Below are 56,815 nucleotides of genomic sequence, written 5' to 3' on the forward strand. Positions count from 1 at the left end.
GCAGCAGTCGTGCGCCGATACCGTGGAAGGTTCCTGACCAGGTTAGGGCATCGGTCATGATCGCCGAACTATCGCCGAGCACCTGCCGACAGATGCGTTGAACACGACGTGCCATTTCCGATGAGGCTCGACGCGAGAACGTCATGAGCAGGATGCGGCGCGGATCGGCACCCTTGACGATCAGATGAGCAACCCGGTGGGCGAGCGTATTGGTCTTTCCCGAGCCGGCGCCAGCAATGATCAGTAAGGGTCTGCTGGCTGCACCTTGCGACGTGCCAGCACCGTATTCCACTGCCTCTCGTTGGCGGTCGTTCAGTTTGTCGAGGTAAGCTGTCATATCGATCGTGGCGCCGTATTTGCCGCCCTCAGGAAAAAAGCGAGGCGATCCGAGACTTATATGCGAGCGCGAACAAAAAGTGAACTTGCGTCCCGGATTTTTCGATCTAAATTTGGAGTTTGATCGTTATCTCATTCGACGGACAACCGCCAATGCCGCGGCTACCAGGATCATGACAGGAAGCATTGCAACCGACAGGACAGCGAATGCTCCGGATAGAGGAAATTCTGCAAGATACCCGTTAACCCGAAAAACTCCCGGTTCCGCGCCAAATGCTACCAGATCAATAAAGGTCAAGACGCTGACAGGTTGCCAGTTCCCTGAAAACAGCCACCAACAAATCTGCGCAAGAAGGGTTGCAAGGCTAGCGAGGCCAAAGAGCCGAAATAGCCACGCATTCAACTCGATGCAAAAATTTGAGACCGGATCCACGGCAGCTCTCGGGTACATTGTTCAGGTGTAGATTCTCACAGAAACAGACCACGTCAAGCACCGCGCCGATCAGATAACCGATAGTGCTATCAGTTCGAAGAAACTACTCATCGTCCAGTGCGTTTGTATTCCGATATCGAAAAATTGAGGAGACAGGTTCATGGCAGACGATAGCACCACGACAATTCGCGCAATTTTCGAAAGCCGAGCGGCAGCCGACCTTGCCGTCGAACATCTTGTTCAACAACACGGCATTTCGCGTCCGGACATTTTCATTCAGTCGGCATCGGCGGAAAACACAGTGGGTTCGGAGCTATCCGGCGGCGATGTTTCTCATGATCATGGTGATCGCGACGATGCCCCACTCGCTGGCGAAATCGAGGTTTCGGCCGATATTGCCTTGAGCCAAACTCCAGCAGTGCAGCGCAGTCTGGGGGAGGATGGTGCTATCCGGGTTTCAGGGCGTTGATCATAAGTGGAGTCCCTTAAGGCCAGAACCATCTTGCGAAGCGCGACTTTCAAAAAACGACACGACCGCTGGCACCTCAGAAATCAAACTGCCGAGCTGCTTTCACTTTGTGATCAAGACGCAAGATGCATTTAAATCTTTGGCTTCGGCGTCACGGAACCAACCTGGCGCGTTAGCATTTCGTGAGATAAGGAGAGGCAGAATGGCACCACGCGCAAATTGGAAAGGCTTCCTCAAAGTCGGAGAGCTCACCTGCGCTGTTGCGCTCTACACTGCCGCATCGACCTCAGAGCGAATTTCCTTTCACACTCTTAATCGCAAAACCGGAAACCGAGTTCGACGCGAGTTTGTCGACAGCGAAACGGGCAAGGTCGTCGAGCGAGATGATCAGGTAAAAGGTTATGAGGATTCCAGCGGTCGTTACATCGTCTTCGAACAGGACGAGATTGCCGCTGCAGTTCCAGATGCCGATAAAATGCTGGATGCGGAGAGTTTTATAAACTGCGATGAGATTGACGACGTCTATTTCGACAAACCCTACTATCTCGCTCCTGCTGACAAACAGAGCAACGAGGTCTTCAATCTAATTCGCGACGGTCTGAAGAAAAAAAAGGTAGCAGCGATCGCCGAAACCGTTTTGTTTCGACGCGTCCGCAAACTGCTTATCCGGCCCCACGACAAGGGCCTGGTCGCATCGACCCTTAACTTTGAGTACGAGGTTCGTTCGGCCGAGGATGCCTTCAGCGATACACCGAACTTGAAAATTGAAGCGGAGATGCTTGAGCTTGCTAATCATATTATTGGTGGAAAAGTCGGGAAGTTCGATCCGAGCAAGTTCCAAGATCGATATGAGGACGCGCTGACTGAAGTCGTCAAAGCCAAGATCGAAGGCAGGAAAATAAAGCCCCAACCCGTTCCGGAGCCTACGAAGGTCGTCGATCTGATGGAAGCCTTGCGGCAAAGTGCCGGCATTAAGTCTAGCGAGAAGAGCACCAAGGCAAAAACCGTCAAGAAATCAGCGACACCGCCGAAGAAGAAAGCAGTGACAAGGAAAGCGGGTTAACGCCTATTTCGTCGATGATTCAAGGCTTTTCTTAAGAGCATCCATTATGTCGATGACATTGCTCGGCCCCTTTGTTTCTACTTTCGCTGGAGCCTTTTTCTTTGCCTTCGTTTTTTTCCGTTTCGCGATCATATCGAGGATCCGGTCCTGGACAGGATCATCGACAATAGAGGGGTCCCACGGTGTGGAGCGAGCCTCGATGAACTTTTCCATAAGCTGCATATAGCCTGACTCAGATTTCTCCGAACTTATAGCGCTGAAGAATTCCTTAGGATCCCGCACCTCATCGCCGTATCGAAGCGTCCAGAGAATAATGCCATTATCGCGGGGCTCCAGCATCACGGCCCGCTCCCGTCGGTACATCACAAGCTTGGAAATGCCGACGACCTCACGGCTTGCCATCGCCTCGCGTATGACAGCGAAGGCCTCCTGACCGACTTTATCGGATGGTGTGAGGTAGTGCGGAGTGTCATACCAGATCCACTCGATGTCGTCCTTGGGTACAAATGTTTCGATGTTTATCGTGCGGGTACTTTCCAGCGCGACCGCATCGATTTCGTCATCCTCAAGCATGACATACTCGTCTTCACCTCGCTCAAAACCTTTGACCTCATCGTCCTCATCGACCTCGCGCCCCGTGACGGAGTCGACGTAGCGACTGACAACCCGGTTTTCTGTCGCGCGGTTCAGTGTATGGAAGCGAACCTTTTCGCTCTCAGTCGTCGCCGGAACCATCGAAACCGCGCAGTTGACGAGAGAAAGCTTGAGATAGCCCTTCCAGAACGAGCGAGGTGCCATGCGATTTACTCCGTGGGAATCCTCGAAAAACGGGTGGGGCGCAGGATTGTTCCTCGTTGGTAGACAACAAGCGGGCGCCGTTCTTTGAATCCAAAATCGACCTTAAGTGCAGCAGTTCGCGTGGTAGCTAATTTGCAGCCAGACGGAGTTCGTCGACCAACAACTCAAATCTGCGGCGATCGTCCCCGATCAGACCTTCGACCTCTTCCTTCCAAAGGAAAGCGGCTTCCTCGGTTTCATCGTCAAGCTGCCGAACGAAGATTTGATGGCCGTCCAATCTTCCCTGTCCGCCGACCTCCAGGTACTTTGCCGCCAAATGTTCGATGACATCGATCTGCATCTTCGCTATCCCTTATTATAATAATGCTTCAAGACCGAACAGCTCTTGGGAGTTGATCATTCTGTGGGTCTGGCGTCGTTTATCTCACCGCCAACGAACCATTTGAATGAAGGTTCCAGTCTCGGCAACGCGAGCGTACCTCTTCAATGTTTTTAGCTTTTGCAGCAATCGGTTTGGATTGGCATCCCGTCGACGCATCTTTTGTCGAAACTGGGCGTTATGGCCAATCAGCGTCCAAGGTGTCCGAGGTTCCGATGGCAGACGACAAACTTTCCAAATACAAAGCGAAGCGCGACTTCAAGCTGACGCAGGAACCAAGTGGGTCAGGCAAACTCGTTGCGTCCAACCGTCGACGCTTCGTTATCCAGAAGCACGACGCGACGCGATTGCACTACGACCTGCGGCTCGAGCTCGACGGTGTCTTCAAATCCTGGGCCGTGACCAAAGGCCCGTCGCTCGATCCGCAGGACAAACGTCTTGCCGTCGAGGTCGAAGATCATCCGCTCGACTACGGTGATTTTGAGGGGACCATCCCGAAGGGCCAATATGGCGGCGGCACAGTCATGCTCTGGGACCGCGGCTACTGGGAACCCGAGGGTAACCGCACGCCGGAAGAAGCTCTGGCTAAAGGCGACTTCAAGTTCACCTTGGAGGGCGACAGGCTGCATGGCAGTTTCGTCCTCGTCCGGATGCGACATGATCGCGATGGCGGCAAACGGACGAACTGGCTGTTGATCAAACACCACGATGACTACTCGGTCGAAGAAAACGGCGCCGCGGTTCTGGAGGAGAACGACACTTCTGTTGCATCAGGACGTCCGATGGATGCGATTGCTGCCGGCAAGGGAAAAAAGCCGAAACCCTTCATGATCCAAGGTGGCGATGTCGAAGCCGATGCTGTCTGGGATAGCAACCACGGACTTGCCGCCGAGGAGCGCAAGGCAGGAGCGAGCTCGGCTTCAAGGTCTGCGAAGCAGCAGACGAAAACTAAGCGTACCAAATCCGTATTGCCAGGTTTTATCGCGCCGCAGCTCTGCGAGAGTTTGGCACGCCCACCGTCGGCAACCGGTTGGATCCACGAGATTAAGTTTGACGGTTACCGCATCCAGATGCGCATTGAAAACGGGGACGTAACGCTGAAGACTCGCAAGGGCCTTGACTGGACAGCAAAGTATGGCGCCATCGCAAAATCAGCCTTGGCCCTTTCCGATTGTATCGTTGACGGTGAGATCTGTGCGCTCGACGAAAAAGGCGCACCCGATTTTGCCGCGCTTCAGGCTGCCCTCTCGGAATGCAAGACAGACAATCTAGTCTATTTCGCTTTCGATCTTTTGTTCGCAGGTGGTGAGGATCTGCGAGAGTTGCCATTGGTCGAGCGAAAACAGAGACTGGAATCCCTTTTGACCGAGAGCGGCGACGATCCACGTCTGCGATACGTCGAGCACTTCGAGACCGGGGGTGACGCGGTGCTGAAATCTGCCTGCCGGCTGTCGCTCGAAGGTATCATCTCCAAACAGGCGGATGCACCCTATAGGTCAGGCCGTAGCGATACCTGGGCGAAATCGAAATGCCGGGCCGGCCATGAGGTCGTCATCGGCGCCTACGCCACGACCAACGGCAAGTTCCGATCGCTGCTTGTCGGCGTCTTCAGGGGCAACCATTTCGTCCATGTCGGCCGTGTTGGCACCGGCTACGGTGCCAAGACTGTCGAGAAGCTGCTGCCAAGGCTGCGAGAGATGGAGACAACCACCTCGCCGTTCACTGGAATGGGTGCACCGAAGAAGTCTGCCGATATTGTCTGGCTGAAGCCGGAACTCGTCGCGGAAATCGAATTCGCGGGCTGGACGGCAGATGGCCAGGTCCGACAGGCCGCCTTTAAAGGATTGCGTGAGGATAAGCCGGCCGAGGAGGTCGAGGCTGAGATGCCGGCATCGCCCTCGAAGACCGACGTTCCCGATCCCGAGCCGACCAAGCCAGCCAGGACGCGGCCTCGCCGACAAGGGAAAGAGGAGGTCATGGGTGTTATGGTCTCCAGTCCTGACAAGCAGCTTTGGCCGGATGCCGGTAACGGCGAGCCGGTGACAAAGGTCGAGCTTGCCCGCTACTACCAGGCAGTCGGTACTTGGCTGATTGATCACATCAAGGGTCGGCCATGCTCAATAATTCGCACCCCGGACGGGATTGAAGGTGAGCAGTTCTTCCAACGACACGCCATGCCCGGTAGCTCCAATCTCCTTGAGCTGGTGACTGTCTTTGGCGACAAGAAGCCGTATTTGCAAATCGATCGCGTGGAAGGATTGGCCGCGATAGCCCAACTTGGCGGTGTCGAATTGCATCCCTGGAACTGTCAGCCTGGGCAGCCAGAGGTACCGGGTCGACTGGTCTTCGACCTCGACCCCGGACCTGATGTCGAATTTACTACCGTCATCGAAGCTGCCCGCGAGATCCGCGACCGGCTGGAAGAGCTTGGACTTGTCAGCTTCTGCAAAACAACTGGCGGCAAGGGGCTCCACGTCGTGACGCCCCTTTCTGTATCGACGGGTAAGAAGCTCAGTTGGGACGAGGCAAAGGGTTTCGCCCACGACGTCTGTCGGGAGATGGCGCGGGACAATCCGGAACTCTACCTGATCAAGATGGCTAAGGCGCAGCGGGAAGGGCGGATATTCCTTGATTACCTGCGCAACGATCGGATGGCGACGGCGGTTGCCCCGCTATCCCCTCGTGCCCGCCCCGGCGCAACCGTGTCTATGCCGCTCAACTGGAGCCAGGTGAAAGCCGGTCTCGACCCCCAGCGGTTCACGATCCGTACCGTGCCGGGCCTATTGGACAAAAGCACCGCTTGGCAGGATTACTGCGACGGTCAGCGGCCATTGGAGCAGGCGATCAAACGCTTGAGTACAGCCAAAAACAAGGCTGCGTAGAGGCAGGAGACTATGGAGAAGGCAGACCAGAACCGACCTCCGACTGTTGTCGGAGCCACGACCGACCTTCCGCATGACCGGATGACTGTCGGGCGGTTCCGGACGTCCTTTCCCCGCGCAAGATGGAACGACGACCTAAAAGCATGGTTTGTTCCCGGCCAAACCGCGCAGAAGCGTATCGGGCGCTGGCTGGCCCAGATGGAGGCTGAGGCTGATGCGTTCGCCGACGAGAAGGGCAGGGATGCCTTCGCCTTCGATCCAATCGAGAGCCGTTACCTCGAGGCTGCGGCTGGGATGTTGCAGATCCGCACGCCCTATTCAAAGACTCTTGTCCACGAGATACGGGAGATCCCTTACGCACGATGGGACGCCGATCGGCGGCTCTGGACGGTACCATATCGCTCCTTCGAGGATTTGCGTCGGCGCTGGCCTAAGATTGAGGCTGCAGCCGAGCGAAGTGAACCGGAAGCCAAGAAAGCACGGCATGCCGCAATCAAAGGCACAGACGAAGATACCGCCTCCAAGGCAAAAACCAGAGAACGACGGCGCAAGCGATACCCGGTTCTAGTCGATAATGTTCCGCCCTTCGATCACGCGATCAGCACGCACATCGGTGTTGTGTTCTTCACCGGCACGGATGGAGAGCTCGCAGACGCGGAAACCGTCCGAGCCTTCTACTTCGATGTCGAGGATGATGATGAATACGCATGGGCATCATGGCGGCAGGGCTCGCTTGAGGAATTGGTGACGACCTGGCCCGCGCGACTGTCGCCATCTGACACTGAACGCAGACGTGGCTGGTGGATACCAACCCTTGACGCGTTGCGTGACGCCCGTCGAGATGCAAGATCGAAGCGGAAGTCCAGAGAACGGCGGAACGGGGCAACGTCATCCAGTGAACGAACAACTGACGGTTCTTGAACAATTTTGCCTCCTCCCATCGGTGGAACCAGCAGCCCTGATCGGCCTCTGGAAAGGGCGAGGCATCCCGTCTGATCATCCGTTTGACGGCGTGCTTGAAAACCTCGGTTGGTTTGGCAAGCGGTTCACTGCGGATTTTCGGGCAGACGCCTTGCTGTTTCGCTCGGGCGAAAAGCGGCTCGTCGCGATCGATCCTTCGAAAATTCCTCTTCGTCTGACATTGCGTTTTTCCAGCCTTGGCAGGTTACTTGTCCTGCGCCATCTGTTCTCATATCTTCAGCGTGGTCTTCGGGCGCGGCGCCAAGTGGCGTCCCTGCGCACGGTTTCCTTCGAAGGCGTTATGAGCGCTGCGATGGTTTATGACGACCAACCGATTGTTGACCATTTCCGGCGCGTCGATGACGGGCGTATTATGGGAGCGATGACCATCAGGGGCGACAATCGGATTTACTTCTTCGAACTGGAACGTCTCGACGAGAGTTGAAAACCGAACAGCCGCCTGTCACTTGCTGCTCACCGCCTATGTTCGAGGAAATTTGAACGACCACTACGCGGATCATGTCTGTTGGCATTTTATTAAGATTGTTCGCAAAAACTGAGAGGAAGGGGCAGGCGATTTCGAATGGGGTGCGTTGAGGTTAAAACCGCTTCGGAGACGAACAATGGAACTGTATCAGCGTACCGCTCTCATCGTCGAAGATGAATTCTTGATCCGGATGGCACTCGCCGAAGCCTTGCTAGATGCTGGTTATGGGGTTTTGGAAGCGGGCAATGTGCTAGAGGCCGTTGCGGTCCTCGGGAAATACAAAGTGGACGTCCTGATTACCGACATCGATATGCCCGGTGGCTTGAACGGTCTGGACCTTGCTCGCCATTTGCGGGCTTACGACCACAGCGTTGGGATACTGGTGACATCAGGCGGCTACGACTTCCACGACGTCGATCTTCCGGTCGGCGCACGGTTTCTTCCGAAGCCCTATAAAATGGACGATGTCCTCGCTGCGGCGTCGGAATTGAGCTCCCGTCCTTCCGCGAGTTGGCAGGTCAAAAGCGTAGTCTGACTTGCGAGATGCCAGCATACGAGTTGCTTAGAGGGGAGCCGCTGTGAGAAGCACCGCAACCGGCAAACTTAGTGCCGAGGCAGTCAGAGCAAGCATCGCCGGCATCTTTATCAATCGCGCTCGCCGCGCTCTTCCTTGATCCCATTCGTACTCCATGCAGGTTCGTCCGCCTGGCAATCAACCATTCGAATCCGTAGGAGTCGACTCTGAGAACCTCGAATGGGGGGAAGCAGATCATCGCGACGATCGGCCCAACAAAAAGACGCTGTTGGGATCGCCAGATCGCTAGACTTCGGGTTCCGGCCATGCAAATTTTAGGCGAGGCAGGGGCGAATTCCGTATGCACAACCATGGTTTAGCGCTCCTTGTTGTACCTTTCCGGAGCTGCGGCATCTTCAATGACTTCAACGACTGACTTTATTGCTGAACTCTTCCGGGCCGGAAACGAAGTGGCGAAGCTGAGCCGTTCAGAGCGTAAAAGGCTGCTGGAGCGTGCCTTGGCCACCATAAAGGATATGTGCGACATCCTTGGGATTCCGAGCAGCGGGACGGATGCCGATCAACTTGTGAAACTCGCAACTTTTGTTGCAAAACTCGAACATCAAAGTGACAGCGAGGTCGGCCAGGCGCTCCTCACCGCGTCCACCTTGATCCGGGATCTTCGGATTGCCATGGACGAGAAGGTTGAAGTTATGATCACGGAACTCCGGCTTCCCGAGGAAGCGAATTAAGCCGGTCAGTACCGTTCTAAAGTGTGCAAGCCTCGTGACTGAACCGGTTCGGTTTGCCGAACCTCTAATCCCTGTCTTCAAATCGCCCCTGTTTCGCGTGGTGCCCTGATCCGCATGCATCTTTTAGCCTGTAAGCGCGTTTCGGAGAAAGCCACCGAAGGAGACAGGCCATGAGCAAGCGTGAGATGATCGATACAGGAACCGACAAGCGTTACATCCGTCGCGACGAGGACGGCAAGTTCAAGGAGAGCGCCGATGTTTCGCGATCATTGTCGGCAGATGCCCGTCATGACGCCAAGAATGACGCCAAGCCGGGCCAAGGTGACAAGGGCGATCGAAAGCACTAAGCGCGGTGAAGCTCGCCACCTACAATGTCAACGGCATCAACGGTCGTCTCGAGGTGCTGCTTCGATGGCTCGCCGAAGCGAAGCCGGATGTCGTCTGTCTGCAGGAATTGAAGGCGCCAGACAATAAGTTTCCGCACGGCGAGCTTGAGAAGGCCGGCTACAGCGCGATCTGGCATGGCCAGAAGTCCTGGAACGGCGTCGCAATCCTTGCTCGCGATCAGGAGCCGATCTTGACCCGCCGTGGACTACCCGGAGATCCCGACGACAGTCACAGTCGCTACATCGAGGCAGCGATCGACGGTATCGTAATAGGGTGCCTCTACCTACCCAACGGCAACCCCGCGCCAGGTCCGAAGTTCGACTACAAACTGCGTTGGTTTGAGCGTCTGCATGGCTATGCAGCGGAACTGCTTCATCTGGATATTCCCGTCGCGCTTGTCGGTGACTTCAATGTCATGCCGACCAATCTTGACGTCTACAAACCGGAGCGTTGGCGTGATGACGCTCTGTTTAGGCCTGAGGTCAGGGCAGCCTATGCGAGATTGATCGAACAGGGTTGGACGGATGCGGTGCGGAAATTACATCCAGACGAACGCATCTACACCTTCTGGAAGTATCTTCGGAATGCCTTTACGCGAGACGCCGGCCTTCGCATAGACCACTTTCTCCTCAGCCCGAGCTTAGCGCCGGGTCTGAGACGCGCGACAGTGGACAAACATGTTCGGGGTTGGGACCACACGAGCGACCACGCTCCTGTCTGGATCGAACTATCGAAAACATAAGCAGCCAAACGGCCTGGAGGAACTGATGTCTGAACGCCTGCGACAAGAGATGCGAGAACGGCTTGAAGACTTTGTCGATAGTTTCGTAGTGAAGGGCGCTAAGCCGCACGATGTCTTCGATGAGATGGCATCGGCGGTGGAAGCGCTTCGCGAAGCCTACGGTCGCGATCCCGACCCCATGGACGATACCGTCCTCGAACAGCCGCTCGAAGAGCCGTCAAACGACTGGCCAGCGTCAGATGGCAAACCTCGGTCAGGTGGCGATTGACATGGATGGGGTTGGTCATTCCGGTGAACTGACGGTGCTTCTTGAGGATGTAGTGTCTCGGGTTCGCAAGGCAGCACCCGGCATCTACGATGAAGCCGTTGAGAAGGCCAAAGCAAGTGGGAAGCCCGTTCCTCGCAAGGGCGAGTTCGAGCATTTTGGTATTGCGGTGTTTACCCGAAGTGGGGATGTGGCATCGGCAGGAAACGCCGGCGTCGGTTTTCCCATTCAATCCATCTCGAAAGTGTTCGCCCTTGAGGTCGCGCTGGAAGCCATGGGTGAGAAACTCTGGAAACGGGTCGGCAGGGATCCGTCAGGCGATCCCTTTAACTCGATCATCGATCTTGAAAGAGCCAAGGGCATTCCGCGCAATCCGTTCATCAATGCCGGCGCGCTGGTCGTCTGCGATGTCCTGGCCGGCATTGGTGGTCGGTCAGGTCCTGACCGACATGTCGTCGACCTGGTAAAACGCATGCTCGATGGTGAACCCCCGACACTCGATCACGACGTGATGGAGAGTGACCGCTCTGGTGGAGATTTGAACCGGTCCTTGATGTTCATGGCAAGGCACCACGGCAATCTGAAGCATGCAGTTGAGAAGGTGATGGACGCCTATATCCATCAATGCGCCATAACCTTGGACTGTCAGGGCCTTGCAAAGGCTGGTCGGTTTCTAATGCTCGACGATCCGGATGATGAGGATGGCGTAAAGATCGCAGCCGCCAGACGAGCACGGCGAATCCTGTCGATCATGATGTTGTGCGGCCAGTACGATGGATCAGGCGACTTTGCGTATCGCGTAGGACTGCCGGCAAAATCGGGTGTCGGCGGTGGAATTCTGGCGATTGCCCCACATACCGCGTCGATAGCTGTGTGGTCACCGGCCCTCGATCCCATGGGGAACAGTTGGCTCGGCACTTTGGGGTTGGAATTGTTGACATCGAAAACGGACTGGTCCGTGTTCGGAAAGTCACGCAGACTACCGCGCGATAACATTTCAAACGAGCGGTGAAGGTCCGCGATGTGAGCCGCTCGTGGGTCACGTGCTGGCCACGATGACAGCCGAGACATAATCGCCTCGTCGAACGGTTACATTCCGGCAAAGAGATCCTTCGCTTTGCTGGGATGCCCGCCTAAACTGCCAACGACGGTGTAGCGCGGTAGGACGATCATCTGATTGTCGGGCAGCGGACGCTGAAGCTTCTTGGCGTCCTTCCACTCGGCTGTCAGCCATAGCTCGCATTCCTCCCTTGTCGTCAGAAGAACGGGCATAGCCTTGGGATGGATCGGCTTGACGATACCGTTGGGATTGGTTGTGAGGAAAGCATAGATGTCGTGCTCGCCGAGCCTCGGCGCCTTGATCGGGCCACGGGCCCCGTTCCAGCGGGTATGGACACCGGCCATCATAAATATCGGTTGATCCTCGTTCAGCGCGAACCAGCGTAGCGGCTTTTTGCCCGTCTTCGGATCAGGCTCCTGTTCGTATTCGGAAAACGCGGTTGCCGGCACGAGGCATCTGTTCTGAACGCCAAGCCACTGCTGCCAATGGGGCAGCCATGTTTTGCGAACGTTGGTAACCCCCTTGTCGGGCTTGCCGTCGAGATGCTCCTCGGGCGTCGGCATGCCCCAGGTCGACATGGCCAGCTCGCGATCGCCCTCCGCATCAACACGGATAATCGGCCCCTGGCGATCCGGATGCACGTTGATGGATGGCGGGAGATTGCCCTCCCGGTAACGCGTGATGTCGATGAAATCCCTGATCGCTTGCTGGTTGGATGTCAGATTGTAGAGATTGCACATGTGCAGTCCTCTTCCTCGCGGAACACTGCCGTACCATCGAGAATCTTCAATTCGAATTCAAGCTGACCGATGCGCTCCAGCATGAGCGTTTCATAGTTCAGGAGCACATCGGCGAGCTGCGCCAACCCATGCGTGGTGTCGCCGGCACCATCCACGGAACTGACCGCCACCATATTGTCGTCGAGAGCCTCAACGTACTCTCTGACGAGATCACATTCCTGTCTGTAGAAATCCAAGCGCGATCCGACGGCGGCTTGTTGAGCTTCATCGGGATACTGGCCGAAGATGACTCCGCCTTCGAGCGCAAGGTCCGGCGGCAGGATCGCCATTTCCGATTTACTGGTCATCTGAACTGCTCCCTTCAAAATACAGGTTTGCCTCAAGAAGGCCCGGAAACCGCGTCTGACACCGGTCCTCGCCATCTGGGCAGATCATTTTCTCGCAACCGACCGCCAGGCGACGCCGCAGTTCGACGAAGCGGATGCTCGCGCCGTACTGCCTGACGAGGGCTTTGCGGTCGAGTTCGACATATCGGTCACACGCCCGGCATTCGGCTGTGATGACCGGGCTTCGAAACTCACGCAACGTCAGCAGGCTCATCGTTCAGGTTCCAAAAAAATATGCACAGGGTTCACCTTGACCTACAGCCGTGATTCCATTTGCTGAATCCCTTGAGCTTCTGGTCCGGACCTTCGCTGGCTTCTCGCTATCGCGCGGAGGACCGGTTGACTCATTTACGGCTTAGGAACAAATAGGGAACATATTCGCTTTTTGCCGAATTGGAAAGTGCCTCCGTGACCCGTGACATCCATGCAGCAGACTGCCACCAACGCCACGATCTCAGAACTTCGCGACCGCATCCAGCATCTCGAAGGCGGTCCGGTGCGTGCACGCAAAATGCTGCCCTTTGGTGTTCCGGCAATTGATGGCGTGCTCCCCGCCGGAGGCCTGGCCTACGGGGCGCTGCATGAGGTGGCAGGGGGCGGAGCCGGCACGGTTGATGGCGCGGCGGCCGCGCTGTTCGTCGCCGGCATCGCCGCCAGAACCAGGGGGAAGATTGTCTGGTGTCTGACACGGCCGGACCTGTTCTTCCCGGCCCTGGCGCAAGCCGGGCTTCAAGCCAACCGCGTCGTGTTCGTCGAGTCCGACAAGGAGGAGGACGTGCTGGCGAATATGCAGGAAGCGCTCGGGTACGGCGGCCTCGGCGCTGTTGTCGGCGAGATTGTTCGATTGCCGATGACGGCATCCAGGCGCCTGCAACTGGCTGCGGAAAAGACTGGGACTATCGGGCTTGCCGTCCGACGGTGGCGACGCCAGACCGAGGCCAACGACTTTGGCCAACCAACGGCATCGACGACGCGTTGGCGTGTCAGCGTTCTGCCGTCGGAGGAACTTCCAGTTCCCGGCATCGGTCGTCCCCGCTGGTTGCTGGAACTGATGAGATCGCGTGCGGGCGAGTGTGCCGAGTTTGCCGTTGGAGCCTGTGATGACAAGGGTCGTATCCATCTATCTGCCGGATCTGCCCACCGATCGCATTCGACGGGCCGATCCCTCACTGCCAGTTGAGCAGCCGATCGCTGTGATCGCCAGGAGCGGAGCCAAACGCTGGGTGTCTGCCGCAGATGCCGCTGCGAAGAAGGCCGGCGTGCGGTTTGGCATGGCAGCGGCCAAGGCGCAGGCCTTGTTCCAGGGATTGACGATGATCGATGCCGATCCTGTTGCCGACGCCCTGGCACTCGAACGCATCACCCTCTGGGCCCTGAGCCAGTATTCCCCGATCGTCGCTATGGATGCCCCCAACGGGATCGTCATGGACACCGAAGGCGCCGATCACCTGCAAGGCGGCGAGGAGCCAATGCTGATCGGGATCGTCAACCGTTTTCGCGGAAGGTCCCTGACGGCTCGGGTGGCGATCGCCGACACCTGGGGTGCGGCCCATGCCTGCGCGCGGGCGATCACGCGGGAAACCGTTGTCGTGCCTCGTGGCAAGACAGCCCGCGCTGTGGAACGGCTGCCGATCTCGCTGCTTCGGCTCCCGGAGAAGGTTGTTGGCGATCTCAGGACACTTGGGTTCCAGAATATCGGAGAGCTGTCTGCAACGCCGCGCGCTCCCTTAGCTCTTCGGTTCGGCCCGGAGATCGGCCGTCGTCTCGATCAGATGTTCGGACGGCTGGCGGAGCCGATCGAGCCTATCCGCTGTCCCGAGCTTATAGAAGTCAGCCGTTCATTTGCCGAGCCGATTGGCGCTGCAGAAACGATCGACAAATACGTCGGACGGCTGGTGATCCAACTCTGTGATGAACTGCAGAAACACGGTCTCGGTGTCCGCCGCACCGATCTGATCATAGAGAAGGTCGACAATACCCGCCAGGCGATCCGGGCAGGAACAGCCAAACCGGCACGCGATGTCGCATGGCTGACAAAGCTGTTCCGCGATCGCACCGAGAAGATCGAACCGGGCTTCGGCATCGAAAAGCTTTCGCTGGTCGCGGTGGTGTCCGAGCCGTTGGCGGAAACGCAACGAGCCTCGTCGCTGATTGAAGAAGATGCGACCGACATTGTTCCTCTCATCGATGTCTTCGGCAATCGCGGCTCCCGTGTCTACCGGGCCGCACCTGTGGCATCGGACGTCCCCGAGCGCAGCGTCCAGCGGATTGCCGCGGCATCAGACGACAACGATGTCTCCTGGTCGCATCACTGGCCCCGCCCGGTGCGGTTGCTTCGGCATCCGGAACTCATTGACGTGATCGCACTGTTGCCGGACCAGCCCCCGGTATCCGTCACCTGGCGGGGAAAGCGTCGGAAGGTGAAGCGTGCTGATGGCCCAGAGCGGATTTTTGGCGAATGGTGGCAGCGGACGTCGGAATGGGTCGCCGTCCGAGACTACTTCGTCATCGAGGACGATGCCGGCGAGCGGCTTTGGATCTACCGGTCAGGCGACGGTGTCGATGCGGCGACGGGATCGCACCGATGGTTCGTGCACGGGATCTTTGCATGAGATACGCCGAGCTTCAGGTCACCACCCATTTCTCCTTCCTGCGGGGTGCGTCCTCGGCGCAGGAACTGTTCGCCACCGCCAGAGAGCTTGGCATTGAGGCGCTGGGCGTGGTCGATCGCAACAGCCTGGCCGGGATCGTCCGGGCGCTGGAAGCCTCCCGCGAAACCGGCATTCGTCTTGTCGTCGGCTGTCGTCTCGATCTGCAGGATGGCATGTCTATCCTCGTCTATCCCAAAGACCGCGCGGCATACTCGCGGCTGACCAGGCTGATCACACTCGGCAAAAGCCGGGGCGGCAAGGACAACTGTATCCTGACTTTCGATGACGTCGCACTCTACGCGGAAGGATTGCTCGCTGTCCTGGTGCCCGATCTGCCGGATGAGGCATGCGCGCTTCAGCTTCGAAAGATGGCCGACGTGTTCGGCGACCGTGCCTATCTCGCGTTATCGCTACGCCGTCGTCCCAACGATCAGATGCGGTTGCATGAACTATCCAACCTGGCCGCCAAATTCCGTGTCCGGACGGTCGTCACCAACGACGTACTGTTCCACGAACCGGGACGCCGGCAGCTCCAGGATATCGTTACCTGCATCCGGACACGAACGACCATCGACGCAGTTGGCTTTGAGCGCGAGCGGCATGCCGACAGGTATTTGAAGCCGCCGGAGGAGATGGAGCGTCTGTTTCCGCGCTATCCCGAGGCGCTGAGACGCACCATGGAGATCGTCGATCGCTGCACATTCTCGCTGGAGGAGCTGAGCTACCAATATCCGGAAGAAGCCATCATTCCCGGAAAGACGCCGCAGGAATCCTTGGAGCACTATGTGTGGGAATGCGTGCCGAACCGATATCCGGAAGGATTGCCCGATGGTGTCCTGACGACCGTTCGCCACGAACTCGACCTCATACGGTCCATGAAGTACGCGCCGTATTTCCTTACGGTGTTCTCAATCGTTCGGTTTGCCCGATCGCAGGGAATCCTTTGCCAGGGGCGCGGCTCGGCTGCCAACTCGGCCGTCTGCTATATCCTCGGCGTCACCAGCATCGATCCTTCGACCAATGATCTGCTGTTTGAGCGGTTCGTCAGCCAGGAGCGGGATGAACCGCCGGATATCGACGTGGATTTCGAGCACGAACGGCGCGAGGAGGTCATCCAGTGGATTTACAAGACCTACGGCAAGGAGAAGGCGGCGCTCTGTGCGACGGTGACACGATACCGGGCGAAGGGTGCCATCCGGGACGTTGGTAAAGCGCTTGGGCTGCCGGAGGATCTGATCAAGGCGCTATCATCCGGAATGTGGGTCTGGTCGGAAGAGGTCAGCGACCGCAACGTCAAGGAACTCAATCTCAATCCCGATGACAGACGCCTGGTGCTGACATTGCAGCTTGCACAGCAGCTCATGGGCGCTCCCCGTCATCTCGGCCAGCATCCGGGCGGCTTCGTGCTGACTCATGATCGGCTCGACGATCTCGTGCCGATCGAACCGGCGACCATGGCAGATCGGCAGATCATCGAGTGGGACAAGGATGACGTCGAGGCACTCAGGATGATGAAGGTCGATGTTCTCGCCTTGGGCATGCTGACCTGTATGTCGAAAGCATTCGATCTGATCCGAAAGCACAAGGACGACAATCTTGATCTTGCCAATATCCGCCAGGAAGACCCGGCGACCTATGCGATGATCCGGAAGGCCGGCACGCTCGGGACATTCCAGATCGAAAGCCGGGCGCAGATGGCAATGCTTCCGAGGCTGAAGCCGCGAACGTTCTACGATCTCGTCGTCCAGGTTGCGATCGTCCGACCGGGACCAATCCAGGGCGATATGGTCCATCCCTATCTGCGGCGCCGCGAAGGCAAGGAGGATGTGGAGTATCCGACGCCCGAGCTGGAGGCGGTGCTGGGCAAGACGCTCGGCGTTCCGCTGTTCCAGGAGTCGGCCATGCGCGTTGCTATGGTCTGCGCCGGCTTCACCGGCGGCGAGGCCGATCAGCTCCGCAAGAGCATGGCGACGTTCAAGTTTACGGGCGGCGTTTCCCGGTTCAAGCACAAGCTCGTCTCCGGCATGGTTCGCAACGGCTACACCCCGGAATTTGCCGAGAGAACTTTCAGCCAGTTGGAAGGATTCGGAAGCTATGGCTTCCCGGAAAGCCATGCGGCATCGTTTGCGCTCATCGCTTATGCCAGCAGCTACATCAAATGCCACCATGCTGATGCGTTCTGTGCAGCCCTGTTGAACTCGCAGCCGATGGGTTTTTACGCCCCGGCTCAGATCGTAGGCGATGCCAGGAACCACGGCGTCGAGATCCGGCCCGTCTGCATCAACCGGTCGCGGTGGGATTGCACGCTGGAGCCGGTCGAGGGCAAGGATCGTCATGCGGTTCGGTTGGGTATGCGGATGGTGCGTGGGCTGGCCACCATCGATGCCGCCCGGATCGTTGCGGCCCGGACGGAGGAGCCGTTTGCTTCGGTCGACGATATGTGGCGGCGGTCAGGCGTGCCAGCAGCATCGCTCGTTGAACTGGCGGAAGCTGATGCCTTCCGGCCGTCGTTGAAACTGGAGCGCCGGGAAGCGCTCTGGGCAATCAAGGCGCTCAGGGATGAACCTCTGCCGTTGTTTGCGGCGGCGGCCGAGCGCGAGGCGAGAGCGATCCCGGAACAACAGGAACCGGAGGTCGAACTGCGGCAGATGACCGAGGGCCATAACGTTGTGGAGGACTATGGGCACACCGGGCTGACGCTGCGGCAACATCCCGTCGCCTTCCTGCGGAAAGACTTGGCGAACCGGAGCATCGTTACTTGCGAGGAGGCGATGGCCGCACGCGACGGACGCTGGGTGATGACGGCCGGGTTGGTGCTGGTGCGGCAGCGACCGGGCAGTGCCAAGGGCGTGTTGTTTATCACCATCGAGGACGAGACCGGGCCGGCGAACATCGTCGTGTGGTCGAAGCTGTTCGAGCGCCGACGACGCATCGTGCTGGGAGCGTCGATGATGGCGATCAACGGCCGCATCCAGCGTGAAGGCGCCGTCGTCCATCTCGTGGCGCAGCAGGTCTTCGATCTCTCCAGCGATCTGTCCGGGCTTGCGGATCGTGATACGGCGTTCAGGCTGCCGACGGGGAGAGGCGATGAGTTTGCCCATGGTTCTCCCGGAGGTCCAGATTCACGAGATCGGACAAAGCCTGCCGTTCAGCCGAGGGACATCTTTATCCGGGATTTGCATATCGATACGCTGAAGGTGAAAAGCCGGAATTTCCAGTAGGCGATACTGCATTTGGCCTTATCAGAAGTTATTTCTGCTTTGCGCCTTCATTTCGGTCGCTCGCAACACTCGATTTAACTCTTGGAAGCCGTCCGTCTGCTTTTTGCGGATTCCGCTAAGAGCGGTCGTCAAGATACGCGCCACGCCCGCTCTCGACCAAGGACGGCATCGTGAAACGATGCATATTTTTAGTTTAAACTAACCGGAGCTCATTTGTTCAATGCGCTGAAATAACCTGACGCCTTCTTGGCGGAAATTTCAACCGTCGCTCCCGGTGCAACACGCGCGGGCGGAAGTTCCACCTGTTTCTCAATATCGATGCCGGCCGCTAGGATCGCGTCCCGCTTGTGGTTGCTCATGGAAAGCCACGAATTAATCCGGCTGACGCCCAGCCAGTGCAGCACATCGACAGCGAGTTCCTGACATCGAGCATCCCTTATTCCGGCCAGATTTTCTGTGCGGGAGAAGTAGCTCTCGGCTGTGTCGCCGCAGGAAGAATTGCGACGGGAATTGTAGACCAGATACTTGATGACTTCGCCCAGCGCGCGTCCTTCCTTGCGATTGTACGCAATGATCCCAACTTCGCCTGCCTGCGCGGCTCGAACGCATTCTTCAGCGGCGAAACCGAGATAAGCGCGACATGTACACATGTCCGACCCGAACACGTCCGAACCGTTGCATTCATCGTGGACACGACAGGTGACCGTGGTCTTCATGTTCCCGAGTAGTGTGGGATCACCAAACAAATACACGCTCGTCCCTCCAATGGGCGGTAGAAACACCTTGATGTCAGGGCGCTCGATCAAGTCCGGATACATGCCGCCACTGGCTTCGACCAAGGCCTCTCGCAATGCTTTTTCTGAGATGCCGAGGCGAGAGGCGACGCCTGGCAGCCACCAGACAGGCTCCATGGCAATTTTTGTTACGAGAACACCGCCAAGGCTATCGAGGACACGGTCGTCGGCTAAAAGGCGCCCTGACCTGAGGGCCTCGGCGATCTCCGGCATCAGGAGGCGACCACTGGTAATCGCGATCGAGGGCTGAATGTGCAGACCACTGGCGATTTCGTCCGCAAAATCCTCGCCGACCCGATGGCCCCAGGGATCGAGGGCAACGATCTTGCCTGGAGTAGACCATTGAGTGAACGGCCCAATCGTCGCAGACGGAGAGGTATTGCTCAAATCAGGAGAATGATCCGGAGACAGTGCACCGGTCGCGACCGCAATCGCACGATAGGGCGCGAAGGATCCCGCGTGGATCCCGATGGCGTTGCGCGCTGGTTGTAATCCACCGATGATTGGCCCTCTCTCACGCGGTGATGATGCGTGCCAGGAAAGGCCGGCAGGCAATGAGACGTCGTTAGCTGGGCGCGAATTCCCTTCCCCAATCGAATGGATGCCTGCTGGTATGGAAAGGTCATGTCTCATCGTGTCTTCACACCGCCAAACATATGGGGCGCATCAAGGTCGATGCCGCCGCGCAAAATGAAAATGATCTGCTCAACCCTGCTAAAGCCGACGACCGCCGCCGCGATGCCGATGATGGCTTCCCATCCAGTGACATGGATAAACGGCCAAGTAGCAAATAGCAGAAGCGCGCCAGCCTTGGCTGACCAGAAATGAAACATCATCAGCCTTCCTGTGAGAAACCAGGAGACCAGTAGGTAGAGCAATGGCCCACCGAAGAGGATCGTCAGCGCAAGACCGTGACGGGCGATCAGGCCGGGATAGGAAATGGTGAGAAAAAACAGGATAGCGACCGAAAAGACGTTATCCACGATGGCGTCGAGGCGTGAGCCGTATTCGGACGCGCGACCCGACCGCCGCGCTATCCAGCCGTCGAGCAAGTCGGTTATCGAGGCTACCAGGTAGACGATGACGGCGATTCCGAGATAGCGATAGCTTGCCAGCAGCAATATCGGAACGATCAACAGACCACGGCTCAGGGTCACGATATTGGCGATCTTTACCGCCCCATTTTCGGAGACGATCTGACTGCAGTGGCCCTTCATGGTATCTCCGGGCATAGTTTCAAGGTCGTGTCCCGCGCAATCAATCGCTCTATGGAGTAGGCGTTATGATGCATCGGACAGACGATCTGTTCTTTTTCGTTGATGTATCCGAACTTGAGCGGCCCGCCGCGATGCGGGCATGTGTTGGGCACGAGATACAGCGTGTTGCGATGCGACAAGAGGAAATATTCCACGCCGTCCCGAACGATTGGCGGAAGATCCTGACCGATCCAACTTGCGCATTCTCGCATCTCTCAAACCTCACGTCCCACACTGTCGGACGGAAAATGCTTGAACGCTGAAGAGTCGGTGAGAACACCGATACCACCGACCTGAATTACGTCTGCGGCCGTATCCGGGTCTGTCGGCACGCAACATCGGCCAGGCTCGGCCAAATTGAGCCGCATTCCAAATTGCGCCTTTCCGGTTTTGGCGGCCGCCTCGAACGCGGCGGTCACCGCCAGCATATGGTCACCGGACCGTTCGAACGCCATCCGCGTCAGTTCTGCGCCAACAACGATTTCAGCGCCGACATCCGGTCCGAACTTGGAGATCAGCGGGGCGACAACCTCGTCCGCCACCATCGCCGAGTGGTGGATGTCTATATGGGCGTGTTCTCCGAAATAGTGCCCATCCACACCGGGATGAAACCGTTTCAGATAGCGAAAGTGCTCTTCCGTTGACCGCTGATAGCTCGCCTCCGCGTAAAGCAGAAAGCCGATCTGCAGAAACAGGTTCCGAGGACTTTGGAACATGAAATGAATGACGTTGTGCAACTCCAATGTCGGCGTGTCGAAGAGCGGCCAGTAGGAATTGTATTCCTCGCTCAGATCGAACCCGCGCAGGGTGGAGCGATAAAGGACGCTGTGCTTCTTGTTATGCGTACCGTATCCAAATTCATCGATCAGAATACGGAACAAGGCAGACTGGGGCTCGCCATACTCCCCGACGATACCGAGCGCCGACGCGGAGGCTTCGGCCAAAAGATCGACAGAGGATTGGATAAGGAAGTTGCGATAGTGATGGCTGCGCCATTGCGACTGTTCGAGGAAGGCAAGAAACGCACTGGGCTTGCTTGCCTTGAGGCTGGGGAAGAGGTTGGCGATGTACGCACCGCAGTCTTGATCAACGCTGACCTTGCGTGCACTTTCTACCAGCGGGGCGATCAGCAGGTCTTCCAAATCAGCCCTCAGTACGTCCAGGCGCAATAATTCGCGCGGATCGTAGTGGCGATGCAAGCGCGCGACGATGGAGCCTGCGGGAGCAGTGCTGGGCAACAGAATATAGCGCCCCTGATAGCTTCGCATCAGCGTCTGATGTTGGACATACCGCTGCAACTCAGCGTTATCGCTGTCGACAATCGAATGCGCATCGGTTCGCACGTCGTAAACCGAGAGCGGAGTCTCGCCGGCACGCGCCGAAAGTCGTTGCCCGATATCCGTTAGAACCTCGCGCCTTACCGAGTTCATGGTCGCAATGCCAACGGCTCGTATATCGTCACGGCTATTCCACCCTTGCTAAAGCATTCAACGAGACGCCATCTCGACAGGTCGAACGCACCTCCCAGCGCGTAGGGGTTCATATAGCTCGGCGCCTCCGTCGATCCAGTGATCACCGGAATATGTTTTATGATGATGCGGTTCACCAACCCTGCTTGATGCAGGCTATGCAGGAGGCGGCTTCCCCCCTCGACAATCATCGACTTGATCCCTCGGCCATCAAGGATGTCCATCAACGCAACAAGATCGATGCTGCTTTCGCCACATTCGAGCACTTCGACATTTGGCTTCATTGCCAGCGCCTCGACATCGACTATCTTTGCCATGCGGGAGACGACGACAATTGTCGCAAGACCATCGTTCAAGAGCTTCGCATCCAGCGGAAGCCTTCCGGTCGAAGAGGGAATGATACGCAAAGGATTTGGTCCAGGAGCGTGACGTACCGTCAGTTCCGGGTCGTCGGATATGACTGTGCCCGATCCCACCATGATGGCTGCGTGAGACGCTCTTTGCTCGTGGAACCAGACACGCAGATCGCTTTCGTAGAAATCGAACAGATCCTTGCTGGATGCTTTCGGACCCAGCGACAGTTTTCCGTCGATCGTGAGTTCGGACAAAGTTGTGATTTCGACCATGCTGCTTTCTTCAACTTAATCACACGGGTTGGCTCATTGTGGCCTGGTAGCGGCCCTCCCGATGTTCATCCTGTCGTCATTCGCCGTAGGACATTGGTTTTCCAGTAGAACTGGTGCACGAGTGCGCCCAGCACATGGCCTGCGAGCAACAGCCAGAGGACAATCTTGAGGATATCGGCGTGCAGGTCGCCGGCACCACCATATCCCAGGTAATAGGCCGCCATGCCGGTCACCGGCATCGCAATCAGAAGACCATAGAGAAGCACATGGGCGATCTTTGCGATATGTCTGAAGATTGCCGGCTCCCGCGGCGGGGAAGCCGGAACGCCCTGGGCGACCCGAAGAACGAGACGGAGGGCAACAAGCATCAGGATTGCGATGCCGACATAGGAATGCAGATTAGCACTGGCCACCTGTTCCGTGGTTGCCGATCCAGTCCGTTTGATGCTCCTGTTCCACTCCTCCATGCCATCGGGCAATAGCAGGTTGAAGAAAACAAGCGCGGCAGTCAGCCAGTGCAGGATACGCTGGGGCTTGGAGAATGAGAGTCGTGCAGGCAACAACGATGCGCACCTTTTCCTGTAGTATGCGTCGTCTCGGGGACCGACATCTCGGTCCCCGAGATCAACAACCAACGTGCGAGCTTACCTTATTTTGTAACCGTCAGCATGGCATGCATGCCGGCTTGGAAATGGCCCTTGATATTGCACAGAAGAACATAGGAGCCGGGGACGAGGTTCGCTTTCAGTTCGCCATCGGAACCGGGCTTAAGTTCGGCTACTTCACCCATGCTGTTCAGGTTGCTCTCGTCGACACGTCCCTTGGCCGTATCCACAGCAATCTTGTCGTCGGCGGACTTCAGCTTAACGAGCACCATCTCGTGCTCTTCGCTCATCGCGTCGTTGTGAACCAGGAAGGTTGTCTCGCCGGCTTTGATCGTCGCCTGATCGAGCGTCAGGGTCATTGGCCCTCCGCCTTCGCCACCTTCGATAACCTTGACGGTGGTCGCAGCAAAAGCAGGCGCGGCAAGGCAGACGACAGCGATAACGGAAAGTATTTTCAGGGTAGAGCGCATACGAGTTCACCTTTTTAAAAGAGGACGTGCACGTGATCTAGGCAGCAATACTGACGAGAGCCTGAACGCATCCAACGGACTGTGGCTTCTTCTCGCTCCGATATTTTGCTCCTGTATTCGCGTCGATATCCTTTCTCATGGCGATTTCGGTGAGGGTGGCGACCTTTGCTCTATGCAGTCGATCACATCCATCGACGGATGATGTTCGCGATGTCGCCATGGACCTGCAGGCTCGCCGCTTGATTCCCAAGCGTCTTGCCGATCAAGACCGTTTCGATCAGATCGCGAACGATCGGCATAACGCGGCGCTTGGCCTGCTCGTCGGCACTGTTGCGTGCCCATGTCCGCTTCCGTGTTTGGTGCCCTCGGAGCGGACGGTCTCCTGTCGGCCCCGTCAATCCTTCGCCCATGCGTTCTCCAAACGGCCAATGTTGGCCGAAGGAGAACTGAAATGGGTATTGCACAATACGATCCCACCGCACTGGGCCGTCCGGCTTGGAACGCCGACCGAAAGGTCGGCGTCAAGAAGCCGCTGAAACAGCGCCAGATTTGGGCGATCCGCTTTTTCCTCGACCGGGAGGGACGCATGCGAGATCGCGCGTTGTTCGACCTCGCAATCGACAGCAAACTCCGTGGTTGCGATCTCGTGAAAATGAAAATCGGAAGTCTCGTGACAGGAGCGGAAATTCGAACCCGTTCCATGGTCATCCAGCAAAAGACCGGTCGTCCGGTGCAGTTCGAAATCACTGCGGACGTGAGGGCAAGTCTGCTGGCGTGGCTTCAAAGGAGAGGTGGAACGGTTGATGACTACGCCTTTCCCAGTCGCATCGACCATAGCGCTCATTTAAGTACCCGCCAATATGCCCGATTGGTGGATGAGTGGGTGACCGCAATCGGTCTAAGAAGCGAAGACTACGCCACGCACTCGCTTCGGCGCACCAAAGCCGCAATGATTTACAAGGCAACTGGAAATCTCTGCGCGATCCAAATCCTCCTTGGCTACACTAAGATCGAAAATACCGTCAGGTATCTAGGAGTGGACATCGAGGATGCGCTGGAATTGGCGGAACATACCGAGATCTGAGAGCATGCGGCCTTGCGCACAGCGGGGCCGCACGTTTCAACTTTAGTGTGCTCTTCTTGGAGATTGCTGCCGTGCCACTATGCGCCTTCAAACCAGTCGTTCGCGCCGCAGGCGTCGCTTCTTTAAAGCTGTCAGTCCGCTTGAAGGGGACCATGGTACCACCCCTTGAGCAAATGGCCCCGTGAGCCGGGTGGGGCACTGCAGACAGGCCGGAAATGATCAAGACGAAAATGTTGTCAAACACTATCGCCAATAGTCACGGACTAACTGGCGAAGAGTTTGAATGCTTACAATCAATAGCATTAAAGCGACGAAGCCAATGATTGAGGTTTTTACGGTGAAAAACAAAGGTTGGGTTTCCCAGTTGACGGGATTGCGACCACCTAAATTACCATCAACGATAGCTTTTATTATCACCGCACACATCACGGGACCAACAAGTATCAGCCCAAAGGTTTTGGCAGCGTTCTTCATGAGCCTTCCGAGTGGGTGGTATCAACACAAGCGTTATCAAACACGTATCTGGGAAAGGTGTCCATACCGCACGCCCGCACCGAGGGCGATGGGGTGCTGTGGCTGGAAAGCGCCGTCATCTCAGCCGTTCAGGCTACCTACATCGCGCGCTGGAACCGGCCAGTCTGCTAATTACTAATTACGTCCGGAACGCCGGAATGGACGTTTGTGTTGAAATCGGCTCTTCCCATAATATTCCAACATCAATCTGCGAATATTCCCACGAGAAGTGGGAAGAGAGTATATTGAATTAGGTGCGAAAGCGGACGAGCGACCGATCAGCGCCAAATGGCGATTTCCTTGCGCTGACAGTGACTTGGCTGGCCAGAAAGACGATTTTAGAGCATCATGTTTCCTCGGCGGGCATCGGCGCGGAACGATAGCACAGGATGGCCGCAGTGCAACTTTACCTGCAGTTCCGCAGTTGACGATCAAGCTCATTTCCCGACAACGACTTTCCAATCGCTCTTCATGCTGACGACCTGGAACCCATATGACTTGGCGGCGTCGAGGGAATAGTTGTCGGGCTCCGAGTAAGCGAACTCCCTTGCGTCATCGTCGTGATTGATCAGCAACTGGAAGCTGGGACCGTTGCGGTCTTTCGACCACCGCATCATCGCGATATCACCGCGGCCGCCCTCGTTTCCGCCGACGAAGATCGGACGTTTGCCTATGCCAAGATTGATGGTGACCGGTTTTCCTTCCTTGTCGTTGAAGTGACCGATCTTGCCGGTGTAGACGAGCACCGTCTTGCCGTTACGCTCCTCGAGCTTGGTGTCGAGCCAACTGCCCATGACCTGCTCGGGCGGGATACCGAACATCTCCTGCGAAATCTCGCGCGTGAAAAGGACGGGACTGCCACTGCAGATGTAGACGGTAAAGCCTTGAGCCGAAAGAAGGTCGACAAGTTCGCGCATTGGCTTGTAAGTCGTCTTGGAATACGGCACGCCGAACTTTTCGGAGACGCGTTCGTCCAGCATCGCGCTGATGTTGGCTGCGACCTCCTCGGTGGTCTTTCCATCGGTCACGGCGGCGATGATGTCGGCCACGCCTTCCTCGCCTTGGGCGGAGACCGCTTTCAGATCTCCTTTCAGGAGCGCAGCAACCGCTGGCCTAGCGCCCAGCAACGGGTTCTTCGCGACATTGTCCTTGATGTCGGCGAGCAGTGGGACTAAAGCGAGCGGTATAGGATGTTCGGGTGTCAAAGTCCCGTCCATGTCGAACGTGGCAATGCGGTCTTCCTGTGGAACGAAGTCAGGGCCTCCCTGCTTGGTAATCTTGGCGATGAATTGCAGAATTGCCGCCTTCGTAGACGTCTCGTTCCAAGAGGGAAGCATGTCCTCCTGAGCAAAACCTTGGCTCGTAACGGGGGCGAGCATAAGCAAGGACAGGCAGATCGCGAGCGCCGTCGTTTGCAGGGATCGGCAAATGGCCACTGACATGACATTCCTCCTAAAATGCTGGTCGAACAGTTCACCAGTCTGCATGATTCGTCGGCGCTCGGACACGAAACGCGACAGCACTACTAGCCAAGCGACCGTAATCCAAATATTTCAACTGAAGCAAGGAAACGTACTTCTCTTGTCGCGTTTCCTCTATACCTTCATGGCCACGGCTCAGGCTGGCGAGCAAAGGAGGTGACTTCCATGTCAGACAAGAAGAATTCCGAAACACCGCGTGGCCTCAGCCGACGCGATCTCTTGGTTGCAGGCACGGCGATGGCTGCGACGGCGGCCGCCCTGGCGGCGCCCGGCACTGCTGTCGCCCAGCAGGCGACGCCGACTGCTGCTGCAGGCAGCAAGCCAAATATTCTGATGATCATGGCGGATGACATCGGCTGGTTCAACACGAGCATCTACAATCGTGGCATCATGGGTTACCGGACACCGAACATCGACCGCATCGGCAACGAGGGCGGATTATTCACCGACTGGTATGGCGAGCAAAGCTGCACGGCCGGCCGGGCTGCGTTCATCACGGGTCAGTCTCCGATCCGTACGGGCCTCACAAAGGTCGGGCTGCCAGGCGCCGATATCGGTCTGCGAGCCGAGGATCAAGCGTCGCCGAATTCCTCAAGCCGCTCGGCTATGCGACCGGCCAATTCGGCAAGAACCATCTTGGCGACAAGGATGAATTCCTTCCCACGAACCATGGCTTCGACGAGTTCTTCGGCAACCTTTATCATCTGAATGCCGAGGAAGAACCAGAGAACCCGGACTATCCGAAGGACCCGGAATTTGCCAAGCGGTTCGGTCCGCGCGGGGTGATCAAGGCGACCGCCGATGGAAAGATCGAGGACACCGGCGCACTCAATACCAAAAGAATGGAAACGGTCGACGAGGAATTTCTCGGCGCGGCGCTTGACTTCATAGACCGCCAGCATAACGCCGACAAGCCTTGGTTCTGCTACTTCAATCCGAGCCGCATGCATGTATGGACGCATCTGAAGCCCGAGTCGAAAGGTAAAACTGGGCTTGGCGTCTACGCGGACGGCATGGTGGAACTCGACGGCTATGTCGGGCAATTGCTTCAAAAGCTCGATGACCTTGGCGTAACAGAGAACACCATCGTGGTGTTCACCACCGACAACGGTGCTGAGGTAATGTCATGGCCGGATGGGGGCAACACACCCTTTCGTGGCGAGAAAGCGACAAACTGGGAGGGCGGCTATCGGGTTCCGATGGTGATCCGTTGGCCCGGCACGATCAAACCTGGCACGACCTACAACGAGAGTTTCTCGCACTACGATCTTGTTCCGACATTCGCGGCTGCAGGCGGCGACCCCGACGTCGTGGAGAAGTGCCTCAAGGGCAGCCAGTTCGGCACCAAGACCTTCAAGGTCCACCTCGACGGCTATAATCTCATGCCCTTTTTCAAAGGCGAGGTGAAGGACGCACCACGGAATGCGTTCGTCTACTGGAATGACGACGGCCAGCTAGTCGCCATCCGTTACAACGAGTGGAAGGCGGTGTTTCTGGAGCAGAACCACGAAAGATTGGGTGTCTGGATGGGCCAATTCGACGAATTGCGCCTGCCGAAGCTGTTCAACCTGCGCTCCGACCCGTTCGAACGAGGCGATCAGTCCATCCTCTACGACAGGTGGGTGGCGGAACGCGCCTTCGTCCAAGTGCCGTTGCAAGCCTTTGCCGCCAAATGGCTGAGCAGCTTCAAGGAATTTCCACCGAGGCAGAAGCCAGCCAGCTTCAATCTCGACAAGGTCGTGGAACAGTTGTCAACGCCCGCGGCGAGGTAGGACGCTCAGCGCCATTGTCGCCGTACTGACGGTGGCAATGGCATCTTTCCGTCCATCGTAAAAGTTACCTTGCGACGCATGCGCCAATCATCGGTCAAGGTTGGCAACAGTCGTGCCAAGGTCAAGGCAGACCTCGCGGCCGCTTATCCATTCCAACGGGCACAACCTGACTGTCCGCTTGCGGCCCCGAGTTGGTCATTTTACCTAACTGAACCAACGTTCTCCATTGTTGTGTTCCTACAGTGTACTGTGAGTTAAGGCTGCGCCACGTGCTCGACCAGGACGATGTGGCTCGTTTCCACGGAGCCCAAGTTGTCGGCGTCTGCTGGTATCTGATAGTCGATTGCCCGCCCTCTCTTGTCGGTAGTCGGTCCAGTGACAGATGCCGATCCTGACCGGGTTGCCGGGCTGGGCGACCCGGACGTTTCCACACCTGCAGGAACCGGTCGTCGTCGTCATTTCGGCGCTCCTGCTCCGTCGTCCACCGGCCGATCTCCGCCGTCGACATGTTCGCTTTGCCAGCGACCGAATGGAAGCTGATAGGAAATCTCGGCGTCACGGCCTTCGAGATGCTGCCGTTCCGCCGCAGACTTCGCTGCTGAAGGGCCTTATCATAAACGGGCGTAAGTCTCCGACCAGACGTCGCCCGCCTGTAACCGTAGCCGCCATCGTACTCGCCGACATGGTGTGTAAGTTTCATCATTCTGTTTCCTCCGTTGGACGGGTTAATCGCGTGCAGCGCCCCTCAGGCCAACCCCGTCTTGCCGTCTAACGTGCCGATAGCCAACGTAAATCCGGCGTGCTAACCAGCTTTCATAGACAGGGATTCTCATGAGAAGGAAGCTTGTAGCGGTCGCCGTCGCGGCGCTTGCTCCGGTTGTCGCAATGCTCGGATACAACGAGTATGCGATGCGGAGCGGGCGTAACGACGAAGTGCGCGCACAAGCGGCGCAGGCGGCCCGGCAGGCATCCTCCGAAGTGGAGCGGATTGTTGAAGGACTGCACTCGCTTCTCATCTCCGTGCGCTCTATGCCGGCGGTGCAGAACCTCGACGCCGCCGTCTGCAACGCGTCGCTCAGGTCGGTCGCATCCAGCGTCCCAAACATCCGGATGATCTTCGTCGTCGACCTCGAAGGCAGGCCCGTTTGCGGCAGCGTCGAACCTCCAGCAGGAGTCTCCTTCGCCGACCGTGACTACTTCAAGTCCGCAATCGCGGGTGAGGACTTCGTCGTCGGGACATACACCAAGAGCCGGATGTCGGACACGGCTGTTCTTCCCGTCGCCATGCCGGTTGTCGTCGACGGTGCGACAACGGCCGTCGTCGTTAGCGGCGTCAAACTCGACTGGCTTCAGAACCGGATCGCCGAGCGCGGCGTCGCTCCAGGCAACGCCGTCACGATTGCAGACAACCGCGGCACCATCCTGGCGCGCGTGCCACAGCCAGAACGTTTCGTCGGCACGGTCATCCCGGACGATTTCCAGAAGCTCGTCCACTCTGAGGATCCTGGCGTGATCGAGGTCACGAGCCAGGACGGAACCGAGCGGGTTCTCGGCTACCAGCCGATCACGCCGGACGGCAGCCCGCTCTATGTGAGTGCCGGCTTTTCGAAGGACGAGGCGTTCGCTCCGATCAACCGGGCGACGATAATCAACGTCCTTGCGATCGTTGGAGGCGTTGTTGTCGCCTTCCTAGCGGCCTTCTTCATCGGCAGTCGGTTCTTGATATCGCCAGTCGTATCCGTCGCTGCGGTCATGGATCGCTGGCGCGCAGGCGAGCTTACGGCCCGCACCGCGATGAAACCCACCGACGAAATGCATGCCGTCGGCGCGGCGCTCGATTCCCTTCTCGACGAGCTGGACTACCGTCGCGTCCAGAACGAGCAGGCCGAAGAGGAACGCATGCTGCTCGTGAGGGAGCTTGCCCACAGGGTGAAGAACGGTTTCGCCCTCGTGCAGGCCATCGCCCGACAGAGCTTTGGAAAGGTCGACCCCGACGCCTACCATTCGTTCGCGAGCCGGCTGGCGTCGCTCGCGTCGACATACGATCTCCTTCTGTCCAAGGATGCGACCGCGTCCTCGGTGCGGGAAGTCGTCGAGACCGCACTGCGGGCGCACGCCGGCGACGATCACGAGCGCTTTCGAATAGATGGCCCGGAGGTCGCCCTGCCTGCGGACCTGGCGCTTCCGCTTTCCCTCGTCGTTCACGAGCTGGCGACCAACGCCACCAAATACGGAAGCCTTTGCAGCGAAGGCGGCCGGGTTTCCATCGAATGGACTTATGTCGACGCGCGGCTTTACGTGCTCTGGGTGGAAACGGGCGGCCCGCCTGTCTCGGCACCGACGCGCAAGGGGTTCGGATCCGTACTCATTGAGCGGGCGTTTCCCGCCGGAGCGAAGGCCCACTGCAAGCCGGATTACCGACCGGAGGGTCTGGTATTCGAAGTTGCGTTCACGGTGGAACACTTTGCTGCCGCCAAAGTTCATCCGGAAAGCGAGGACATCCAGTGACTGCCGGAAGAACGAAAATACTTGTGGTGGAAGACGAGCCGCTCCTGTTGATGATGGCGGTCGACGTCGTCGAAGACGCCGGTTTCGAGGCCGTCGAGGCGAGTAACGCCGACCAGGCAATCGCGCTTCTTGAAAGCAATCCGGACATACTCATTCTTTGGACGGACATCGACATGCCCGGCTCGATGGACGGGTTGAGGTTAGCTGTGGTGGTTCGCGACCGTTGGCCGCCCATCGAAATTCTGATCGTCTCGGGCAAACAGCGGCCGGCCACCGAGGATCTGCCGGAACGCGGGGTCTTCATCCCAAAACCATACGATAGTCGGAAGGTGACCCAGACGCTGGTTCGAATGTCCGCAATACAGGGGCCAACGCTACCGACGCCAGATGGGGTCTGCTTGCCGCTTACCCAGTTTTACGTGATCGGCGAGGCGAGAACGGCCAACGATCTGTGAGCCCGCGATACGCACGGCACATCGTCGCAATGTCGAGTACACATTGCTTCAACGGTGTGCGCACTTTGCGCGTCGATTTCTAGGGATTTTGGCTACGAGGCCCACTACATGTCCGACATGGAATTATGCGGCGGCACTCCCGTATTTTTTACCGGCGCTTGACGAGATGTCACGCCCCTCGGCACCAATAATCTGGACAACTCTTTTTCGAGAGCCCTTATGACGGAGACAATGCCTGACCCTAGGCTCCTTGAACCCGACCGGCTTACCGATTCGAGCGGAGACTTTCGTCGATCAGATCAATTCGTCCGTTGATATCCCGAATCTGTTCTCGGATTTCCGATGCAAGTGCAATCCGGCGTTGTCGATCTTCCTCGGTGTGCACCGGCTCGCCCAACTCATATAGGAAGTAGTCGATCTGCATCCGGACGTCGGACTTTCCCTGACTGAGCCCACGAAGCTTATTGTAGGCACGAACGGAAAGCGCACGATGAGGTTTCTCAAGGGAAGCGTAGATCTCGTTCAGCGCGTCATCGATCTTCTTTTGGCTAGCGTTAAAGCCGCGATGTGCCCGGTCGACCTCTTCCGAGGTTAGCTGTTCGCCCGCGATCGTTCGGTCGAGGATCGATAGCGTCCGGTCATCGTAGAAGTACAGTTCGCGGAGAGCGTCGAGGACTTTGCCAATCGACGCCCTGTCTGAGGCTGTTGCGGTTTCCTTGACGACAGTTGCGGCCGCAGCCAGGAATTCGACTGTGTATTTTCCGAGCGTGATAATATCGACTGGCATTCTGTCTCCACTGCGGCCTGATGCCAACGTTGCGTTACAGATAACTATTTCAAACGGTGAAGCTATCGTTTTGATATCCGGATCTTCGTCATCGACGCTACCGGCTAGATGCCAATGTCGCGTTTTACTGCTTTTGGAACGCTCCTCGGCAGGCGAGCCACTTAACCTACCCACAGGTTGAATAGGAATGCCCGCTGATGACTTATTTCTCAAGGTTTCCTCAAAGCACTCATTCTCTGTCGAAACTGAGAAATAAGGCTGAAGGGTAGAATTCTGGGGTTGCTACAGATGACGGGAAACCGGCTCACCACAACGTGCTCAATGTCTTCCGACATGGTTCGATTAGACAAGACGTGCTCCCTTCGCTTGTCCTTCTCAAGAGCTCGCTCATACGACCGTACCAGCCGATGGTTGAACCGCGCGAACCGATCAGGACTGGCTTCGAGATAAGCGAGGTCCAAAAAATTGTTCTTGCATTGAACGTTCCAGACGACGCCCTCGCAAAGTCCGACAACGTCAAATTCATGGCGGTCGATCCGCTTGATGTCTTCAATCACGAACCCCTGATGCTTTAACCGATCGGCCACCGCCTTCTCGAAGATGAACCCCGACCTGATTTGAAACCGCTTGATCTTGTCCAGACTACGAGCTCGCCAAAAATATGCGAAACGACTGAGTAGTGTGACGGTCGAGTATAAAGTGCCGTCGACCCGCACGAGCGGCGCATAGGTCTGGATACTCTCTGAGTAGCTAGAGCCGCGAAAAACCAAAGCCTCTTGAAGATCTGCATCGATCTCCATTCGCTTGAAAAGCTTGTTCAACTCCCTTTCGGGTAGCTTGATCCAATAATCTCGATCGATATGGTTCCGCGAGATATTACGAATTAGTGCCGCCGCCCTTCCAAACTTCGTCGCAGTTAGGTCGAATTCAGCATAGGCGGCTTCAAGCAGCAGAAGGTCATTTCGTAGTTCTGCTGCCGAAAACAGGCGATCGGAACGAACCTTTTCACTCCGGCTCAAATGCGCCCGACCATTTTCATTTAACTTCATTTCAGTAACTCGCGACCGCTCCGGTTCTAGGAACATTTCATCCAGGCTGGCGAAATCGCCTTCGCTTCCATCGTCTATACCGAGACGCTTCCTTGCTGTCTGAATGAGCAGCGCGTTTCGGGCTCCAGCCATTTGAACACAGTGCAAATCGATAAGAGGGAAGAATACCAGTACAGGGTCATTGGAGCCGATCGCGACGCCGCCGGTGCACGCGGCTGGCAATCGATGAAGAAGAGCCACGCAGTCGCGACGACGGGACTGCAAATAGTCGATCAAAGTTCCCAGGTCGGCAAAGAACGAAGCAAATTCAAAGAGGCCTTGTTGTTGGTATCCCGTACCCAACGCGCTGAACTGTAGCAAAAGGCTGGTGAAGCGTGCGACAAACTTATCGCCGAACTGCTTCGCAAGTCCTGCCCGAACCTTCTTTAGCTGTTCCGTGGAGTTCGCTAATCTTAGGACCGGCATGCTGAAAAGCGTATCGGCGAACCCATCGCTCCATTCGACGGTGACAAGATTCACGGCCTCTTCGATCGCCCTGATCGTTTCAAGCCACATAAATGTCGCCGACTTTCCCTCAAACTTCGCCAAGGTTTCGGCGATGGTCTTCTCCTGGAGTTCGATCCGTTCCATCAACTCACCGGCAGGCGAATTCGGGCCGAGAACATTTTCCAAAGTCACCCCCTAGCTCTGCCACCCGTCATTCGTCGAGTGAAATGACGACAAACCAACCCGCAAGGCGAAACGCGCGTCGTATCTCATGTCCTAGCATGATTGTAGGAAAAGCCGGCAAAGTATTCCAATTCCTGTGAAAACCCAAATCACGTTCTTGACTTGTTCCTAGGCTAATTTCAAATTAGCAGTCCGAAATCTACGGAGTAACCGAATGAGCAGTTTGGACTTACGAGAATTTCATTCATTCCTTGAAGGGCTCATTGAGGAATCGTCGCGAGAACAGCGATTCTCCATCGAAAAAATCATCGGGACGATCGTGTCGCGGCACCCCCAGCGTCTGGAAAAAGTGCAAGAGCAGGTTATGGCTCTTGGGCTTCGAGCCCTCATCAGAAATAACTGCCGTGCAAAAGTTAGTTCCGTTGAAAATGGTCCGGACATGTTCGGCCATTATCACGTCGGCAAGCGCATCTCCGTGCCGTACAAGGACGAGCAGGGCAGGTTGCGCTGGGACAGGAAGCGGCGAACGGAGCTCTCGTTCGATGATCTTGACGGTATTATTGCACGATGGGACGACCGTCCGCCGAAGCAGTCTCGCGACCGAATGGATTTCGATGACATTTTCCGCCGAACGGCTCCCTACCGTGAGATCGCACGAACAATTGGTGAGGCGCTAGAAATGGCTGAAAGAGACGGGCGCTAAGGTGATAAATTTAGGTTACAGCCGCTGCCTCGCGAAAGCGAGGCAGTTGTTTCTTTTGGCGCAAGCTTGCATGTCCATCGAGGAAGGCCTCAGTCGTCTCTCGCGGATAGGCCTTTACGAAGCACGCGTCCGACTGCGGTATGTCCATGCAGAAGAAATGTATCTTCTGGCGCACGCCGCCGATGATGGCGATCGCCTCGCCGAAATCGACCTGCGCATGTCCCGGCGGATGCGATAGCGGAACGAACGTCTCTCTACCCTTAGATCGGCAAATCCGGACATAGTCCTTCACCACCGTGTAACCACCGCCAAAGCCATGTTCGTCACGCTACCGTTCGAATATCCGCTTGGCGCTGTGACGCTGCTTTACCGGTCCGGTCTGATCCGACGTCAGAATCTCATCGATGACAGGCAGCAACATTCCAAGCTTTGGCTTGCCTACAGGCTTCGTGCGCGTATAGCCCGGTGGAAGCGAAAAGCGGCACATCTTCGAAACCGTCTCACGGCTTAAACCGAAGACCCGAGAGGCCTCGCGGCGGCTGTGACCCTCAACGAAAACAAACCGGCGAACGGCGGCGTAACTCTCCACGACAAACATCCCCGGCCGCCCTCAAAAAGAGGACAGCCTACCACTGGCTGGATTTTACTCCGCCCCGCCAGGCAAAATGCCGGCGTTCACTGGTAGACTTTGTCACCGCCCTGCCCAGGATTCCCTTTGGGAAACGAACGTAAAGGTCATCAACAAATCCTGCAACCTAGAAACCTATAATTACTTTCGAAGGATCAAATCCTCCACTCGCGCACCGGTCAAGCCAATTGAGGATGGTGTAGGCTGCGAATTCATTCTCGAAGTCGTACCCTTGGAGGTTAGCCCGTCCGCCGCGACTTTTTTTGTTTGATCTCTGCACGCCACGAGTACCCAAGGCGTTGTAAATATCAGTGTTGGTGATCATTATTGACTATTGCGGTGAACATATTCACCACTTATGCGAGCGCATGTTAAGTTTGGATGACTCGTTGCTCGATGAATCTGCTGAAGTTTGCAAAATGCTTTTCGAGCGACTTCGAATGCGTCCAGAGCGTTGATGCGCGTCGGTTGAAGAAGTGAGAGAACAAAATTTTGTCGGGCGCGATGACGTTTTGGATTGCCGGGGGCAGCGACTGAAATTTAAGCTCAGGATGCATTCAACTTTGTCCGTTTGGTTCGCTTTGTCACGACCCCGCCGGATTAACTGATGAGCTCCGGTTTCGGTCTTTCAGGTCGCAGAACTGCGCCATTCACGCAATGATATGATAGCCACAATCCATCGGGGGGGTCTCTTCTCCCGACAATGCACATCAGGATACCAGGAAGATTGTGCAAAGATTCGCGCACAACGTTGGCAACACTTGTCATGTCATCGTTCGACGGAGTCGGCGAATTTTCTGGATGAGTGTGCCAATCCCCTACAAATTCTAATCCTCGCTCGTGGAACCTGGTGATTTCCTCTTGTTCTGCCTTCCTATCTGGCCAGAAGTGAAACCGACCGCGGCGGTCTCCGCGTCTAGGACCAGTGGCCACTTCGATGCACCAACGATCCCGCGACAGTGTGGCGAACAACTGACCGCCGGCTTCCTTGGAGAAAAAACCGCGTTGGCGATGAGAAAGCATTGTAGCGAGAGCAGCAGGAGTTAGCTCTACCGCGAGATCGCCGAATTTATAGACATATTCCTCGCTCAAAACTTCCACGCGCCTTCCGATACGCCCCCAAGCGAAGGTGGCTCTCCACGGTTCTCGAGCCAGTAGTCCGTCCATTTGCCTTCGGCGTCTTCCAGCGTCGATTGTTCGGCTGTCCAAGTACGCCATAGATCTGCGTCAGTGTGCCGTCCACTCAGGAGTTCGAGGGCAAGCTTGGTCGCCAGCGCCTGAGCTTGAGCGACTTCGACAGCTCCGAATGGAGAGGTGTTGTTCCCGCATTCAGGTGGCGCTTGGCGGTCGGCGTGAGATGTTTTCCCCTTGAAAGCACCGACAACGTCGAACCCATCCACAAACTGATCGATTTTCCCCGAGATGAGCACGGCGTGTGTCGCAAGTGCGTATGCCTCGGTCCACGTATAAATAATCGGCGACTCAGAGCCGCGATCACTCATTTCTTGGCTTAGAAATACATCGCTCCCCCAGTCGCCTGTCGCCGCAATAACGAGGTCGGCACCAGCCAGAAGGTCTTGATTTGCTTGAAGAGCTTGCTGCAGACTTGCCTCGATAGCCACGACCTCCTCCACCTCTGGGACGGAACGCTCGATCCGTCTTTTCAAGGCCACCGTTTTGGGGACGCCGACAAACTCCGCTCCGAGTTCGTGGCGGCGGATATTTTCCCACCCCAGCAAATCTGGATCGATAAGTACCAAACGGGAAATCCCGGCCTTCGCAAGCATCATTGCGATGCCGGAACCAAGCGCGCCGCAGCCAACGACAACGATCTTTTTTCGCACGTTCGCAAGCCGGCTGTCCGAGAGCCTGGTCAGCGCCGAGTCCAAGTTTCTGGTGTCCAATGGAGACACGTCATATAGCCTGATCACCTCTTCGTCAGCTAGTTTCGACTGCACCCGCGCCTTCACTGGCGGCCGACCCTTGGCATCGGACCTAACTACAAGTTCAACTGCTGCCTTGAACGATCGACCATTGGGCGCAAGTCCAGAAAAAATTACGGGCAATCGCTTGGGGCGTGCTCGAAGCAACTCGCCAACCGCCTGCAACCCGCCAATCGAATACCGCTTCAGCAGGGTCAGAAATGTTTCAGTGTCGCGCGGATACCTGTCAGGTCGCGGCAGTCGCTGCAGTTCGACGATAGGGAATTGATGTGGGTCACGGATGAATGACCCCCACAGGTGGCCGGAGTATCGCCTGAGGGTCAGCTTGTCTGAAAAGCAGTAGTAGCTGTCGCTGGTGCTGTAAAAGTACGCGCCCGTTCCCCTGTCTATGCCCAACAAACCCGAGAGCCGAGCGGCCCTTGCGCCTTCGGGAAGATAGTGGTTCCAGTAGGATCCGAAGTCGTTTTCGAAGTCTTCGTCTTCATCGCCGTTCTCGTTTGCCTGTAACAATGACCGTGCGTCATGCAAGGCTGACTGGACGGCCAGTAGTGGGGTGGCCGGGATGCTCGGCGTCTTTAGGCAGACCCGTGCCATTTGGCCGAGTCTCGGGATCGGCTCTATATGCGGCCGGGGACGATCCCTGTCGTAGCTTTCGATAAATGCCTGAGGCTTTGAATAAGGAAAGTCCTTGTCCGCAAGCACCAACAGACCGACGCCCATCGTCCTGACACGCCATCCCTGTCCGCCAAACACACGGATCAATGCATGATCATCAGGCAGCTTTCCCTCGAAGGCTTCTTCGAGAGATAGAAACCAGTCATCAATCTCCTGAGCCGCATATGACATTGATGGCCCTTATGCGAACCGGCCATTCTCACTGGCGTACCGCGTCTCTCCCTGTTTAATAAACGGACCGCCCTTCATTCGATTGTCGAGCATCTTCTCGACATCGGGATTTGGCTGAGCTCTAAACCAATCGCTGTTGAATACCCTGTCCCAAGCCTTCATCGCCTGATCGTGAGTGCAGTCGGGATTATCCAGGATTTCAAGATGCTCCAGGTTTTCAGCCAGGCAATCTTTGAAGAACTCGACCTTGGCGTTTCCCGAGCTGACAATGTTTTCGTCATTCAAAGTTGGATGACCGATCTCGTCGTTGATTTCCAAGCGATCATGGATCTGTTGCATCAGGCGTCGAAACGCTTGGTCGTTTCGACCTCTGATCTCAAGAAAGCACTCCTCGACCAGGCGTGAGATCGCGAAACCCGACGTCGTTTTGGATTTCCAAGACGCTCGGCTTTTTGCAAACTTTTTCATCAATCGGGTCACGCGCACGAACTGACCTCGGTTGCCGTCTTTGCTCGCGTCGGAGCAGCGGGTGCTATTGGCCGTCCTGAACCACTTTGTAACGGATCGAGCGTCTGAACGCTTCCAATCAGGGCCAGCCAATTCCCATGCAGCCTTTGGCTCGCCCGAGATGGGATCTTTGATTTCGATCTTGCGATAGGATGGCACGTCGACGTGGTATCCATCGTTGTAGTAGACGCGGACACAGTTCTTGCGGACTTCCGGTGAGCGCTTGAAACGACTGTCCTGAAGGGCATCACACACCATTTGGCGAACCGCGAGAGCTGACATCTGGCCTCCGTTCGGGCCGACGAGGTGGGACTTCTCGAAGTAAACACCATCGTCGATATCGTAATCGCCATCCTCTTCCTGAATCATCGACTTCATGGAATACGACCCTTGGGTATGCAGCCCGATCGGCGTTGGTTTCTCGGCCGCTCGCAGACCACCTTTGAGGCGCTCACGGTTGGTGTCGGCCTTGTCCTTGATATCCAGACGATCATCGTCCGACAGTTTCACCATATCGCGCTGATACTTCAGGACCTGGCTATCACAGTTCTTCATTGAAATACCTCTCTGGGAATACCTGCCTTCGGCATGGGTGGGACTTCATTAAAAAGTGTGTGGATCATCCGGCCCTCAGGATGGCCGGGACGGTCGCAAAGGCTCTTGACCATGTCGGCGTCATCATATCCATGCGCGATCAGTGCCTTCAGAGCCTCCGATCGCGACTCGTCCAAGCTGAGATACTGAAGCATTGTCGCCGCAGCCTCCTGCTGAGGAATGCGCACGTGCGTGATTGACCGGCCTAGTTTTGAGATGTGGCCCGCGAAGAACCGCGCCATTTGGTCATACGCGAATTCTTGTACGTCGATGGCCAGCGGTCCAATCTCTGCACCAAGTTTCCATGACAGCATGGACCGGTGAACCTTCTTCGGCGGAATCTGCGAACCTGCTGGTCGCGAAACGTTTCCGATTGAGAAAATCTCGATCGGCTGATCCGGTTCGGCGCAGGAAAGCGCGTCGATCATGGCGACAAGTACCGGGTTGTTCGCCCACAGACCGCCGTCCGCAAACACGCGGAAGTTATCTGAGTCGGTATCTGGATCGCGTATCGCGGCGAGGGACCGGTAGATAGGTGCCGCGCTAGACGCAAGGCAAACGTCGGCCAGCCGATAATTGTCATCTCGGACACCACTCTTGGGCGTCTTCTTGAAGACCCAAGACCGGTGCTTTTCCATTGATACAGCAGGGATTGAAAGGCTGATGCCTCGCTTATCGAGAACCTGCTTCATTGTGATATCTTGCAATTCGTTTCGAAGTGCCAACTGCAGCGCGGCGTCGCCGGCACGCACAATTCGTCCGCCTCTTGCCACAGCCCGCCAGAGGGGGCTCAAGACACCGTCCTTGATGCGATGCGGAAAAATTGCAGCCCCATGCTGTTCGTACAGCGCGACGATGGAGGGCATTGGACGTCCAATGGCCGCAGCGCATCCGAGAATAGCTCCCGTGCTCGTTCCTGCGATGAGGTCAAATCCCTTGCCAATATCCAGGGCTTCCACGTTTCGGAGGCGTGCGTAGTAACCGGTAAGCTTGTCCAACAAGGCGGCGGTGTAAATTCCGCGCATGCCGCCGCCATCGATACAGAGGACGCGGTATGGCTTGGCTTGGGAAGTTTCAATTCCATCCGTCATTGCTCAGCCCTGTGGTTGTTGGTGGCGGTTTAAGGGTGATTCCAACCAATGCGATTGTTTCTTGGTTTGTTCTGCCTAGTACTTTCAGGCGGATTTGTGCCGCCTGAAAGTGTAGTCTGAAGTCTTTGGGCGAGGATTTAGCTGGATTAATCCAGCTAACTTTCTCCTGTGCGATGTTTCAGTGGACGCGACAATCATCGTGATAATATCAACTTACTCAGCTGCAACCACTCGTCGCACCGCACGTGTCGCACTTCTCGCACGTCCCATTCCGCACCATCGTGAAATTCTGGCACTCGGAGCACATATTGCCCGTGTAGCCCTGTGCAATCGAGCGGATGCGGCGTTCGGCTTCGAGCTTCTTGGCGTCCGACTTGGCAGCTGCCGCTTCGGCGGCGGCCTTGTCGGAGAACAGGGCGGTGACGTCGGGTTCGGCCTCGACCGTGTTGTCCTCGGCGATTTCCTCGGCCAGTTCGGCGGCGCGTTCCTCGTAGTCGCGCTTGAAGGCGACGATTTCCGAGGTCGAGACGGCGGTGACCGGTTCGAGCTTGCGGGCGGCGTTGCCAGAGAAGGCGGTGACGTTGGCGCCGCTGGAGGCCTTGGCAGGTGCTGCGGTTGCCGCACCCTTCGGGTCGCCGGAAGCGCGGTCAATCTGGCCACCGGTGACGAGCGTCGGCTTGTGGCCGCGGGTCCAGCCGGTCGAGAGCAGGTTGGTCTTGCCTTCCTGGATACCCTTGCCCAGCGCCGTGTTGGAGAAGTCGGACGTATCGACATGGGCCAGGTCGTGGCGGTTGATGTAGGAGACGGCAAGTTCGCGGAACACGTAGTCGAGGATCGACGTGGCGTTCTTGATCGCATCATTGCCCTGAACCATGCCGGCCGGCTCGAACTTGGTGAAGGTGAAGGCCTCCACATATTCTTCCAGCGGCACGCCGTACTGGAGACCGAGCGAAATGGCGATGGCGAAATTGTTCATCATCGCACGGAAGGCAGCCCCTTCCTTGTGCATGTCGATGAAGATCTCGCCGAGGCGGCCATCGCCGAATTCGCCGGTGCGCAGGTAGACTTTGTGGCCACCGACGATTGCCTTCTGGGTATAGCCCTGGCGGCGGTTCGGCAGCTTTTCACGCTCGCGGGTGACCCGCTCGACGACCCGTTCGATGATCTTTTCGGTGACGGTGACGGCCTGGGCGGCGGCGGGCGCTGCCAGGAAATCCTCCATCGCATCCTCGTCCTCATCGTCCTCAATCAGCGAGGCGTTAAGCGGCTGGGAGAGCTTGGAGCCATCGCGATAGAGCGCGTTGGCCTTCAGCGCCAGCTTCCAGGACAGCATGTAGGCGGCCTTGCAATCCTCGACCGTCGCCTCGTTCGGCATGTTGATGGTCTTGGAGATCGCGCCCGAGATGAACGGCTGGGCAGCCGCCATCATGCGGATATGGCTTTCGACCGACAGGTAACGCTTGCCGATCTTGCCGCAGGGGTTGGCGCAATCGAAGACGGGCAGGTGCTCGGCCTTCAGGAACGGTGCGCCTTCCAGCGTCATCGCGCCGCAGACATGCACGTTGGCGGCTTCGATGTCCTTCTTCGAGAAACCGATATGCTCGAGCAGGTTGAAGCTCATGTCGGCCAGCTGCTCATCACTGACGCCGAGCTTTTCCTTCAGGAAGTCGAGGCCGAGCGTCCACTGGTTGAAGACGAACTTGATGTCAAAGGCGGCCTTGGTGGCACCGTTGATCGCTTCGATCTTCTCGTCGGTAAAACCCTTGGCCTTCAGCGAACCGGGGTTGATCGCCGGCGCCTGGTTGATGTTACCATGGCCGACAGCATAGGCCTCGATCTCGGCGATCTGGCTTTCCGAATAGCCGAGCGTGCGCAAGGCTTCCGGAACAGCGCGGTTGATGATCTTGAAGTAACCGCCGCCGGCGAGCTTCTTGAACTTGACGAGGGCGAAATCAGGCTCGATGCCGGTCGTGTCGCAATCCATGACGAGGCCGATCGTGCCGGTCGGCGCGATGACGGAGACCTGGGCGTTGCGGTAGCCGTGCTTTTCGCCGAGTTCCAGCGCCTTGTCCCAGGCGGCCGTCGCATGGGCGACCAGATCCTGGTCCGGGCATTCGGCATGGATCAGCGCCACCGGGTTGACCGACAGGTTTTCGTAGCCCTGGGTTTCGCCATGGGCGGCGCGGCGATGGTTGCGGATGACGCGCAGCATGCTTTCGCGGTTCGGCTTGTAACCCGGGAACGGACCAAGCTTGGCGGCGATTTCGGCCGAGGTCGCATAGGAGACGCCGGTCATGATGGCGGTCAGGGCGCCGGCAATGGCGCGGCCTTCGGTCGAATCATAGGGAATGCCGGACGACATCAGCAGCCCGCCGATATTCGCATAGCCGAGGCCGAGCGTGCGGTATTCATAGGAACGCTCGGCGATTTCCCGCGACGGAAACTGCGCCATCATCACGGAGATTTCGAGAACCAGCGTCCAGAGGCGCACGGCATGCTCGTAATCGGCGATGTCGATGTTCTTGGTGGCGGCATCCTTGAATTGGAGCAGGTTCAGCGAGGCAAGGTTGCAGGCCGTGTCGTCGAGGAACATGTATTCCGAGCAGGGGTTGGAGGCACGGATGGAGCCGGCGGCCGGCGAGGTGTGCCAGTCGTTCATCGTCGTGTTGAAGTGCAGGCCCGGATCGGCCGACGCCCAGGCGGCATGGGAAATCTGCTCCCAGAGCTCGCGGGCCTTCAGCGTCTTCATCACCTTGCCGTCCTTGCGGGCGGTGAGGTTCCAGGTCCCGTCGGCCTCCACGGCGCGCAAAAAGTCATCCTTCAGCGAGACCGAGTTGTTGGAGTTCTGGCCCGACACGGTGAGATAGGCTTCCGAATCCCAGTCGGTGTCATAGGTCTTGAACTCGATATCCTTGTAGCCCTGCTTGGCGAACTGGATGACGCGCTTGACGTAGTTTTCCGGAACCTGGCTCTGCTTGGCGGCCTTGATCTCGCGCTTCAGGGCAGGGTTCTGCTTGGGGTCATAGCAGGCGTCGTTGTCGGCCGTGCAGTTGACGCAGGCCTTCATGATCGCCTTCAGGTGCTTGGCGACGATCTTCGAGCCGGTAACGAGGGCCGCAACCTTCTGCTCTTCCTTGACCTTCCAGTTGATGTAGTCCTCGATATCCGGGTGATCGATATCGACGACGACCATCTTGGCGGCGCGGCGGGTGGTGCCGCCCGACTTGATGGCGCCGGCGGCACGGTCGCCGATCTTCAGGAAGGACATCAGGCCCGACGACTTGCCGCCGCCCGAGAGGCGTTCGCCTTCGCCGCGCAGATAGGAGAAGTTGGAACCGGTGCCGGAGCCATACTTGAACAGGCGCGCTTCACGCACCCACAGGTCCATGATGCCGCCTTCGTTGACGAGGTCGTCGCCGACGGACTGGATGAAGCAGGCATGCGGCTGCGGATGCTCGTAGGACGACTTCGACTTGACGAGCTTGCCGGTGAAGGGGTCGACATAGAAATGGCCTTGGCCGGGGCCGTCGATGCCATAGGCCCAGTGCAGGCCGGTGTTGAACCACTGTGGGCTATTCGGGGCGACGCGCTGGGTGGCGAGCATGTAGGCGAGTTCGTCGCGGAAGGCGAGGGCGTCGTCTTCAGACTTGAAGTAGTTGCCCTTCCAGCCCCAATAGGTCCAGGTGCCGGCCAGGCGATCGAAAACCTGGCGGGCATCGGTCTCGGAACCGTATTGCTCTTCCTTGGGCAGGTCCTTCATGGCGGCAAGGTCAGCCTCGGAGCGCCACAGCCAGGACGGAACGGAATTTTCCTCGACCTTTTTCAGGAGGGCAGGCACACCGGCCTTGCGGAAATATTTCTGGGCAAGAATGTCGGCCGCGACCTGGCTGAACTGCGCGGGCACGTCGATATCGGCAAGGCGAAAGACGATCGAGCCATCGGGATTCTTGATCTCGCTGATGGCCTTGCGGAACTCAATCTCGGCATAGGCCGACTGGCCTGCCTTGGTGAAACGACGTTCGATCTGCATCTGTCCCTGTCCTTTGTTTGCCGCATGCCCGAGCCAAAGGAGGCTCAAGGCACAATTGTTCCAGTCCGGCCGCACGGGAGATCGCGCAGCCAGTTCCAGTTTCCGATCTGAGTGGGAAACCCGTCTCGGGTCACCCTGTATCTTGTGCTGATTTTCGCTGCAAACACTAAATATAGTATCAACAGCTTCTTTACGCCAGCTTTTTGTGACGTGTTTGGCGCCTGGGGAGATCACAAAAAATAACCATCGCGACCGGCGGATCATCCACCAGGGCCGCCTGATACACAGACGATTTTTTCTGAAATGAACCGGCCTCGTAACTTTCCGGTCCCGCCGCCGCCGCAACGTGAAATCCATTAACGGTATCGGACCCGATTCCGTCAAGGGCTGGTTTGTGCCGTATTTGTGAACACCAGATGTTGTGTGTACGGTCTGTGGAAAACGGGGACATCATGCAAATCGAGCAAAATCAGTTGCTTGCTTGCGGGGCCTCAGGGCGTGCCGCGGGGGTATGTGAAAAAAGTGAAATTTTGCGGGTGAAAAACAGTAGAGAATTAACCCTCCCGAGCTTCCGCCATAGCCAAGCCACTGCGAATGTGGGTCGTGGATAACTGTGATTCGCGTTCGATTTCAGCATGGTGATCGCAACGGTTGACATGGGATGATCTGTGCCGTTGCGCAACTAAATCGCCGATATCTCGCGGTTCAATTCGCCAATGCCTACGGATCGATGTTTTCAAAAGCATTTTTAGCGGAACGACTAAAATCGACAGACGAATATTCTACCGCCTTTGTGGTCGAGTTAATTTTAGATTTTAATCATTTTTTATGTTGCAATATTTTCGATGCAATCGATCATGTTGCTTGACACCGTGCACCTACCACTGGCATCGACGGTGGATGTATTTTGCATAAACCATATTTTGGGGGATTATCGATGAGCAAACTGTTGAAAACCCGTGTTCTCTACGATGGCTTCGATCTGCCGGCATTCCAGCCGATCGCAAAAGGCGATTTCGATCCTTTGCAGCCGTTCGAGAGCGATGTGCGCCAAGCACCCGCGACCGAAGACCTTCGCAACTTCGATGGCGCGACCGTCTCGGTGGCTGCCTCCGGCGTCAATTATATCGACGGCCTTCTCTCCGGCGTCCGCTGGAACCTGACATCGATCACCTTCAGCTTTCCGGATGAAGCCTCGGATTACGAAGCGGGCTATGCGGGCGGTGCGCCGGCTGAAAGCTTTGGCCAACTGTCGGCGAGCCAGCAGGCGATCCTGCGTTCGGCGCTCGACGGAAACACCTGGCGTTCCATTGATGGGTTTACGACCCTCCAGACCGTGGACAATGGCATCAGTGCCGATTCGACGCTGCGCGCGGCTTATTCCACCGATGCGGGCGGTTCCGCCTATGCCTATTATCCGTCGAGCACCTATTACGGCGGCGATATGTGGTTCGGCCCGACCAGCGGTTACAACTACGCCACCGCAACGCTCGGATCGTCCGGCTACCGCTCGACCCTGCATGAACTCGGCCATGCGCTCGGCCTGAAACACGGCCATGAAAGCGGCGGGCCTGCCAATATCCCGGTCCCGGTCGAATACAATCACCACGAATTTACGGTCATGCCCTATATCAGCTACGAGGGCGGATCACCGACGGGCTATACCAATGAGGCGGGCGGCTATCCGCAGAGCTTCATGATGGTCGATATCGCGGCCCTGCAATATATGTACGGTGCCAATTTCGATGGTGGCGATTCGACTTATACCTGGTCGTCGACGACCGGCGAAATGTTCATCAACGGGGTCGGGCAGGGCGCGCCGAACAACGGGGCGGGCGGCGCCTACAATCGCATCTTCCTGACGATCTGGGACAATGGCGGCACGAACGACACCTATGATGCTTCCAACTATACCAACGATGTCAGTATCGACCTGCGACCCGGATATTCCTCAGTCCTATCGACAGACCAGGTCGCCTATCTCGGGGGTGGCCCGAACGGCGGGTATGCGCGCGGCAATGTCTACAATGCCTTCCTCTACAATGGCGATCTGCGCTCGCTGGTCGAAAACGCGACAGGCGGCATCGGAAACGACACGCTCGTCGGCAACCAGGGCGACAACACCCTGAACGGCGGCGCCGGCGCCGACGCCCTCGATGGCGGCATCGGCAATGACCGCCTGGACGGCGGCATTGGAATCGACACGATGACGGGTGGGATCGGCAACGATCACTATATCGTCGACAATGCCGGCGATGTCATCAACGAGGTCGCGGGCGAAGGCACCGCCGACCGGGTCTCGGCGCGGGCAAGCTATGTGCTGGCCGCCGACGATGATATCGAAGTGATGACGACGGTGTCCTCCACGGCCACCACGGCGATCAACCTGACCGGCAATGCGCTCCATCAGGAGATTACCGGCAATTATGGCGCGAACATCCTGAGGGACGGTGCGGGCGCCGCCGACCTTTTGAAGGGGCTGGCCGGCAACGATACCTACCAGATCTATACCAAGGCGACGACGATCGTCGAAACGGTTGCTGGCGACACCGCGGACCGGGTGATGGCGGCCGTCGATTATACCCTCGGCGCCGGCGTGCGCGTCGAGATCATGACGACGAACGGATCGGCGGGACTATCCGGCATCGATCTCACGGGCAACGAATTCGTCCAGGCCATCACCGGCAATGCCGGCAACAATATCCTGAACGGCAAGGGCGGCAGCGATACGTTGAAGGGCCTTGGCGGCAAGGACACGTTCGTGTTCAACACGGCGCTGGGCCCCAACAATGTCGACAAGATCCTCGACTTCAATGTGACTGATGATACGATCAAGCTCGAAAACGCGATCTTCACCACCCTGACAACGGTCGGCACGCTGGCCGCGACGCTTTTCAAGGACAATTTCCTGGCGCCGCGGGATGCGGATGACAAGATCATCTACAATTCCAACACCGGCTCGCTGTTCTACGACGCCGACGGATTGGGCAGCGCATCGACCGCCGTGAAATTCGCGTCGCTGGCAACAGGCCTGTCCCTGACAGCCTCCGACTTCATCGTGATTTGACGGTGACGGCTCCCGGCGTGTTGGTACATTGTGCCAGCGCCGGGAGTTCGTTTGCGAGGACTGGCGATGAGCCTCGCCGCTATAGTGCGTCGAGATTGATGCCGACGGTGATCGCACCGATCGGCTGGCCGGTTTTCGGATCGGAAATGGTCATGCTGGCCTGGGATTGCAGCATCTGTGTCGATTCGTCTTTTTCCGGTCGATCGACGAAGAGCACGCCGGGACCGGCGAGATAAGTCTTCTGCCATTTCAACTCGTCGCCCTGCCAGTAGTCGGAGCTGGCTTCGCTCTCGCCAATGCTCAGGCCCTTGGCGTCGATGACGAAGATTTCGGTGATGACCCCGCCGGACGCCACCTGCTTTTCCTTGAGGAATTTCGACAGCGGGCTGTTCATGATCGAATCGATCAGCGGCCGGGTGTTGCTGGAAAATTCGGTTTTCCAGTTCGCATCCATGGTCTCGATATCGGAGGATGTCAGGTGCGCATGCAGTTCGTTCTGGTCGTTGATCCCCTCGATGATGGCGGGATCGTCAATCCAGCCACGGACATTGGCCTCGACATAGGCGGTGACCAGTGCGACATGGACATCGCTTGCCAGAGACGGACAAGTCTGGAGCGCCCAGATGCAGATGCCGACGAGGGTCGGAGCGAAAATTCTTAGCACGTCATCCATCCCCACTTCGGACCCGGTTGAGTGAATGTCTAGCCGCTCCGGGTTCTTGTCGCCGCAGCCATAGCGCTGCGAAGATGGTTCAATCTATCAGGCACAGGGCGTTGAAAACCAGACCATATTCACGACGGCTCATCAATAAGCCGCGACGGCCGTAACATTGAGACAGCGGCGGCGTGATCAGTCGCGCGCGCCCTTGGCGATCGGTTCCTGATAGGTAAAGCCCATGTCCCAGGGGAAGTAGATCCAGGTGTCCTGGCTGACCTCCGTGACGAAGGTATCGACCTGCGGCCGGCCCTTCGGCTTGGCGTAGACAGCGGCGAAATGCGCCTTCGGCAGCATGGCCCGCACCACTGCAGCTGTCCGGCCGGTGTCGGTGAGGTCGTCTATGATCAGGACACCTTCGCCACCATCGACCTTCAACTCCTCGGAAATGCCCTTCAGTACGTACATTTCACCCTGTGAATCATAGTCATGATACGAGGCGACGCAGACCGTTTCGATCAAGCGGATGTTCAATTCGCGACAGACGATGGCAGCAGGAACAAGACCGCCGCGGGTGATGCAGACGATCGCCTTCCAGGTGCCGCCGTTATCGGCAAGCCGCCATGCCAACGCACGTGCGTCGCGGTGGAACTGGTCCCAGGATACGGGAAACGCTTTTTCGGGAAGTGACATGTGCAAAGCTCCGGTTGAACGCGGCGTCCGATGGTTCGCGAAGTGGTGCGGACGACGGGGATCGAACCCGTACGGATCTCTCCGAGAGATTTTAAGTCTCTTGCGTCTACCAGTTTCGCCACGTCCGCGTTCTTTTCCTTTCAGACACTCGCGCGTTCACGTCAAGTGCCTGTTTTGGAAAACGGATGGCTGTCCGGCGGTTTACCGATCGTTGGCCATGAGCGCGGTTTTGCAAAAACCCCTCAAACGACAGGGTTATGCGTCGAGGGCGACGGCCTTATATTTTGAGTGATGAAACAGGAAGGCCAAGTGCAGTGCTGCGAGAAGTCCCATTGACGTGGAAGCCGATCCGAAACCGTTCCTATATCGGCATGCTGGGTCAGAACCAACTCGCCTACGTCCTGCAGCATGACGGCCAGCATAACTGGAGATGGATGGTCTCCGGATGCAACGGCACGGTCCGCTACGACTTCCAGTCCGCCGATACGCTAGACGAAGCCAAGGCAGCGGTACAGGCAAGCGTTGACGAATGGTTTCGCCAGGCCGGGCTGCTGGAAGCCATTTCCTGAAGTCGACGCTGCTCACAAGGCGGCGTGCGGCGGTTAACCCTACGTGTGAAGGTTAACAGAGGGTTTCGATTGATCTTGCCGGTTAAGCCGGCCTAAATCAACGGGCCGAGGGAGGGAAACTCGGCATTTTCATCACGAAACAAATTTGCCCCTCTTCGGCGCCGGAGAGGGGCACTGCATTTCTAAGCGGTTATCGCTGGAAGGCAAAAAAGGATCGCCGTCGCGATCGCTTCAATGGTCGTCGACGACCGCCTCGGGGCGGTCGCCGCCGTCGGCGTGTTCGAAATGCCAGTGGCCGTTCTGGTCCTGAAAGCTGATTTCCTCGTCGTCGCCGCCGACCTGCTGTTCGGCTGCCGCCGCCTTTGCCGCAGCCAGCGCCATCTCCCGAGTTGGGAATGTCTCGGAGAAAACATCGGCGAGCTTATAGGCCCATCCGCCATCATGCTGAACGATTGCATACACCACTTTGGTCATTTCCTGCTCCCTGAAAGCGCGCCGCATTCAAATGCCGTCATGGCTTGCGGTGACCGGACAGGAACGGCCGATATGTGACAATCGTTCCAGATGCCGGAATGCGTGTCGCTGATTTTCCTTGTCTCTCGTCCGGGCAACGCACCCTAACACGAAACGCGCGAGAATTGTGAATGCATTGCCAGGTTCGCAGCGTGGCTGCGGCCGGTCACGGGTGGCAGGCAGCAGAAAGGGCGACCTTGCAGCCGCCCCTCGGTTTGTCGAAATATCTCCCGCTCGCCTTATGCGGAGAGCTTGGCAGCGATCTTGGCGACATGGGCGCCCTGGTAGCGGGCGGCTTCGATTTCGACCTCGGACGGCTGGCGGGCGCCGTCACCACCGGTGATCGTCGAAGCGCCATAAGGCGAACCGCCCTTGATTTCCTCGAGGCCCATCTGGCCCTGGAAGGCATAGGGCAGGCCGACGACGACCATGCCGTGATGCATCAGTGTCGGGATGAAGCCGAGGATGGTGGTTTCCTGGCCGCCGTGCTGGGTGGCCGACGAGGTGAAGACCGAGCCGACCTTGCCGACCAGCGCACCGTTCATCCACAGGCCGCCGGTCTGATCGACGAAGTTGCGCATCTGCGAGGCAACGGTGCCGTAACGGGTGCCGGCACCGAAGATGATCGCGTCGTATTCGGCCAGTTCGTTCGGTTTGGCGATCTCGGCTTTCTGGTCGATCTTGAAATGCGATGCCTTGGCGACATCGTCCGGAACGAGTTCCGGCACGCGCTTGACAGTGACGTCAGCGCCTGCCGACTTGGCACCTTCGGCCACGGCATAGGCCATCGTTTCGATATGTCCGTAAGCGGAATAGTAAAGCACCAGTACCTTAGCCATCGTCTTCTCCTTGATCCGGCAATGTCGCTTGATTGCCTCTGGAGAGCGTTTTACCAGTTCTGGAAGGCGCTGTCCGAACCGAAGCTCACGACAGACTGTTCGATAATAGTAGACAGCGGGATTTTTGACTGAACGATGCTGTCGCAGACCAAGGACTTTGCAATGACCACTGAAAAAATCGTCACCGCCGCCATGCTCGCCATCGGCGACGAACTGCTTTCGGGACGCACCAAGGACAAGAATATCGGCCATCTCGCCGACATGCTGACGATCGCCGGCATCGACCTCAAGGAAGTGCGCATCGTCGCCGACGACGAGCTCGCGATCGTCGCCGGGCTCAACGCGCTGCGCGGCGCTTATGACTATGTCTTCACCTCCGGCGGGATCGGGCCGACGCATGACGACATTACCGCTGACGCGGTTTCCCGTGCCTTCGGTGTCGAGTGCATCCATGATCCCGACGCGATGACACTGCTGGCCGCCATGTATGAGCGGCGCGGCATGGAATTCACCGAAGCACGCCGGCGCATGGCGCGCATGCCGAACGGGGCGCGGCATATCCCGAACGCGGTCTCGACGGCGCCGGGTTTCAGCATCGGCAACGTCCATGTGATGGCCGGCGTGCCGCAGGTCTTCCAGGCCATGCTCGACGTGCTGCTGCCGCAGCTCGAAACCGGCACGGCGGTAAAATCGCGCACTGTCCGCTCGCCCTTCGGTGAGGGCGATATCGGCGGGCCGCTGGGTGAGGTGCAAAAGGCGCATCCGCAGACCAGCATCGGCTCCTATCCGAAATTCGACGGCAAATCGTTTTCGACCGACCTCGTCATTCGCGCCCGCGACGAAATGCTGCTCGATGCGGCGGAAGCGGACGTGAAGGCGATGATCGAGACGATCGCGGCAGCGAAAGCCGCAGCGCAAGCTTAAGGCTGGGCGGCGTTGGCCTTTAAGGCTGCGCGGCTGGGCCTGAGATCGTGAACTTCTGATCGACACTGGTCGATTTGCCGTTGTTCAGGTCGTTGAAGTGGAACCGCAGGATATAATCGCCGGCCGCGCCCCCGCTGACATCGGTCGTCAGCGTGGCGTAGATCTCCTGATTGGGGATCAGGCTGGCGAAAGTATATTCGCCGATTTTCTTTTGGCTGGCGAGTTGCTCGCCGGTGATGCTGAGGATGTCCATATCGACGGAGAAGTGCGACTGCTTCTTGGCCCCGGTGGGGGCGGGTTTCCAGCTCAATCCGATCGGTTCGATATAGGAGATCAGCTTCTCGCCCTGCTTGAAGGACGAGCCATCGCGCAGCTCATAGCGCGCATAGCCTTCGGGGCTGGCCTTGACGAACACCGCCTTGGCGATCGCGAAGGGCAGTCTGGCGGAAAATTCACTGGTGGCGGAGCGCAGAAGATTGTGCGCGCCAACCGTGTCACCGGCCGCGGCCATCGCCTCCGCCTTGGCGGCTGCCTGGGCCAGAGGTCCGGCTTCCACCGGCGTCCCCAAAAACATCAGCAGTACCGACGCGCAGGCGGCACAGGCCGAAGCGCTCGTTTTATTGCCGGTACGCATGCTTTCCTCCCGCCCGAACTCTGGTTACGGATTTTCGGGATTTGCCTGACGGTGTCAAGCGGGCTGCAATACTCTTAAAGAATATCGATGGTTTCGGCAAAAGCCCTGTGGCATAGGCAGGGCACCAGGAACCCGAACGAAAGACCGCATTCCATGAAGCCGGATGTTGACCACGCTGTCGAGGCTCTGCGCGCGCTGTTTCCGGCAACGCCGCTGCAGCTCAACGAGCATCTGACCGCGCGCTATGGCGCGACGATCTACCTGAAGCGCGAGGATCTCTCGCCGGTGCGCTCTTACAAGATTCGCGGTGCGTTCAACTTCTTCCGCAAGGTGATCGCGGCAGGCGGGACGGAAAGGACGTTCGTCTGCGCCTCGGCCGGCAATCACGCGCAGGGCTTTGCCTTCGTCTGCCGGCATTTCGGCGTGCCGGGTGTCGTATTCATGCCGGTAACGACACCGCAGCAGAAGATCGACAAGACCCGGATGTTCGGCGGCGAATTTATCAGCATCAAGCTCGTCGGGGACTTCTTCGACCAGTGCTATCAGGCCGCGCGCGACCATGTCGATCGCATCGACGGTGTCATGGTGCCGCCGTTCGACCATTCTGATATTATCGAGGGACAGGCGACGGTCGCGGCTGAGATCATGGAACAGCTGCCGGAAGGCACCATTCCCGACCTCGTCATCATGCCCGTCGGCGGCGGGGGGCTTTCGGCTGGAATGACCGGCTATCTCCGGGACGTGGTGCCGCCGGAAGCGTTCATCTTCTGCGAACCCGAGGGCGCGCCCAGCCTGCGGCGAAGCCTGGAAACCGGTTCGGTGGTGACGCTGGACCAGGTCGACAATTTTGTCGATGGCGCTGCGGTCGGACGGATCGGCGACCTGAATTTCGAGGCGCTGCGTGGCTTCTCGATCGATCAGGTCCTGCTTCTGGCCGAGAATGCCATCTGCGTGACGATCACCGAGATGCTGAATGTCGAGGGCGTGGTGCTCGAGCCGGCGGGCGCGCTTTCGATCACCGCGCTGGAAACGCTTGGCCGTGAGCAGATCGAGGGCAAGACCATCGTCGCTGTCGTTTCGGGCGGCAATTTCGACTTCGAACGCCTGCCGGATGTGAAGGAACGGGCCATGCGGCACGCGGGCCTGAAGAAATATTTCATCCTGCGCATGGCGCAGCGACCGGGTGCGCTCAAGGACTTCCTCGGCCTGCTGGGTGAGGAAGACGATATTGCCCGGTTCGAATATCTGAAGAAGTCGGCCCGCAATTTCGGCTCGATCCTGATCGGCATCGAAACCAAGAGGCCAGAGAATTTCGCCCGGCTGAAGATTGCCTTCGATGGTGCCGGTCTGCGCTATCAGGATATCACGGACAACGAGATCCTGGCCAATCTCGTCATTTGATGAAATTCATTCCTCAAATGATATCTGCTTGTTAAACTGTTTTCCTAAACCAGTTCAGGATGACCTCGACGAGGCTGTCGGTGGTCTTTGGCGATAGCGCGTCACCGGCAATGACATGGCCGTGGGAATCGCCGATATCGCCGGGATCGAGTAGCGTCGCCGTGCCGCCCCAGCGTTCCGCAACGATCCGCGTGCGGTTCGGATCGATCACCTGATCGCGCGGTGAATGCAGGAAGAGCGCCGGCGCGGTGATCCTTTCGAACGGCAGGGCGCTGACGATCTTGACGAGGCGTGCCATCGGCAGCAGCGCCCGAACCGGATAGTTCGTGGTCCAGTAGGCCGCGTGCAAATCGTTTCGCGGTATGACCGAACGGCGCGGGCCGAGGATGAGGCGGGCACTCATCGCGGCCAACGGCGCGGTGAGCAGGAATGCGCCGCGTCCCTTGATGCGGTAGTTCGGTGCGAGGAAGACGACACCGGCGACATGGCGGGCAAGGGCGGGCTGAGCGAGCGCCCATGTGGCGAGCGAGGCGCCGGTCGAGGTGGCGATGATCAAGGTCCGTTCTCCGAGACGGGCACCGATGGCCAACGCTTCCACCATGTCGTTCTGCCAGTCCTTGACGGTGGCATCGGCCATGGCGTCAGTGCTACGAGCATGGCCGGCCAGACGAGTATAGAAGAGATTGGCGCCGAGCGTCCTGGCGATCTGGTCGGGCAGGGGGCGGACCTCGCCCTTCGAGGCGGAAAAGCCGTGGATGTAGATGATGGCAAGCGGCGTCCGGCTTTTCGCGGTCGGGTCCGCCCAGACAATTTCCTTGGCGAGACCAGGCCGGATGTCCGAGAAGGTCGATTCACCAGCCGCAAGCCATGCGTCGATATCCCGGATCGCGGCGATCGCTTCGAAATATGCTGTCGTCAACGTCGCTGTAGCCCCTGTTTCCCTGACTTGAAGATACACCCGACATCTTGCCAAAACTTAACCTTTGACAGGCAGGCATGCCGTGGTAAGTCTTCCCCATGGCTTCGTTTTTGTCAAAATTGTTCGGCTTTTCAGGTGGTTCCAAAGAGGACGCGAATGCGTCCGGCGGCGGCAAGACGGAGGCCTATGCGGATTGCATGATCCGCGCCACGCCGAAGCGCGAGGGCACCCAGTTCCGGCTTGCCGGTTCAGTGGAAAAAGACGTCGATGGCGTCACCCGCGTGCGCACCTTCATCCGCGCCGATCTCTTCAGCTCGGAGCAGGACGTGATCGAGGCGACGCTACGCAAGGGCCGTCAGATCATCGATCAGAACGGTCCGTCGCTCTTCGCCGATGAAGCTGTTTCCAGGCAAGTTTGACGTTCTGTCCGGCTTCTGCGCTTAAATCCAGCATCGCTAACATTCGCCATGGATACTACCATTAATTGAGGGTAGTTCGGTTCATGTGCGTTGAACACTCGACGAGTGCAAAAGCATAAACATTTCTTTAAATTTCCAGATGATAGAAACCTGGAATCTATCCGGGTGAACGATCGTCGATGACCAATATCGTCCTTTTTCTTTGCGAAGGTCTTGTCTATGTCGTGATCATGGTGACGCTGTTGCACCTGCGCCATCGATTGGGCATCGGCGTGTTCATCGCGGCGCTTGGCGTCATGCATTTCATCGAAACCTATCTGGCCGCTGTCTTCTACGTGCAGCTTCCGTTCGGTGTCATCTCGCCCGGATCGGCGGTGCTGTTTTCCGGCAAGCTGATGATGATCCTGCTTCTGTATGTGAAGGAGGATGCGGCGACAGTGCGCCAGCCGATCTACGGTCTGCTGGCCGGCAATTTTCTGACGCTCGGGCTTGGCTTTATCCTGCAGATGCACCAGACCGTCGCGATCACGCCGGAGCGCTCCGCCGATCTTGCCTTTATCGACGAGATGGGCTGGCTGATGCTCTGGGGAACGCTGCTGCTCTATCTGGATTCACTGATCATCATTCTGCTTTACGAGCGGATCGGCCGATGGATGCGAAAATCGCTGATGTTGCGCTTCCTGGCGTGTGGTGTCGTGGTGCTGACCTTTGATCAGGTTGGGTTCTTCCTCGCGCTCCATGCCGTGAATGGCGTGCCGATGGATGTTTTCTGGGGCGGCTGGATCGCCAAGATGGGAGCGGCGGTTTTCTATTCCACCGTCCTTGGTGCCTATCTGCATTACTGCAACCATTCGATCCTGTCCGTATCGCGGCAGCCGATCGGCGACATCTTCAACACGCTGACGTTCCGCGAACGGTACGAGGACCTGCTGTCGAAATCCGGACGGGACATGCTGACCGGCGTGCTCGACCGCAGCCGTTTCGAATTCGAGGCGCCGCGGGTGATCCGCGACGCTGCGGCGTCCGGAAGCCCGACCAGCTTGATGATGATCGATGCGGACCACTTCAAGAGCATCAATGACAGGTTCGGGCATATCGAGGGTGACCATGTATTGAAATCGATTGCCACGGCCATCCAGTCAGCGCTTCGACAAAACGACCGGTTGTTTCGTTATGGCGGCGAGGAATTCGTTGTTCTGTGCGAGGGGCTCGATCACGCAAATGCCGTGGCGCGCGCCGAGGATGTCCGCCTACGCGTGATGAGCGATGTGATGACCGCCGACCATTCGATCGTGACCGTCAGTATCGGTGTCGCATCGACGCCCGGGAACGGTACAACCGCGATGGATTTGCTGTCCAAGGCGGACGTGCGCCTCTATGACGCCAAGCACAAGGGTCGAAACTGCGTGGTCGGCAATCTCTAGGGGCGGTCTTTCAAACGCCGACATTCGGCCGGTCGATCACCTCTCGCAGCGAAAAGCTGGAGTTGATCTTGACCACATGCGGCAGGGCAGACAGCCAATCGCGATGGATACGCTCGTAGTCCTCGAGATCCTTGGCAGCGACGCGCAGGATATAATCGTACTCGCCCGACATCAGGTAGCAGACCAGAACGTTGGGGCAGAGTTTGACTGCAGCCTCGAATTCCGTCAGCGTCTTGGCAAACTGGCCAGACAGTGAGATGTGAACGATCACCATGATCCGGTAGTCGAGCGCCTTGTGCGACAGGCGGGCGTGATAGCCGCTGATCACGCCCGATTTTTCGAGGATATCGACG

The 56,815-nt window shown here is 57.6% G+C and carries 53 protein-coding genes, 1 tRNA gene and 3 pseudogenes (2 of these 57 only partly in view); 25 read left to right on the top strand and 32 right to left on the bottom strand.

Features of this window, described 5'->3' with window-relative positions:
- Positions 1 to 337, bottom strand: partial view of an ATP-dependent helicase gene (locus tag ACST81_RS13040; protein ID WP_438748262.1) — the beginning only. 1,730 nt of this gene lie to the left of the window's left edge; the window shows 337 of its 2,067 coding nt (coding positions 1-337); its start codon is at positions 335 to 337; its stop codon lies off the left edge, out of view.
- A 592-nt stretch (positions 338 to 929) separates the two neighbouring features.
- Here ACST81_RS13040 and ACST81_RS13045 point away from each other — a divergent pair.
- Both ACST81_RS13045 and ACST81_RS13050 read left to right on the top strand, forming a co-directional pair.
- The gene (locus tag ACST81_RS13045) at positions 930 to 1,238 is read left to right on the top strand and encodes a hypothetical protein (protein ID WP_438748264.1); all 309 of its coding nucleotides are present in this window, start codon (positions 930 to 932) and stop codon (positions 1,236 to 1,238) included.
- A gap of 202 nt (positions 1,239 to 1,440) precedes the next feature.
- Positions 1,441 to 2,301: a Ku protein gene (locus ACST81_RS13050; RefSeq protein WP_438748266.1), complete on the top strand. Its 861-nt coding sequence runs from the start codon at positions 1,441 to 1,443 to the stop codon at positions 2,299 to 2,301.
- Positions 2,302 to 2,304: 3 nt separating this feature from the next.
- Here the strand turns inward: ACST81_RS13050 and ACST81_RS13055 are convergent, their stop codons facing one another.
- Both ACST81_RS13055 and ACST81_RS13060 read right to left on the bottom strand, forming a co-directional pair.
- Positions 2,305 to 3,099, bottom strand: coding sequence for a Ku protein (locus ACST81_RS13055; RefSeq protein ID WP_438748268.1), 795 nt, complete (start codon positions 3,097 to 3,099; stop codon positions 2,305 to 2,307).
- 127 nt (positions 3,100 to 3,226) lie between these two features.
- On the bottom strand, positions 3,227 to 3,439 hold the full coding sequence (locus ACST81_RS13060; protein ID WP_438748269.1) for a hypothetical protein: 213 nt from the start codon (positions 3,437 to 3,439) through the stop codon (positions 3,227 to 3,229).
- A gap of 254 nt (positions 3,440 to 3,693) precedes the next feature.
- On the opposite strand from ACST81_RS13060, the gene ligD reads away from it, so the two are divergent.
- From ligD to glsA, 9 genes are all read left to right on the top strand, one after another.
- On the top strand, positions 3,694 to 6,360 hold the full coding sequence (gene ligD, locus ACST81_RS13065; RefSeq protein WP_438748271.1) for a DNA ligase D: 2,667 nt from the start codon (positions 3,694 to 3,696) through the stop codon (positions 6,358 to 6,360).
- Positions 6,361 to 6,372: 12 nt separating this feature from the next.
- A complete protein-coding gene (locus tag ACST81_RS13070; protein WP_438748272.1) occupies positions 6,373 to 7,281 on the top strand; it encodes a hypothetical protein in 909 nt (302 codons plus the stop codon).
- A complete protein-coding gene (locus ACST81_RS13075; RefSeq protein WP_438748273.1) occupies positions 7,202 to 7,765 on the top strand; it encodes a DUF4334 domain-containing protein in 564 nt (187 codons plus the stop codon). The genes ACST81_RS13070 and ACST81_RS13075 overlap by 80 nt, the downstream gene beginning before the upstream one ends.
- A 178-nt stretch (positions 7,766 to 7,943) precedes the next feature.
- The gene (locus tag ACST81_RS13080; RefSeq protein WP_438748275.1) at positions 7,944 to 8,342 is read left to right on the top strand and encodes a response regulator; all 399 of its coding nucleotides are present in this window, start codon (positions 7,944 to 7,946) and stop codon (positions 8,340 to 8,342) included.
- A gap of 398 nt (positions 8,343 to 8,740) precedes the next feature.
- Positions 8,741 to 9,073, top strand: coding sequence for a hypothetical protein (locus ACST81_RS13085; RefSeq protein WP_438748276.1), 333 nt, complete (start codon positions 8,741 to 8,743; stop codon positions 9,071 to 9,073).
- Between the two features lie 170 nt (positions 9,074 to 9,243).
- Positions 9,244 to 9,420, top strand: a complete 177-nt coding sequence (locus ACST81_RS13090; protein ID WP_438748278.1) for a hypothetical protein — start codon at positions 9,244 to 9,246, stop codon at positions 9,418 to 9,420.
- A gap of 5 nt (positions 9,421 to 9,425) precedes the next feature.
- Entirely contained in the window at positions 9,426 to 10,202 is a 777-nt protein-coding gene (xth, locus tag ACST81_RS13095) for an exodeoxyribonuclease III (RefSeq protein WP_438748279.1), read from the top strand.
- Between the two features lie 25 nt (positions 10,203 to 10,227).
- On the top strand, positions 10,228 to 10,470 hold the full coding sequence (locus ACST81_RS13100) for a hypothetical protein (protein WP_438748282.1): 243 nt from the start codon (positions 10,228 to 10,230) through the stop codon (positions 10,468 to 10,470).
- Positions 10,442 to 11,479 (top strand): glutaminase A, encoded by a 1,038-nt coding sequence (gene glsA / locus ACST81_RS13105; RefSeq protein WP_438748284.1) that lies wholly within the window; start codon positions 10,442 to 10,444, stop codon positions 11,477 to 11,479. Before ACST81_RS13100 ends, glsA begins: the two co-directional genes overlap by 29 nt.
- A 77-nt stretch (positions 11,480 to 11,556) precedes the next feature.
- Here the strand turns inward: glsA and ACST81_RS13110 are convergent, their stop codons facing one another.
- Genes ACST81_RS13110 through ACST81_RS13120 form a run of 3 tightly spaced genes read right to left on the bottom strand, consistent with a single transcriptional unit; the run spans position 11,557 to position 12,867 of the window.
- On the bottom strand, positions 11,557 to 12,267 hold the full coding sequence (locus ACST81_RS13110) for an SOS response-associated peptidase (RefSeq protein WP_438748286.1): 711 nt from the start codon (positions 12,265 to 12,267) through the stop codon (positions 11,557 to 11,559).
- Complete coding sequence (locus ACST81_RS13115) at positions 12,246 to 12,614, bottom strand: hypothetical protein (protein WP_438748288.1); 369 nt, start codon at positions 12,612 to 12,614, stop codon at positions 12,246 to 12,248. Before ACST81_RS13115 ends, ACST81_RS13110 begins: the two co-directional genes overlap by 22 nt.
- Entirely contained in the window at positions 12,604 to 12,867 is a 264-nt protein-coding gene (locus tag ACST81_RS13120; RefSeq protein WP_438748291.1) for a hypothetical protein, read from the bottom strand. The genes ACST81_RS13115 and ACST81_RS13120 overlap by 11 nt, the downstream gene beginning before the upstream one ends.
- A 210-nt stretch (positions 12,868 to 13,077) precedes the next feature.
- On the opposite strand from ACST81_RS13120, the gene ACST81_RS13125 reads away from it, so the two are divergent.
- The 3 genes from ACST81_RS13125 to ACST81_RS13135 are packed head-to-tail and all read left to right on the top strand — an operon-like array spanning position 13,078 to position 18,525.
- Positions 13,078 to 13,833, top strand: coding sequence for an ImuA family protein (locus ACST81_RS13125; RefSeq protein ID WP_438748292.1), 756 nt, complete (start codon positions 13,078 to 13,080; stop codon positions 13,831 to 13,833).
- Positions 13,754 to 15,265 (top strand): Y-family DNA polymerase, encoded by a 1,512-nt coding sequence (locus tag ACST81_RS13130; RefSeq protein WP_438748294.1) that lies wholly within the window; start codon positions 13,754 to 13,756, stop codon positions 15,263 to 15,265. Before ACST81_RS13125 ends, ACST81_RS13130 begins: the two co-directional genes overlap by 80 nt.
- On the top strand, positions 15,262 to 18,525 hold the full coding sequence (locus ACST81_RS13135) for an error-prone DNA polymerase (protein WP_438748295.1): 3,264 nt from the start codon (positions 15,262 to 15,264) through the stop codon (positions 18,523 to 18,525). Before ACST81_RS13130 ends, ACST81_RS13135 begins: the two co-directional genes overlap by 4 nt.
- A gap of 209 nt (positions 18,526 to 18,734) precedes the next feature.
- Here the strand turns inward: ACST81_RS13135 and ACST81_RS13140 are convergent, their stop codons facing one another.
- The 8 genes from ACST81_RS13140 to ACST81_RS13175 form a co-directional block, all read right to left on the bottom strand.
- Positions 18,735 to 19,952, bottom strand: coding sequence for a GTP cyclohydrolase II (locus tag ACST81_RS13140; RefSeq protein WP_438748297.1), 1,218 nt, complete (start codon positions 19,950 to 19,952; stop codon positions 18,735 to 18,737).
- Positions 19,949 to 20,536 (bottom strand): CDP-alcohol phosphatidyltransferase family protein, encoded by a 588-nt coding sequence (locus ACST81_RS13145; protein ID WP_438748299.1) that lies wholly within the window; start codon positions 20,534 to 20,536, stop codon positions 19,949 to 19,951. Before ACST81_RS13145 ends, ACST81_RS13140 begins: the two co-directional genes overlap by 4 nt.
- The gene (locus tag ACST81_RS13150) at positions 20,533 to 20,787 is read right to left on the bottom strand and encodes a Rieske (2Fe-2S) protein (RefSeq protein WP_438748301.1); all 255 of its coding nucleotides are present in this window, start codon (positions 20,785 to 20,787) and stop codon (positions 20,533 to 20,535) included. The genes ACST81_RS13145 and ACST81_RS13150 overlap by 4 nt, the downstream gene beginning before the upstream one ends.
- A gap of 3 nt (positions 20,788 to 20,790) precedes the next feature.
- Entirely contained in the window at positions 20,791 to 22,005 is a 1,215-nt protein-coding gene (locus tag ACST81_RS13155; protein ID WP_438748303.1) for an iron-containing redox enzyme family protein, read from the bottom strand.
- Entirely contained in the window at positions 22,002 to 22,670 is a 669-nt protein-coding gene (locus ACST81_RS13160; RefSeq protein WP_438748305.1) for a RibD family protein, read from the bottom strand. The genes ACST81_RS13155 and ACST81_RS13160 overlap by 4 nt, the downstream gene beginning before the upstream one ends.
- Before the next feature lie 65 nt (positions 22,671 to 22,735).
- On the bottom strand, positions 22,736 to 23,233 hold the full coding sequence (locus ACST81_RS13165) for a cytochrome b (RefSeq protein ID WP_438748307.1): 498 nt from the start codon (positions 23,231 to 23,233) through the stop codon (positions 22,736 to 22,738).
- Between the two features lie 86 nt (positions 23,234 to 23,319).
- A complete protein-coding gene (locus ACST81_RS13170; RefSeq protein ID WP_438748309.1) occupies positions 23,320 to 23,745 on the bottom strand; it encodes a plastocyanin/azurin family copper-binding protein in 426 nt (141 codons plus the stop codon).
- A gap of 182 nt (positions 23,746 to 23,927) precedes the next feature.
- Positions 23,928 to 24,155 carry a hypothetical protein gene (locus tag ACST81_RS13175; protein WP_438748311.1) on the bottom strand — a complete coding sequence of 76 codons (228 nt, stop codon included), beginning with the start codon at positions 24,153 to 24,155 and terminating at the stop codon, positions 23,928 to 23,930.
- Positions 24,156 to 24,196: 41 nt separating this feature from the next.
- On the opposite strand from ACST81_RS13175, the gene ACST81_RS13180 reads away from it, so the two are divergent.
- A complete protein-coding gene (locus ACST81_RS13180) occupies positions 24,197 to 24,829 on the top strand; it encodes a tyrosine-type recombinase/integrase (RefSeq protein WP_438748312.1) in 633 nt (210 codons plus the stop codon).
- A 243-nt stretch (positions 24,830 to 25,072) separates the two neighbouring features.
- Here the strand turns inward: ACST81_RS13180 and ACST81_RS13185 are convergent, their stop codons facing one another.
- Together ACST81_RS13185 and ACST81_RS13190 are read right to left on the bottom strand one after the other, a co-directional pair.
- The gene (locus ACST81_RS13185; RefSeq protein ID WP_438748313.1) at positions 25,073 to 25,303 is read right to left on the bottom strand and encodes a hypothetical protein; all 231 of its coding nucleotides are present in this window, start codon (positions 25,301 to 25,303) and stop codon (positions 25,073 to 25,075) included.
- Between the two features lie 476 nt (positions 25,304 to 25,779).
- Positions 25,780 to 26,829 (bottom strand): HAD family hydrolase, encoded by a 1,050-nt coding sequence (locus ACST81_RS13190; RefSeq protein ID WP_438748315.1) that lies wholly within the window; start codon positions 26,827 to 26,829, stop codon positions 25,780 to 25,782.
- 159 nt (positions 26,830 to 26,988) lie between these two features.
- Here ACST81_RS13190 and ACST81_RS13195 point away from each other — a divergent pair.
- The 3 genes and pseudogenes from ACST81_RS13195 to ACST81_RS13205 form a co-directional block, all read left to right on the top strand.
- A pseudogene (locus ACST81_RS13195) lies at positions 26,989 to 28,595 on the top strand (arylsulfatase).
- An 831-nt stretch (positions 28,596 to 29,426) separates the two neighbouring features.
- Complete coding sequence (locus ACST81_RS13200; protein WP_438748317.1) at positions 29,427 to 31,103, top strand: sensor histidine kinase; 1,677 nt, start codon at positions 29,427 to 29,429, stop codon at positions 31,101 to 31,103.
- Between the two features lie 50 nt (positions 31,104 to 31,153).
- Positions 31,154 to 31,462, top strand: a pseudogene (locus ACST81_RS13205) (response regulator); the annotation flags it as partial.
- 361 nt (positions 31,463 to 31,823) lie between these two features.
- Here the strand turns inward: ACST81_RS13205 and ACST81_RS13210 are convergent.
- Together ACST81_RS13210 and ACST81_RS13215 are read right to left on the bottom strand one after the other, a co-directional pair.
- Positions 31,824 to 32,345, bottom strand: coding sequence for a hypothetical protein (locus tag ACST81_RS13210; RefSeq protein ID WP_438748318.1), 522 nt, complete (start codon positions 32,343 to 32,345; stop codon positions 31,824 to 31,826).
- 209 nt (positions 32,346 to 32,554) lie between these two features.
- The gene (locus ACST81_RS13215; RefSeq protein ID WP_438748319.1) at positions 32,555 to 34,066 is read right to left on the bottom strand and encodes a hypothetical protein; all 1,512 of its coding nucleotides are present in this window, start codon (positions 34,064 to 34,066) and stop codon (positions 32,555 to 32,557) included.
- 211 nt (positions 34,067 to 34,277) lie between these two features.
- On the opposite strand from ACST81_RS13215, the gene ACST81_RS13220 reads away from it, so the two are divergent.
- Complete coding sequence (locus ACST81_RS13220; protein WP_438748321.1) at positions 34,278 to 34,766, top strand: hypothetical protein; 489 nt, start codon at positions 34,278 to 34,280, stop codon at positions 34,764 to 34,766.
- 64 nt (positions 34,767 to 34,830) lie between these two features.
- Here the strand turns inward: ACST81_RS13220 and ACST81_RS13225 are convergent.
- The 6 genes and pseudogenes from ACST81_RS13225 to ACST81_RS13250 form a co-directional block, all read right to left on the bottom strand.
- Positions 34,831 to 35,364 (bottom strand): annotated as a pseudogene (locus tag ACST81_RS13225) (IS21 family transposase); the annotation flags it as partial.
- 630 nt (positions 35,365 to 35,994) lie between these two features.
- Positions 35,995 to 36,561: a Mov34/MPN/PAD-1 family protein gene (locus ACST81_RS13230; protein ID WP_438748323.1), complete on the bottom strand. Its 567-nt coding sequence runs from the start codon at positions 36,559 to 36,561 to the stop codon at positions 35,995 to 35,997.
- Complete coding sequence (locus ACST81_RS13235) at positions 36,483 to 38,183, bottom strand: ThiF family adenylyltransferase (RefSeq protein WP_438748325.1); 1,701 nt, start codon at positions 38,181 to 38,183, stop codon at positions 36,483 to 36,485. The genes ACST81_RS13230 and ACST81_RS13235 overlap by 79 nt, the downstream gene beginning before the upstream one ends.
- Before the next feature lie 9 nt (positions 38,184 to 38,192).
- A complete protein-coding gene (locus tag ACST81_RS13240) occupies positions 38,193 to 39,245 on the bottom strand; it encodes a cyclic GMP-AMP synthase DncV-like nucleotidyltransferase (protein WP_438748327.1) in 1,053 nt (350 codons plus the stop codon).
- Entirely contained in the window at positions 39,242 to 40,375 is a 1,134-nt protein-coding gene (locus tag ACST81_RS13245; protein WP_438748328.1) for a patatin-like phospholipase family protein, read from the bottom strand. Before ACST81_RS13245 ends, ACST81_RS13240 begins: the two co-directional genes overlap by 4 nt.
- A 217-nt stretch (positions 40,376 to 40,592) precedes the next feature.
- A complete protein-coding gene (locus ACST81_RS13250; protein WP_438748329.1) occupies positions 40,593 to 44,405 on the bottom strand; it encodes a vitamin B12-dependent ribonucleotide reductase in 3,813 nt (1,270 codons plus the stop codon).
- 937 nt (positions 44,406 to 45,342) lie between these two features.
- Between ACST81_RS13250 and ACST81_RS13255 the strand changes: the two genes are divergently transcribed.
- Positions 45,343 to 47,472, top strand: a complete 2,130-nt coding sequence (locus tag ACST81_RS13255; RefSeq protein WP_438748331.1) for a M10 family metallopeptidase — start codon at positions 45,343 to 45,345, stop codon at positions 47,470 to 47,472.
- A gap of 79 nt (positions 47,473 to 47,551) precedes the next feature.
- On the opposite strand, the gene ACST81_RS13260 is transcribed toward ACST81_RS13255, so the two are convergent.
- The 3 genes from ACST81_RS13260 to ACST81_RS13270 form a co-directional block, all read right to left on the bottom strand.
- Positions 47,552 to 48,136, bottom strand: coding sequence for a hypothetical protein (locus ACST81_RS13260; protein WP_438748332.1), 585 nt, complete (start codon positions 48,134 to 48,136; stop codon positions 47,552 to 47,554).
- A 186-nt stretch (positions 48,137 to 48,322) separates the two neighbouring features.
- A complete protein-coding gene (gene gpt / locus ACST81_RS13265; protein WP_438748335.1) occupies positions 48,323 to 48,820 on the bottom strand; it encodes a xanthine phosphoribosyltransferase in 498 nt (165 codons plus the stop codon).
- Between the two features lie 43 nt (positions 48,821 to 48,863).
- A tRNA-Leu gene (locus ACST81_RS13270) sits at positions 48,864 to 48,948 on the bottom strand.
- A gap of 204 nt (positions 48,949 to 49,152) precedes the next feature.
- Between ACST81_RS13270 and ACST81_RS13275 the strand changes: the two genes are divergently transcribed.
- Entirely contained in the window at positions 49,153 to 49,389 is a 237-nt protein-coding gene (locus ACST81_RS13275; RefSeq protein ID WP_438748336.1) for a hypothetical protein, read from the top strand.
- 231 nt (positions 49,390 to 49,620) lie between these two features.
- Here the strand turns inward: ACST81_RS13275 and ACST81_RS13280 are convergent, their stop codons facing one another.
- Together ACST81_RS13280 and wrbA are read right to left on the bottom strand one after the other, a co-directional pair.
- The gene (locus ACST81_RS13280) at positions 49,621 to 49,863 is read right to left on the bottom strand and encodes a DUF2188 domain-containing protein (RefSeq protein WP_438748338.1); all 243 of its coding nucleotides are present in this window, start codon (positions 49,861 to 49,863) and stop codon (positions 49,621 to 49,623) included.
- 278 nt (positions 49,864 to 50,141) lie between these two features.
- Entirely contained in the window at positions 50,142 to 50,741 is a 600-nt protein-coding gene (wrbA, locus tag ACST81_RS13285) for an NAD(P)H:quinone oxidoreductase (RefSeq protein ID WP_438748339.1), read from the bottom strand.
- Between the two features lie 162 nt (positions 50,742 to 50,903).
- On the opposite strand from wrbA, the gene ACST81_RS13290 reads away from it, so the two are divergent.
- Entirely contained in the window at positions 50,904 to 51,665 is a 762-nt protein-coding gene (locus ACST81_RS13290) for a competence/damage-inducible protein A (RefSeq protein ID WP_438748341.1), read from the top strand.
- A 19-nt stretch (positions 51,666 to 51,684) separates the two neighbouring features.
- On the opposite strand, the gene ACST81_RS13295 is transcribed toward ACST81_RS13290, so the two are convergent.
- Positions 51,685 to 52,299 carry a hypothetical protein gene (locus ACST81_RS13295; RefSeq protein WP_438748343.1) on the bottom strand — a complete coding sequence of 205 codons (615 nt, stop codon included), beginning with the start codon at positions 52,297 to 52,299 and terminating at the stop codon, positions 51,685 to 51,687.
- Positions 52,300 to 52,452: 153 nt separating this feature from the next.
- On the opposite strand from ACST81_RS13295, the gene ilvA reads away from it, so the two are divergent.
- Positions 52,453 to 53,700, top strand: coding sequence for a threonine ammonia-lyase (gene ilvA, locus ACST81_RS13300; protein ID WP_438748345.1), 1,248 nt, complete (start codon positions 52,453 to 52,455; stop codon positions 53,698 to 53,700).
- A 31-nt stretch (positions 53,701 to 53,731) separates the two neighbouring features.
- Here ilvA and ACST81_RS13305 read toward each other — a convergent pair whose 3' ends face one another.
- The gene (locus tag ACST81_RS13305) at positions 53,732 to 54,619 is read right to left on the bottom strand and encodes an alpha/beta hydrolase (protein WP_438748347.1); all 888 of its coding nucleotides are present in this window, start codon (positions 54,617 to 54,619) and stop codon (positions 53,732 to 53,734) included.
- Positions 54,620 to 54,717: 98 nt separating this feature from the next.
- Here ACST81_RS13305 and ACST81_RS13310 point away from each other — a divergent pair, with 98 nt between their 5' ends.
- Together ACST81_RS13310 and ACST81_RS13315 are read left to right on the top strand one after the other, a co-directional pair.
- Positions 54,718 to 55,038 (top strand): HlyU family transcriptional regulator, encoded by a 321-nt coding sequence (locus ACST81_RS13310; RefSeq protein ID WP_438748349.1) that lies wholly within the window; start codon positions 54,718 to 54,720, stop codon positions 55,036 to 55,038.
- A 179-nt stretch (positions 55,039 to 55,217) separates the two neighbouring features.
- Positions 55,218 to 56,462, top strand: coding sequence for a diguanylate cyclase (locus ACST81_RS13315; protein WP_438748351.1), 1,245 nt, complete (start codon positions 55,218 to 55,220; stop codon positions 56,460 to 56,462).
- A gap of 10 nt (positions 56,463 to 56,472) precedes the next feature.
- Here ACST81_RS13315 and ACST81_RS13320 read toward each other — a convergent pair whose 3' ends face one another.
- Positions 56,473 to 56,815: the 3' portion of an Lrp/AsnC family transcriptional regulator gene (locus ACST81_RS13320; RefSeq protein WP_438748353.1), read on the bottom strand. The gene runs 119 nt beyond the window's last position; the window shows 343 of its 462 coding nt (coding positions 120-462); its start codon lies beyond the right edge, outside the window; it ends in the stop codon at positions 56,473 to 56,475.

Source organism: Pararhizobium sp. O133, assembly GCF_051669845.1.
Taxonomy (GTDB): Bacteria; Pseudomonadota; Alphaproteobacteria; order Rhizobiales; family Rhizobiaceae; genus Pararhizobium.

Excerpts from the sequence above, each read along its gene's own strand:
- ACST81_RS13185 (WP_438748313.1), bottom strand. The coding sequence starts at position 25,303 with ATGAAGAACGCTGCCAAAACCTTTGGGCTGATACTTGTTGGTCCCGTG.
- ilvA (WP_438748345.1), top strand. The coding sequence starts at position 52,453 with ATGAAGCCGGATGTTGACCACGCTGTCGAGGCTCTGCGCGCGCTGTTT.
- ACST81_RS13170 (WP_438748309.1), bottom strand. The coding sequence starts at position 23,745 with ATGCGCTCTACCCTGAAAATACTTTCCGTTATCGCTGTCGTCTGCCTT.
- gpt (WP_438748335.1), bottom strand. The coding sequence starts at position 48,820 with ATGTCACTTCCCGAAAAAGCGTTTCCCGTATCCTGGGACCAGTTCCAC.
- ACST81_RS13135 (WP_438748295.1), top strand. The coding sequence starts at position 15,262 with ATGAGATACGCCGAGCTTCAGGTCACCACCCATTTCTCCTTCCTGCGG.
- ACST81_RS13050 (WP_438748266.1), top strand. The coding sequence starts at position 1,441 with ATGGCACCACGCGCAAATTGGAAAGGCTTCCTCAAAGTCGGAGAGCTC.
- ACST81_RS13070 (WP_438748272.1), top strand. The coding sequence starts at position 6,373 with ATGGAGAAGGCAGACCAGAACCGACCTCCGACTGTTGTCGGAGCCACG.
- glsA (WP_438748284.1), top strand. The coding sequence starts at position 10,442 with ATGGCAAACCTCGGTCAGGTGGCGATTGACATGGATGGGGTTGGTCAT.
- ACST81_RS13045 (WP_438748264.1), top strand. The coding sequence starts at position 930 with ATGGCAGACGATAGCACCACGACAATTCGCGCAATTTTCGAAAGCCGA.
- ACST81_RS13280 (WP_438748338.1), bottom strand. The coding sequence starts at position 49,863 with ATGACCAAAGTGGTGTATGCAATCGTTCAGCATGATGGCGGATGGGCC.
- ACST81_RS13160 (WP_438748305.1), bottom strand. The coding sequence starts at position 22,670 with ATGGTCGAAATCACAACTTTGTCCGAACTCACGATCGACGGAAAACTG.
- ACST81_RS13145 (WP_438748299.1), bottom strand. The coding sequence starts at position 20,536 with ATGAAGGGCCACTGCAGTCAGATCGTCTCCGAAAATGGGGCGGTAAAG.
- wrbA (WP_438748339.1), bottom strand. The coding sequence starts at position 50,741 with ATGGCTAAGGTACTGGTGCTTTACTATTCCGCTTACGGACATATCGAA.
- ACST81_RS13240 (WP_438748327.1), bottom strand. The coding sequence starts at position 39,245 with ATGAAGAACTGTGATAGCCAGGTCCTGAAGTATCAGCGCGATATGGTG.
- ACST81_RS13080 (WP_438748275.1), top strand. The coding sequence starts at position 7,944 with ATGGAACTGTATCAGCGTACCGCTCTCATCGTCGAAGATGAATTCTTG.
- ACST81_RS13100 (WP_438748282.1), top strand. The coding sequence starts at position 10,228 with ATGTCTGAACGCCTGCGACAAGAGATGCGAGAACGGCTTGAAGACTTT.
- ACST81_RS13310 (WP_438748349.1), top strand. The coding sequence starts at position 54,718 with ATGGCTTCGTTTTTGTCAAAATTGTTCGGCTTTTCAGGTGGTTCCAAA.
- ACST81_RS13060 (WP_438748269.1), bottom strand. The coding sequence starts at position 3,439 with ATGCAGATCGATGTCATCGAACATTTGGCGGCAAAGTACCTGGAGGTC.
- ACST81_RS13245 (WP_438748328.1), bottom strand. The coding sequence starts at position 40,375 with ATGACGGATGGAATTGAAACTTCCCAAGCCAAGCCATACCGCGTCCTC.
- ACST81_RS13315 (WP_438748351.1), top strand. The coding sequence starts at position 55,218 with ATGACCAATATCGTCCTTTTTCTTTGCGAAGGTCTTGTCTATGTCGTG.
- ACST81_RS13090 (WP_438748278.1), top strand. The coding sequence starts at position 9,244 with ATGAGCAAGCGTGAGATGATCGATACAGGAACCGACAAGCGTTACATC.
- ACST81_RS13115 (WP_438748288.1), bottom strand. The coding sequence starts at position 12,614 with ATGACCAGTAAATCGGAAATGGCGATCCTGCCGCCGGACCTTGCGCTC.
- ACST81_RS13175 (WP_438748311.1), bottom strand. The coding sequence starts at position 24,155 with ATGGGCGAAGGATTGACGGGGCCGACAGGAGACCGTCCGCTCCGAGGG.
- ACST81_RS13210 (WP_438748318.1), bottom strand. The coding sequence starts at position 32,345 with ATGCCAGTCGATATTATCACGCTCGGAAAATACACAGTCGAATTCCTG.
- ligD (WP_438748271.1), top strand. The coding sequence starts at position 3,694 with ATGGCAGACGACAAACTTTCCAAATACAAAGCGAAGCGCGACTTCAAG.
- ACST81_RS13140 (WP_438748297.1), bottom strand. The coding sequence starts at position 19,952 with ATGAGACATGACCTTTCCATACCAGCAGGCATCCATTCGATTGGGGAA.
- ACST81_RS13085 (WP_438748276.1), top strand. The coding sequence starts at position 8,741 with ATGACTTCAACGACTGACTTTATTGCTGAACTCTTCCGGGCCGGAAAC.
- ACST81_RS13075 (WP_438748273.1), top strand. The coding sequence starts at position 7,202 with ATGCAAGATCGAAGCGGAAGTCCAGAGAACGGCGGAACGGGGCAACGT.
- ACST81_RS13130 (WP_438748294.1), top strand. The coding sequence starts at position 13,754 with ATGACAAGGGTCGTATCCATCTATCTGCCGGATCTGCCCACCGATCGC.
- ACST81_RS13255 (WP_438748331.1), top strand. The coding sequence starts at position 45,343 with ATGAGCAAACTGTTGAAAACCCGTGTTCTCTACGATGGCTTCGATCTG.
- ACST81_RS13220 (WP_438748321.1), top strand. The coding sequence starts at position 34,278 with ATGAGCAGTTTGGACTTACGAGAATTTCATTCATTCCTTGAAGGGCTC.
- ACST81_RS13180 (WP_438748312.1), top strand. The coding sequence starts at position 24,197 with ATGGGTATTGCACAATACGATCCCACCGCACTGGGCCGTCCGGCTTGG.
- ACST81_RS13150 (WP_438748301.1), bottom strand. The coding sequence starts at position 20,787 with ATGCGAGAATGCGCAAGTTGGATCGGTCAGGATCTTCCGCCAATCGTT.
- ACST81_RS13125 (WP_438748292.1), top strand. The coding sequence starts at position 13,078 with ATGCAGCAGACTGCCACCAACGCCACGATCTCAGAACTTCGCGACCGC.
- ACST81_RS13290 (WP_438748341.1), top strand. The coding sequence starts at position 50,904 with ATGACCACTGAAAAAATCGTCACCGCCGCCATGCTCGCCATCGGCGAC.
- ACST81_RS13055 (WP_438748268.1), bottom strand. The coding sequence starts at position 3,099 with ATGGCACCTCGCTCGTTCTGGAAGGGCTATCTCAAGCTTTCTCTCGTC.
- ACST81_RS13230 (WP_438748323.1), bottom strand. The coding sequence starts at position 36,561 with ATGGACGGACTACTGGCTCGAGAACCGTGGAGAGCCACCTTCGCTTGG.
- ACST81_RS13110 (WP_438748286.1), bottom strand. The coding sequence starts at position 12,267 with ATGTGCAATCTCTACAATCTGACATCCAACCAGCAAGCGATCAGGGAT.
- ACST81_RS13200 (WP_438748317.1), top strand. The coding sequence starts at position 29,427 with ATGAGAAGGAAGCTTGTAGCGGTCGCCGTCGCGGCGCTTGCTCCGGTT.
- ACST81_RS13295 (WP_438748343.1), bottom strand. The coding sequence starts at position 52,299 with ATGCGTACCGGCAATAAAACGAGCGCTTCGGCCTGTGCCGCCTGCGCG.
- ACST81_RS13235 (WP_438748325.1), bottom strand. The coding sequence starts at position 38,183 with ATGTCATATGCGGCTCAGGAGATTGATGACTGGTTTCTATCTCTCGAA.
- ACST81_RS13120 (WP_438748291.1), bottom strand. The coding sequence starts at position 12,867 with ATGAGCCTGCTGACGTTGCGTGAGTTTCGAAGCCCGGTCATCACAGCC.
- ACST81_RS13190 (WP_438748315.1), bottom strand. The coding sequence starts at position 26,829 with ATGCAGACTGGTGAACTGTTCGACCAGCATTTTAGGAGGAATGTCATG.
- ACST81_RS13155 (WP_438748303.1), bottom strand. The coding sequence starts at position 22,005 with ATGAACTCGGTAAGGCGCGAGGTTCTAACGGATATCGGGCAACGACTT.
- ACST81_RS13250 (WP_438748329.1), bottom strand. The coding sequence starts at position 44,405 with ATGCAGATCGAACGTCGTTTCACCAAGGCAGGCCAGTCGGCCTATGCC.